Annotated in this window: 61 protein-coding genes (1 of these 61 only partly in view); 29 read left to right on the plus strand and 32 right to left on the minus strand. The window is 64.3% G+C overall.

Going from position 1 to position 53556, the window contains the following annotated elements; all coding sequences use genetic code 11:
• Both GGQ98_RS09970 and GGQ98_RS09975 read left to right on the plus strand, forming a co-directional pair.
• A partial coding sequence (locus tag GGQ98_RS09970; protein ID WP_207791342.1) for a hypothetical protein occupies window positions 1–596 on the plus strand: 596 nt, incomplete at its 5' end.
• Window positions 597–696: 100 nt separating this feature from the next.
• On the plus strand, window positions 697–1230 hold the full coding sequence (locus GGQ98_RS09975; RefSeq protein WP_184068848.1) for a VOC family protein: 534 nt from the start codon (window positions 697–699) through the stop codon (window positions 1228–1230).
• Here GGQ98_RS09975 and GGQ98_RS09980 read toward each other — a convergent pair.
• Window positions 1223–3319, minus strand: a complete 2097-nt coding sequence (locus GGQ98_RS09980) for a PQQ-dependent dehydrogenase, methanol/ethanol family (protein ID WP_243451810.1) — start codon at window positions 3317–3319, stop codon at window positions 1223–1225. The genes GGQ98_RS09975 and GGQ98_RS09980 overlap by 8 nt on opposite strands.
• Before the next feature lie 88 nt (window positions 3320–3407).
• Window positions 3408–5855, minus strand: a complete 2448-nt coding sequence (locus GGQ98_RS09985) for a TonB-dependent receptor (protein ID WP_184068854.1) — start codon at window positions 5853–5855, stop codon at window positions 3408–3410.
• Window positions 5856–6109: 254 nt separating this feature from the next.
• On the opposite strand from GGQ98_RS09985, the gene GGQ98_RS09990 reads away from it, so the two are divergent.
• A complete protein-coding gene (locus tag GGQ98_RS09990; RefSeq protein ID WP_184068857.1) occupies window positions 6110–6406 on the plus strand; it encodes an antibiotic biosynthesis monooxygenase in 297 nt (98 codons plus the stop codon).
• Window positions 6403–7155 (plus strand): SDR family NAD(P)-dependent oxidoreductase, encoded by a 753-nt coding sequence (locus GGQ98_RS09995; protein WP_184068860.1) that lies wholly within the window; start codon window positions 6403–6405, stop codon window positions 7153–7155. The genes GGQ98_RS09990 and GGQ98_RS09995 overlap by 4 nt, the downstream gene beginning before the upstream one ends.
• Here the strand turns inward: GGQ98_RS09995 and GGQ98_RS10000 are convergent.
• On the minus strand, window positions 7152–7925 hold the full coding sequence (locus GGQ98_RS10000; RefSeq protein ID WP_184068864.1) for an SDR family oxidoreductase: 774 nt from the start codon (window positions 7923–7925) through the stop codon (window positions 7152–7154). The genes GGQ98_RS09995 and GGQ98_RS10000 overlap by 4 nt on opposite strands.
• A gap of 110 nt (window positions 7926–8035) precedes the next feature.
• Here GGQ98_RS10000 and GGQ98_RS10005 point away from each other — a divergent pair, with 110 nt between their 5' ends.
• Complete coding sequence (locus tag GGQ98_RS10005; RefSeq protein ID WP_184068867.1) at window positions 8036–8602, plus strand: carboxymuconolactone decarboxylase family protein; 567 nt, start codon at window positions 8036–8038, stop codon at window positions 8600–8602.
• A 20-nt stretch (window positions 8603–8622) separates the two neighbouring features.
• Window positions 8623–9993 (plus strand): aromatic ring-hydroxylating oxygenase subunit alpha, encoded by a 1371-nt coding sequence (locus GGQ98_RS10010; protein ID WP_184068870.1) that lies wholly within the window; start codon window positions 8623–8625, stop codon window positions 9991–9993.
• Window positions 9994–10009: 16 nt separating this feature from the next.
• Here GGQ98_RS10010 and GGQ98_RS10015 read toward each other — a convergent pair whose 3' ends face one another.
• The 3 genes from GGQ98_RS10015 to GGQ98_RS10025 are packed head-to-tail and all read right to left on the minus strand — an operon-like array spanning window position 10010 to window position 14113.
• Window positions 10010–12136, minus strand: coding sequence for a PQQ-dependent dehydrogenase, methanol/ethanol family (locus GGQ98_RS10015; protein ID WP_184068873.1), 2127 nt, complete (start codon window positions 12134–12136; stop codon window positions 10010–10012).
• A 37-nt stretch (window positions 12137–12173) separates the two neighbouring features.
• On the minus strand, window positions 12174–12470 hold the full coding sequence (locus GGQ98_RS10020; RefSeq protein ID WP_184068876.1) for a putative quinol monooxygenase: 297 nt from the start codon (window positions 12468–12470) through the stop codon (window positions 12174–12176).
• Window positions 12467–14113, minus strand: a complete 1647-nt coding sequence (locus GGQ98_RS10025) for a class I adenylate-forming enzyme family protein (protein WP_243451811.1) — start codon at window positions 14111–14113, stop codon at window positions 12467–12469. The genes GGQ98_RS10020 and GGQ98_RS10025 overlap by 4 nt, the downstream gene beginning before the upstream one ends.
• Before the next feature lie 204 nt (window positions 14114–14317).
• Here GGQ98_RS10025 and GGQ98_RS10030 point away from each other — a divergent pair, with 204 nt between their 5' ends.
• A complete protein-coding gene (locus GGQ98_RS10030) occupies window positions 14318–15115 on the plus strand; it encodes an SDR family oxidoreductase (protein WP_184068879.1) in 798 nt (265 codons plus the stop codon).
• Here GGQ98_RS10030 and GGQ98_RS10035 read toward each other — a convergent pair.
• Window positions 15112–15909 (minus strand): sugar phosphate isomerase/epimerase family protein, encoded by a 798-nt coding sequence (locus GGQ98_RS10035; protein WP_184068882.1) that lies wholly within the window; start codon window positions 15907–15909, stop codon window positions 15112–15114. The two genes, GGQ98_RS10030 and GGQ98_RS10035, sit on opposite strands and share 4 nt — an antisense overlap.
• Before the next feature lie 79 nt (window positions 15910–15988).
• Here GGQ98_RS10035 and GGQ98_RS10040 point away from each other — a divergent pair, with 79 nt between their 5' ends.
• From GGQ98_RS10040 to GGQ98_RS10050, 3 genes are read left to right on the plus strand one after another with little or no spacing between them, the layout of a single operon-like run.
• Window positions 15989–17215, plus strand: a complete 1227-nt coding sequence (locus GGQ98_RS10040) for an aromatic ring-hydroxylating oxygenase subunit alpha (protein WP_184068885.1) — start codon at window positions 15989–15991, stop codon at window positions 17213–17215.
• 55 nt (window positions 17216–17270) lie between these two features.
• Window positions 17271–18122, plus strand: coding sequence for an acyl-CoA thioesterase (locus GGQ98_RS10045; RefSeq protein WP_243451812.1), 852 nt, complete (start codon window positions 17271–17273; stop codon window positions 18120–18122).
• 20 nt (window positions 18123–18142) lie between these two features.
• On the plus strand, window positions 18143–18652 hold the full coding sequence (locus GGQ98_RS10050; RefSeq protein WP_184068891.1) for a MaoC/PaaZ C-terminal domain-containing protein: 510 nt from the start codon (window positions 18143–18145) through the stop codon (window positions 18650–18652).
• On the opposite strand, the gene GGQ98_RS10055 is transcribed toward GGQ98_RS10050, so the two are convergent.
• From GGQ98_RS10055 to GGQ98_RS10085, 7 genes are read right to left on the minus strand one after another with little or no spacing between them, the layout of a single operon-like run.
• Window positions 18598–19236 carry an FMN-dependent NADH-azoreductase gene (locus GGQ98_RS10055; protein WP_341534183.1) on the minus strand — a complete coding sequence of 213 codons (639 nt, stop codon included), beginning with the start codon at window positions 19234–19236 and terminating at the stop codon, window positions 18598–18600. The genes GGQ98_RS10050 and GGQ98_RS10055 overlap by 55 nt on opposite strands.
• Window positions 19237–19244: 8 nt before the next feature.
• The gene (locus tag GGQ98_RS10060; RefSeq protein ID WP_184068897.1) at window positions 19245–20405 is read right to left on the minus strand and encodes an acyl-CoA dehydrogenase family protein; all 1161 of its coding nucleotides are present in this window, start codon (window positions 20403–20405) and stop codon (window positions 19245–19247) included.
• A gap of 35 nt (window positions 20406–20440) precedes the next feature.
• Window positions 20441–21829: a 2-oxo acid dehydrogenase subunit E2 gene (locus GGQ98_RS10065; protein ID WP_184068900.1), complete on the minus strand. Its 1389-nt coding sequence runs from the start codon at window positions 21827–21829 to the stop codon at window positions 20441–20443.
• Window positions 21830–21840: 11 nt separating this feature from the next.
• A complete protein-coding gene (locus GGQ98_RS10070; RefSeq protein ID WP_341534184.1) occupies window positions 21841–22851 on the minus strand; it encodes an alpha-ketoacid dehydrogenase subunit beta in 1011 nt (336 codons plus the stop codon).
• Window positions 22852–22864: 13 nt separating this feature from the next.
• Window positions 22865–23836, minus strand: coding sequence for a thiamine pyrophosphate-dependent dehydrogenase E1 component subunit alpha (locus GGQ98_RS10075; RefSeq protein WP_184068903.1), 972 nt, complete (start codon window positions 23834–23836; stop codon window positions 22865–22867).
• A gap of 50 nt (window positions 23837–23886) precedes the next feature.
• Window positions 23887–25221 carry an aromatic ring-hydroxylating oxygenase subunit alpha gene (locus GGQ98_RS10080; protein WP_184068906.1) on the minus strand — a complete coding sequence of 445 codons (1335 nt, stop codon included), beginning with the start codon at window positions 25219–25221 and terminating at the stop codon, window positions 23887–23889.
• A gap of 27 nt (window positions 25222–25248) precedes the next feature.
• Window positions 25249–26010, minus strand: a complete 762-nt coding sequence (locus GGQ98_RS10085; protein ID WP_184068910.1) for an SDR family NAD(P)-dependent oxidoreductase — start codon at window positions 26008–26010, stop codon at window positions 25249–25251.
• A 277-nt stretch (window positions 26011–26287) separates the two neighbouring features.
• Between GGQ98_RS10085 and GGQ98_RS10090 the strand changes: the two genes are divergently transcribed.
• Complete coding sequence (locus tag GGQ98_RS10090) at window positions 26288–26956, plus strand: TetR/AcrR family transcriptional regulator (RefSeq protein ID WP_184068912.1); 669 nt, start codon at window positions 26288–26290, stop codon at window positions 26954–26956.
• Here GGQ98_RS10090 and GGQ98_RS10095 read toward each other — a convergent pair.
• Window positions 26948–27679, minus strand: a complete 732-nt coding sequence (locus GGQ98_RS10095; protein WP_184068915.1) for a ThuA domain-containing protein — start codon at window positions 27677–27679, stop codon at window positions 26948–26950. The two genes, GGQ98_RS10090 and GGQ98_RS10095, sit on opposite strands and share 9 nt — an antisense overlap.
• A 77-nt stretch (window positions 27680–27756) precedes the next feature.
• On the opposite strand from GGQ98_RS10095, the gene GGQ98_RS10100 reads away from it, so the two are divergent.
• The 4 genes from GGQ98_RS10100 (at window position 27757) to GGQ98_RS10115 (ending at window position 31608) form a co-directional block, all read left to right on the plus strand.
• Complete coding sequence (locus GGQ98_RS10100) at window positions 27757–28989, plus strand: CaiB/BaiF CoA transferase family protein (protein ID WP_184068918.1); 1233 nt, start codon at window positions 27757–27759, stop codon at window positions 28987–28989.
• A complete protein-coding gene (locus GGQ98_RS10105) occupies window positions 28976–29344 on the plus strand; it encodes a Zn-ribbon domain-containing OB-fold protein (protein ID WP_184068921.1) in 369 nt (122 codons plus the stop codon). The genes GGQ98_RS10100 and GGQ98_RS10105 overlap by 14 nt, the downstream gene beginning before the upstream one ends.
• A gap of 10 nt (window positions 29345–29354) precedes the next feature.
• Entirely contained in the window at window positions 29355–30506 is a 1152-nt protein-coding gene (locus tag GGQ98_RS10110; protein WP_184068924.1) for a thiolase, read from the plus strand.
• A gap of 196 nt (window positions 30507–30702) precedes the next feature.
• Window positions 30703–31608: an SDR family oxidoreductase gene (locus tag GGQ98_RS10115; RefSeq protein WP_184068926.1), complete on the plus strand. Its 906-nt coding sequence runs from the start codon at window positions 30703–30705 to the stop codon at window positions 31606–31608.
• Here GGQ98_RS10115 and GGQ98_RS10120 read toward each other — a convergent pair.
• The gene (locus GGQ98_RS10120) at window positions 31581–32090 is read right to left on the minus strand and encodes a VOC family protein (protein ID WP_184068929.1); all 510 of its coding nucleotides are present in this window, start codon (window positions 32088–32090) and stop codon (window positions 31581–31583) included. The genes GGQ98_RS10115 and GGQ98_RS10120 overlap by 28 nt on opposite strands.
• A gap of 121 nt (window positions 32091–32211) precedes the next feature.
• On the opposite strand from GGQ98_RS10120, the gene GGQ98_RS10125 reads away from it, so the two are divergent.
• Together GGQ98_RS10125 and GGQ98_RS10130 are read left to right on the plus strand one after the other, a co-directional pair.
• Window positions 32212–32763, plus strand: a complete 552-nt coding sequence (locus GGQ98_RS10125) for a nuclear transport factor 2 family protein (protein ID WP_184068932.1) — start codon at window positions 32212–32214, stop codon at window positions 32761–32763.
• Window positions 32760–33296: a VOC family protein gene (locus GGQ98_RS10130; RefSeq protein ID WP_184068934.1), complete on the plus strand. Its 537-nt coding sequence runs from the start codon at window positions 32760–32762 to the stop codon at window positions 33294–33296. The genes GGQ98_RS10125 and GGQ98_RS10130 overlap by 4 nt, the downstream gene beginning before the upstream one ends.
• Window positions 33297–33317: 21 nt before the next feature.
• Here GGQ98_RS10130 and GGQ98_RS10135 read toward each other — a convergent pair whose 3' ends face one another.
• The 3 genes from GGQ98_RS10135 to GGQ98_RS10145 all read right to left on the minus strand — a co-directional run bounded on the left by GGQ98_RS10135 (window position 33318) and on the right by GGQ98_RS10145 (window position 34717).
• Entirely contained in the window at window positions 33318–33752 is a 435-nt protein-coding gene (locus GGQ98_RS10135) for a hemerythrin domain-containing protein (RefSeq protein ID WP_184068937.1), read from the minus strand.
• A 139-nt stretch (window positions 33753–33891) separates the two neighbouring features.
• Window positions 33892–34446 carry a tetratricopeptide repeat protein gene (locus GGQ98_RS10140; protein ID WP_184068940.1) on the minus strand — a complete coding sequence of 185 codons (555 nt, stop codon included), beginning with the start codon at window positions 34444–34446 and terminating at the stop codon, window positions 33892–33894.
• 73 nt (window positions 34447–34519) lie between these two features.
• Entirely contained in the window at window positions 34520–34717 is a 198-nt protein-coding gene (locus GGQ98_RS10145; RefSeq protein ID WP_184068943.1) for a DUF465 domain-containing protein, read from the minus strand.
• Between the two features lie 245 nt (window positions 34718–34962).
• Here GGQ98_RS10145 and GGQ98_RS10150 point away from each other — a divergent pair, with 245 nt between their 5' ends.
• Window positions 34963–35121, plus strand: a complete 159-nt coding sequence (locus GGQ98_RS10150) for a YdcH family protein (RefSeq protein WP_184068946.1) — start codon at window positions 34963–34965, stop codon at window positions 35119–35121.
• A 17-nt stretch (window positions 35122–35138) separates the two neighbouring features.
• Here GGQ98_RS10150 and GGQ98_RS10155 read toward each other — a convergent pair whose 3' ends face one another.
• From GGQ98_RS10155 to GGQ98_RS10185, 7 genes are all read right to left on the minus strand, one after another.
• Window positions 35139–35810: a tetratricopeptide repeat protein gene (locus GGQ98_RS10155; RefSeq protein WP_184068950.1), complete on the minus strand. Its 672-nt coding sequence runs from the start codon at window positions 35808–35810 to the stop codon at window positions 35139–35141.
• Complete coding sequence (locus GGQ98_RS10160; RefSeq protein ID WP_184068952.1) at window positions 35807–36178, minus strand: cytochrome c-type biogenesis protein; 372 nt, start codon at window positions 36176–36178, stop codon at window positions 35807–35809. Before GGQ98_RS10160 ends, GGQ98_RS10155 begins: the two co-directional genes overlap by 4 nt.
• Window positions 36175–36711: a DsbE family thiol:disulfide interchange protein gene (locus tag GGQ98_RS10165; RefSeq protein WP_341534185.1), complete on the minus strand. Its 537-nt coding sequence runs from the start codon at window positions 36709–36711 to the stop codon at window positions 36175–36177. Before GGQ98_RS10165 ends, GGQ98_RS10160 begins: the two co-directional genes overlap by 4 nt.
• The gene (locus GGQ98_RS10170) at window positions 36708–38600 is read right to left on the minus strand and encodes a heme lyase CcmF/NrfE family subunit (RefSeq protein ID WP_184068955.1); all 1893 of its coding nucleotides are present in this window, start codon (window positions 38598–38600) and stop codon (window positions 36708–36710) included. The genes GGQ98_RS10165 and GGQ98_RS10170 overlap by 4 nt, the downstream gene beginning before the upstream one ends.
• 61 nt (window positions 38601–38661) lie before the next feature.
• A complete protein-coding gene (gene ccmE / locus GGQ98_RS10175; protein ID WP_184068957.1) occupies window positions 38662–39111 on the minus strand; it encodes a cytochrome c maturation protein CcmE in 450 nt (149 codons plus the stop codon).
• Entirely contained in the window at window positions 39108–39242 is a 135-nt protein-coding gene (ccmD, locus tag GGQ98_RS10180) for a heme exporter protein CcmD (RefSeq protein ID WP_184068961.1), read from the minus strand. Before ccmD ends, ccmE begins: the two co-directional genes overlap by 4 nt.
• The gene (locus GGQ98_RS10185; protein ID WP_184068964.1) at window positions 39239–39961 is read right to left on the minus strand and encodes a heme ABC transporter permease; all 723 of its coding nucleotides are present in this window, start codon (window positions 39959–39961) and stop codon (window positions 39239–39241) included. The genes ccmD and GGQ98_RS10185 overlap by 4 nt, the downstream gene beginning before the upstream one ends.
• A gap of 282 nt (window positions 39962–40243) precedes the next feature.
• Between GGQ98_RS10185 and GGQ98_RS10190 the strand changes: the two genes are divergently transcribed.
• Both GGQ98_RS10190 and GGQ98_RS10195 read left to right on the plus strand, forming a co-directional pair.
• Window positions 40244–40840, plus strand: coding sequence for a PEP-CTERM sorting domain-containing protein (locus tag GGQ98_RS10190; RefSeq protein ID WP_184068967.1), 597 nt, complete (start codon window positions 40244–40246; stop codon window positions 40838–40840).
• 292 nt (window positions 40841–41132) lie between these two features.
• Window positions 41133–42578: a DEAD/DEAH box helicase gene (locus tag GGQ98_RS10195; RefSeq protein WP_184068969.1), complete on the plus strand. Its 1446-nt coding sequence runs from the start codon at window positions 41133–41135 to the stop codon at window positions 42576–42578.
• A 63-nt stretch (window positions 42579–42641) separates the two neighbouring features.
• On the opposite strand, the gene GGQ98_RS10200 is transcribed toward GGQ98_RS10195, so the two are convergent.
• Window positions 42642–43697, minus strand: coding sequence for a hypothetical protein (locus tag GGQ98_RS10200; protein ID WP_184068971.1), 1056 nt, complete (start codon window positions 43695–43697; stop codon window positions 42642–42644).
• A 222-nt stretch (window positions 43698–43919) separates the two neighbouring features.
• On the opposite strand from GGQ98_RS10200, the gene GGQ98_RS10205 reads away from it, so the two are divergent.
• From GGQ98_RS10205 to GGQ98_RS10230, 6 genes are all read left to right on the plus strand, one after another.
• The gene (locus GGQ98_RS10205; protein WP_341534186.1) at window positions 43920–45158 is read left to right on the plus strand and encodes an MgtC/SapB family protein; all 1239 of its coding nucleotides are present in this window, start codon (window positions 43920–43922) and stop codon (window positions 45156–45158) included.
• A gap of 73 nt (window positions 45159–45231) precedes the next feature.
• On the plus strand, window positions 45232–45669 hold the full coding sequence (locus GGQ98_RS10210; protein WP_184068974.1) for an addiction module antidote protein: 438 nt from the start codon (window positions 45232–45234) through the stop codon (window positions 45667–45669).
• Between the two features lie 60 nt (window positions 45670–45729).
• Window positions 45730–45879 (plus strand): hypothetical protein, encoded by a 150-nt coding sequence (locus GGQ98_RS10215; RefSeq protein ID WP_184068977.1) that lies wholly within the window; start codon window positions 45730–45732, stop codon window positions 45877–45879.
• A 57-nt stretch (window positions 45880–45936) separates the two neighbouring features.
• A complete protein-coding gene (locus GGQ98_RS10220; protein WP_184068980.1) occupies window positions 45937–46101 on the plus strand; it encodes a Flp family type IVb pilin in 165 nt (54 codons plus the stop codon).
• Window positions 46102–46214: 113 nt separating this feature from the next.
• Window positions 46215–46835 (plus strand): glutathione S-transferase family protein, encoded by a 621-nt coding sequence (locus tag GGQ98_RS10225; protein WP_184068983.1) that lies wholly within the window; start codon window positions 46215–46217, stop codon window positions 46833–46835.
• A 240-nt stretch (window positions 46836–47075) separates the two neighbouring features.
• On the plus strand, window positions 47076–48164 hold the full coding sequence (locus tag GGQ98_RS10230; RefSeq protein ID WP_184068986.1) for an amidohydrolase family protein: 1089 nt from the start codon (window positions 47076–47078) through the stop codon (window positions 48162–48164).
• A 19-nt stretch (window positions 48165–48183) separates the two neighbouring features.
• Here the strand turns inward: GGQ98_RS10230 and GGQ98_RS10235 are convergent, their stop codons facing one another.
• Genes GGQ98_RS10235 through GGQ98_RS10245 form a run of 3 tightly spaced genes read right to left on the minus strand, consistent with a single transcriptional unit; the run spans window position 48184 to window position 50780 of the window.
• Window positions 48184–48603, minus strand: a complete 420-nt coding sequence (locus tag GGQ98_RS10235) for a GFA family protein (protein WP_184068989.1) — start codon at window positions 48601–48603, stop codon at window positions 48184–48186.
• Window positions 48604–48647: 44 nt separating this feature from the next.
• Complete coding sequence (locus GGQ98_RS10240) at window positions 48648–49661, minus strand: inorganic phosphate transporter (RefSeq protein WP_184068992.1); 1014 nt, start codon at window positions 49659–49661, stop codon at window positions 48648–48650.
• 12 nt (window positions 49662–49673) lie between these two features.
• Window positions 49674–50780 carry a DUF47 family protein gene (locus tag GGQ98_RS10245; protein ID WP_207791344.1) on the minus strand — a complete coding sequence of 369 codons (1107 nt, stop codon included), beginning with the start codon at window positions 50778–50780 and terminating at the stop codon, window positions 49674–49676.
• A 179-nt stretch (window positions 50781–50959) separates the two neighbouring features.
• On the opposite strand from GGQ98_RS10245, the gene GGQ98_RS10250 reads away from it, so the two are divergent.
• From GGQ98_RS10250 to GGQ98_RS10260, 3 genes are all read left to right on the plus strand, one after another.
• Complete coding sequence (locus GGQ98_RS10250) at window positions 50960–51307, plus strand: ArsR/SmtB family transcription factor (protein WP_184068995.1); 348 nt, start codon at window positions 50960–50962, stop codon at window positions 51305–51307.
• A complete protein-coding gene (locus tag GGQ98_RS10255) occupies window positions 51304–51795 on the plus strand; it encodes an SRPBCC family protein (RefSeq protein WP_184068998.1) in 492 nt (163 codons plus the stop codon). Before GGQ98_RS10250 ends, GGQ98_RS10255 begins: the two co-directional genes overlap by 4 nt.
• Before the next feature lie 81 nt (window positions 51796–51876).
• Window positions 51877–52290, plus strand: a complete 414-nt coding sequence (locus tag GGQ98_RS10260; protein WP_184069000.1) for a CHRD domain-containing protein — start codon at window positions 51877–51879, stop codon at window positions 52288–52290.
• A gap of 3 nt (window positions 52291–52293) precedes the next feature.
• On the opposite strand, the gene yghU is transcribed toward GGQ98_RS10260, so the two are convergent.
• Window positions 52294–53169: a glutathione-dependent disulfide-bond oxidoreductase gene (yghU, locus tag GGQ98_RS10265; RefSeq protein WP_184069003.1), complete on the minus strand. Its 876-nt coding sequence runs from the start codon at window positions 53167–53169 to the stop codon at window positions 52294–52296.
• 77 nt (window positions 53170–53246) lie between these two features.
• Window positions 53247–53556 carry the 3' portion of a cytochrome b gene (locus GGQ98_RS10270; RefSeq protein WP_184069006.1) on the minus strand. Its footprint extends 239 nt past the window's final position, so 310 of the gene's 549 nt are visible here — the last part of the coding sequence; its start codon lies off the right edge, out of view; its stop codon occupies window positions 53247–53249.

The raw sequence follows: 53556 nt of genomic DNA on the forward strand, positions 1-53556 counted from the left end.
CGACTGCGACGCCCCCGTCGCAAGCCGCGAGCGCGTCGGCGGCAGGCCAGGAACAGGTCAAAGTGTCGGCGAAGTCCTGCCCAAATACGGCGGCATTTGGAGATCGCGACGGCATCCTCGCCCACGCCATCGCCGAGCATATCGAAGCGCTGCGCGAGGAATGGGGCGCCGGCCCGCTCTGCGGAGACATCGATTCGATCCTCGCCGAATACGACACGGTCGCCATCGAGATCGCGCGTAACAGCGCCTATAATCGGATGCTGGTCGCGCTGTTCTTCTCGGTGAACCCCATAGCGTCGGCCCTCGCGTCGATCCGCAGCCTGCCTGCCGAACGGATCGAGCGCTGGCTTGCGCAGGCGCCGCCGCGATCGCTGCTGCCGACGCTGGACCGCGACCGCGCGGTGGATCGGTATGTGAACAGCGAGCTTTCCACCTATCGCTATTGGGCTTCCGGCCGGATTCCACTGCCCGACCTTGCCGACGAACTGCGCATCAACTTCCTTTCGGCGCTTCTTGAAATCACCGCCGGCCCCACGCGGACGGACATCGCGCGTCGGCACGCCCTGCTCTGCGGACAGATGATAGCGCGACATTAATCGCGTGATGGAAACATAAAATACAATCAAGTTTGTTTTATGTTGTATATATCCGCTTCCTGAGTCCAAAGTCCGCAACCCTGTTGAGACGGAGACTGTGATGAGCCGATTGTTCGGGCCGATCTTCCAGCTTGCCTATGTCGTGGAAGAGATCGAGCCGGCGCTGGAGCACTGGACCAGGACGCTTGGCGTCGGGCCATTCTTCATGTTTCCGACGCCTCTCCCCTTCAACTGGCTGCGCCGGGACGAGCAGCTTACCGAAGATTACGATATCCTCAGCCACGCCGCGCTCGCCTACAGCGGCGATGTGATGATCGAACTCATCCGGCCTGGAAGCGCCCCGTCCCCCTATCGCGAGTTTCTGGATGCGGGACGACGCGGCGTGCACCATGTCGGCACGGTCGCAACCGATTACGATGCGCAGATGGCGGCGGCGCGTGCTGCCGGAATTCGGGTGGCGATCGAAGGCGAACTGCCCATCTCGCGCTTTTCCTATCTCGCCACCGACATCCTGCATCCAGGAACGATGCTGGAGCTGATCGACATGTCGCAGGAGATGAAGGATTTGTTCGCCACGATCAAATCCGCTGGCGCGAACTGGGACGGAAAAGACCCGGTGCGCACGCTTACCTGACGGCGGCCTTCGTTTCCTTACGAAGGTCGGCGGCGCGCGCGCGCAGGTAATACCTCAGCGCCTCGCGCTCGGTCTCGGTCATTTCCTCGAAGCCGGGCATGCCGGCCGGAACAAGTACGCCGTCGCGAACAATGGCATCGAACGTGTCGCGGTCCGCCACAGTGGGCGACGTGCGCAGATCAGGCGCGACACCGGCGGCGACCACTTCGCCGCCATGGCAGACGACACAGCGCTGATTGTAGATATCCGCGCCCGCAGACGCCGCCGCCGTATCGGGGCGATAGTCGGGATCATCAAACGCGACCGGCTTGTAAGGCTCAGCGTCCGGCAGGACAGCCTTGCCGTCGAGCGCGAAGGTCAGCACGCGGCGTGCCTGGGACCGGTAATCGATGCCGTATTTCGCAAGCAGCGGCCCGAGAAACCCGCCGCTCGTGCCCATGCCGGTCAGTACCGTGACGTACTGGCGACCCTTTGCCATATAGGTGATCGGCGGCGCGATCACGGGCGCCTTGGCGTCGTATGACCAGAGCAGCTTGCCGGTTTTCGCATCATAGGCGTTGAATCTGGAATCGACCTGCCCGTGGAAGACGAGCCCGCCCCCGGTCGCCGCGACGCCGCCGTTGAAATGACTGGGCGTCGGTATCCGCCACGCCTGCTTCTGCGTCACGGGATCCACCGCGACGAGCGCGCTGTGCGTCTCCTGGCCTTCGAACAGCCTGATTTCCGGCCGCACCGCATAATCGAGCGCGCCGCCCGGGGCGCGTTTCCAGTTCTCGGGCGTAATTCCGCTGTCGTCGAAGGTCGCTTCCAGTTCGATCGCCGGAATGTAGACGAGGCGCGTTTGCGGACTGTACGCCATCGGCGTCCAGCTGTGCGCGCCGATCGGCGTCGGCGTCAGCGTCGCCGGACCGTTCTCGTAGCGGATGCCCGGCATTTCGACAGGGCGGCCGGTCTTGAGGTCGATCTTCGACGCCCACGAGACCTTCACGAATGGCTCGGCGGAGATCAGCTTACCGTTGGTGCGATCGATCACATAGAAAAAGCCGTTCTTCGGCGCCTGCATCAGCACCTTGCGCGGCTTTCCGTCGATCTCCAGCGTCGCCACCTGCATGTCCATCGAGGCGTTGTAATCCCAGCTTTCCGCCGGGTTGATCTGGTAATGCCACTTGTATTTGCCGGTCTTCGCGTCGAGCGCGACGATGGCGCAGAGGAACAGATTGTCGCCTTCACCGGCACTGCGGATCTTGTGATTCCACGGCGCGCCGTTGCCGGTGCCGAGGTAGATGGTATCAAGCTCGGCATCGTAGGTGATAGCGTTCCACACCGTCCCGCCGCCGCCGTGCTTCCACCATTCGCCCGCCCATGTCTCAGACGCGATCCGCGTCGTCTCGTCGTCGTCAACGCCGGGCTGGCCCGGAACCGTCCAGAACCGCCAGAGTTGCTTGCCTGTCTCCGCGTCATACGCCGTCACGTAACCGCGGATCGAACCCACGTCCGCGCCGCCGTGGCCGATGATGACCTTGCCGTCGAACACCCGAGGCGCGCCCGAAATAAAACGCACGTCGTCCTTCTCAACCGTCATCTGCGACCACACGGGCTTGCCCGTCTTGGCGTCAATTGCGATCAGGCGCCCGTCCTGCGTGCCGGTGTAGACCTTGCCGTTCCACCACGCGATGCCCCGGCTGCCCCAACCCTGACGCAGCTTGCGGCCAGACGCCTGCGGCGCTTCGGGATCATATTCCCAAAGCTGCTCTCCGGTCGCCGCATCGAACGCCCGCACCACGCTGTAGCCCGTCGCGGTATAGAGCACACCGTCAACCGCGATCGGCCCCGTTACCGAATTCCCGAGCGGTAGATCGACCGACCACGCCAGGCCGAGACGCTCCACCGTCTCCCGATTTACCTCATCCAGCGGACTGTAATGCTGCTCCCCGTACGTGCGCCCGAATGCAGGCCAGTCGCGCCCAGAAGACGTGTCCAGCAATTCGCCGGCTGGAACGCGCGCAACCTCCGGGTCCGTCGGCCCGCCGCAAGAGGATAATGCGAAAAAGGCCGCCGCAATCAGCGAGGAAGAAACAAAGGGTTTCATTCCGGATCTCATCGGGCGGACCTCCCTGGTATCAGATCATGGGCAGGCCGGAACGACGATCGCTCCGGCCTACACATGCGTTCAGATGCTAGCGGCTGCCGAACCTGACACCGGCCTCAACGCCGACGAAGCGCGGCGGGCCATATTGAGAATTGGCCCAGAGACCGCCGACGACCTGTGATCCGATTGCATAACGCTTGTCGGTCAGGTTGCGTCCGATGACCCGCACATAATACTCGTCGTCGACATCGGACAGCGTGATCGAAGCGTTCACCAGAGTGCGCGCGTTCAGATATGTATTTTCGCTGCTCGCAGCAATCGACTGCGTCGAGAGGTTCCGGGCCGTGTAGGCGACATTGCCGTTCAGCAGCATCTTGAGACCGCCCATCGGGATCTCATAGGTTCCATCCAGCGTCCATTGCCATTTGGGCAAGCGGTCGAGCGGCGCTGTCGTCAGATCATATCCCGCCGGAATCGGCGTGACATAATCGTTGTACTTGCCATCCTGATAGCCGAGCACCGCGCGCAGCGTGAGGCCGTCCACAGGAACCGCAGTCGCCTCTGCCTCTATACCCTTCACCGTCGCACTGGCGGCGTTGAAGAAGCGCGTGAGTTGGAACGGCAGGCCGTTGACTTCGATCGGCACGACGATCTGCTTTTGCAGATCGCTGTAATCCACCCAGAAGCCGGTCAGGTTGAAGCGCAGGCGTCGATCGAGCAGTTCCGACTTGATGCCGATCTCGTAGCTGTCCGCCTTCTCGGGGCGCGTCGCCGAAGCGGCCTCGCGGAACGCCGCCTCGTCAGCTCCGAACGGCGCGAAGCCGCCGATCTGATCGTTGAACGCCCCGGCCTTGAAGCCCCGCGAATAGGTGCCGTACAGGAAGACATCGTCGGTCGCCTGCCAACCGAGGCTGGCGCGGTATGTCGGCTCGTTCGCCTTGTCGACAATCTGCAGAACGCCCTGCGAATAGTTGAAGACACTGGCATCGAGCGTTTCGTTGATACCGCCCGCGCCGCCCGTCAGTTGCGGAATAAAGACCTGCTGACGGCCGTACCAACGCTTGTGCTCCCACGTGTACCGGGCGCCCACGGTCAGCGTCAGCTGATCGGTGAAATTATATGTGCCTTCCGCAAACGCTGCGACCGAACGCGATTTCTGGGCATTGCACAGGATGTACGGCGTCTGGTTCCACGTGCCGTAAGGCGTCGGCGGCGACACGAGATCCTGGAAACCCAGAATCTGGTTCACGCAGAAATCGATCTTCTCTTTCTGATAGAAGCCGCCGGCGACAAAATCGAACGGCCCCGACAAATTTGATGCGAAGCGCAATTCCTGTTGCCAGGTGGTGCGGTCGTCGTCGCGGCTTGCGTCGAACAGCGAGAGAATTTCGCCGTCGTCAGCAATCGGCGCCTGGTTCGGATAGGTGCTGGGAAGGCGGGATTCCTGCTTGCGATAGCCGCTCACCGATGTGAACGTGCCGAGCCCGACATCCAGATCCATATTGAGGTAGGCACCGTCGACGCTGATGCGGTGGCCCTTTTCCATGAACAGCAACGCATCGTTGCGATTGCTGATCCCGGCATAATCCAGAGGATCACCGCCCGGCGGCGTCGCAGCGCCGACACCCAGAACATCGAACAGCTGACCCGGAAGCGATTCGTTGACGCCCGGCACGCTTTCCGAGGTGTCACGAATCCATTCGTACTGCAGCAGGGCGCTGAACGCCGGCGACGGCTCCCAGAGCAGCTTGGCGCGCGCGTTCCAGACATCCTTGCCGCCGACGTTCTCGTTATCGCCGCAGCCTTCGGCACCCGCGAATTTGGACGGAACGAAAGCCACGACCGGACCGTAGCAGGCGCCGTTCTTGTAATAGCCGTCGCTGTATTCGTATCCGACCACGCCCCGGAACGCGAGTTGTCCGGGAATGATGGGAACATTCGCCGCCGCCTGAATGCGGGTCGTGCCATAGCTGCCGTACATCACGCGCCCCTCGACGCCAACCGAGTCGAGATCGGGCCGCTTCGTCCGTACGGTTACAGCGCCGCCGGTCGTGTTCTTGCCGAACAGCGTACCCTGCGGGCCGCGCAGAACCTCGACCTGCTCGATATCGAACGTGTCGAGCAACTGCGTCTGCACGGAAGAGACCACGAAATCGTCCACGAGCACCGCCACCGGCGGCTCGAAATAAACGATGATGCTGTTCTGGCCGACGCCGCGGATCGCAAACGATGCCGCGTTGAAGTTGGTGACCGTGGCTGCGGAGAAGTTCGGAACGAAGGCGGCAAGCTCACCGAGATCGCGGGGCGCGGACCGCTCGATCAGGTTCGCGTCGAGCGCCGATACCGCGACGGGCGTGTCCTGAAGGTTGGTCGCGCGGCGCGTGGCTGTAACGACGATCTCTCCAAGCCCGCCGTCGGAGGACGCCTCGGGCGCAGCTTGCGAAGCCTCGTCGGTCTGAGCGGCGGCAGGCGACGACGCCAGTGCCGCAGCCAGAACCCAAAGCGCCGGCAGTGCATGACGATTACGGTCTTTCATGTCCCTCTCCCCAAAAATGTTCACGCCAATACGGTTTCGACCGTTTTCTGCTGGCTGACATGTTCCTTTTAAGAGCACACTGGAAAATAACAATCAATCATGAATGTTTCTTTTGACAGGGCGCCGCTTTAGGATCAATAGTATCCCAGTTGCAACACATGCCTCCGCCAAGCCGGGATGACGTTCCTTTCAGGGCTTGGGGTTGCTTGCAGGTCATCCGCCGCATCCGGCGGGAAACACGGAAGGAAGAGACCGTGGCGTTCAGCTTTTTGTCGCGCTTCAGGATCAAATCGAGCCATGAAGCAGAATTCATCGCTCTCGCCCGGCAAATGGAAGGGCTGATCGACCGCGAACCGGGCACATTGGCCTTCAAATTCTTCCGGCTCGAGGAGCCCGGCATGTTCGCGGTTTACGAATCGTTCGTCGATGAGGCCGCCGACAAGGCGCATATGGAAACCGAGCACGGCAAGCCCGTCATCGCCAAGATGCTGGACTGCATGGACGGCAGCTATTCCCGCGAGATGCTTTACGATCTCGACCGCGCGGGATGAACACCGTCTTCATCACCGGCGCGACGTCGGGGATCGGAAGTGCTGCGGTGAACGCCTTCGCGGACGCGGGCTGGAAAGTGATCGCCGCCGGACGCCGCACCGAACGCCTGGAAGCGCTCGCATCGCCGTTCGGTGCGGACACCGTCCATACCGTGACGATGGACGTTCGAGACTCCGGCGCGATTTCCCAGGCTGTCGAGAGTCTTCCTCAGCCGTTTCGCGATATCGATCTGCTGATCAACAATGCCGGCCTCGCGCTCGCGGGCGCTGCCACGCCCGAGGCGGAACTCGATCAGTGGAAAACGATGATCGACACGAACATCGTCGGCCTGATCACCTTGACCCAGCACCTCCTGCCGGTGCTTTCCGAACGTCGCGGCGGGATCATCAATATCTCGTCCGTCGCTGCCAGCTATCCCTTTCCCGGCGGCAAGGTTTACGGCGGCACGAAAGCCTTCGTCACGCAGTTCTCCCAGTGCCTGCGCGCCGATCTTCACGGCAAGGGCGTGCGGGTGACATCGATCGAACCCGGCCTTGTGGAAACCGAGTTCATGCTGGTGCGGAACCTCGATGATCGGAACCTCTCCGACGCGATGTACCGAAACGCCTGCCCGCTGGCGCCGGACGATATCGCGGGCGCCCTGCTGTGGGTCGCGGGGCAGCCGCGCCACGTCAATATCAACAGGCTGGAGATCATGCCCGTCAGCCAGTCCATGGCCGGTTTCCGAATCGCGCGCAGCGATGCCTAAATCGCGGCCGACGCGGCCCCGTCCATGGTGACGATCGTTCCCGTCAACGTCGGTGCGCGGTCCGAGGCGAGGAACACCACCGCCGCCGCAATCTCTCCCGGTTCGGAAAAGCGCCCGGTCGGGCTCTCCGCCGCCAGCTCCGCCATGACGGCCTCGACCGACGATCCCCTGCCCCGCGCCACGACGGCGGCCGCCTCGCGCACACGATCCGTATTCGTAATGCCGGGGCTCACGCCGACGACCCGAACGCCGGAGGCCGCATAGGCAGCGCCGAGACCTGCCGTTGCAAGCATCAACGCCGCATTCGCCGCGCCGCCGGGCAGGTGGCTGGCGACGGGCCTCTTACCGCCCGTGCCGATGATATTCACGATTACGCCTGCGCGCCGTGCCACCATCGCCTTGATTACGGGATCGATGAGATGGATGTAGGTGAAATATTTCGCGTCCATGGCATCACGCCACCGCGCCGGCGACAGATCTTCCGGCAGCGAACGCTGTGCCGCGCCGGCGGAATTGACGAGGATGTCGATCGGCCCGAATTGCCGCTCGACGGACGCAAGCGCGGCGGCCGCTTCGGTCTCCTGACGCAGATCGGCAGCGACGCCGATCACGCCGGGCAAATCGCCAAGTGCCGCTGCAACCGAAGCCTCGCTTCGCCCGATGATCGCGACGTGCGCGCCTTCCGCCAGAAACGCTGCGGCACAGGATCGGCCGATCCCGCGTGTTCCACCGGAAATCAGAACTCTTTTCGCCTTCAGATTCAAATCCATCCGAATTTCCCGCCCATGCTTACCGCCTGAATCACTTGTTGCCACATAAAAAAACAGGCATGATTGTATTTAACAGACTCCGGCTGTCGATACATCAAAGGAAAAACAGGATGCCCCGCGTCTTTGTCCCCGCTGAATTCGAACACGACCCTTCCGCCTATGTCTGGACGAAATATGCGCCCGAAATCGGCGCGGCGGCAGCGGGCTATTCGCGCGCGGTGTACGAACGCTCGCTGCTTAGCCTCCGCGAGATGGAGGCCGCGCGCATCCGCACCGCCGACATCAACGGCTGCAAGCTCTGCAAGGGCATGCGCGCCGCGCGCGACCTGCCGGGCCATCTGGAGCGGTCCGGCGGCGATCCGTCGATCGCGGTCACCGCGCGCAGCACGCAGCCCGCCCCCGGCGAGGATTTCTACGAAGCGATCTACAATGGCGATCCCGATGGGCGCCTGTCCGAACGCGAAAAACTGATCGTCGAATATGCCGACCGTTTCGGCAACGCCCCGCAATCCATGGACGGCGACGAGGATTTCTGGGCGCGGATGCATGCGGCCTTCAGCGATGCCGAAATCGTCGATGCGACGTTCAGCATCGGCAGCTGGGTCGCGCTCGGCCGGTTGACGCACATCCTCGATCTCGACGGCGTGTGCATGCCGACATTCGCAAACGCCAACTGACCCATACACGGAAGACCGCAATGACTGAAGACAGCTACGATTTTCGCCGCACCTGGCCCGTCAACCCGGATGCTCCCGAAGACAGCCATGAAGTCAAGGCGCCGTTCGTGGACAACGGCACCGCCATCATTTCCAAGGACCGCTATTATTCCGCCGAATGGATGGAAAAGGAATGGCGCCACCTGTGGTCGAAAGTGTGGGTCTGGGCGGCGCGCGAGGAAGATATTCCCGAACCCGGCGATTTCGTGGTTTTCGAATTGCGCCGCGAAAGCATCGTCATCGTTCGCGGTGAAGACGGGGCCATTCGCGCCTTCTTCAATGTCTGCCCGCATCGCGGCAACCGCGTCGTCTACGATAGCGAAGGCAGTCTTGCGAGCGGCTTCACCTGCAGTTTCCACAACTGGCGCTTCAATCTCGACGGCAGCCTGAAGGCCGTGACCGATCCCGAGACGTTCCGGCCCGAAGTGCTGTGCTCGAAGCTCGATCTCAGCGCCGTCCGCTGCGAGACATGGGACGGATTCATCTTCATCAATCTCGATGAGAACGCCGGTCCGCTGCTCGACCAGCTCGGGCCGCTTCCGGACCACGCCCGCCCCTATCGCCTGAAGGACATGCGTATCGTCCGCCGCGCGCGCTCGGTATGGGACGCCAACTGGAAAGTGGGCGTGGACGGCTTCAACGAGGCCTATCACGTTCACGCCATCCATCCCGAGATTTTGCCGATCTTCAACGATTACCACACGCAGATCGACCTCTATCCGAGCGGCATGAGCCGCATGGTGACGAAGTTCGCCTACGAAAGCCCGCGAATCGGCGCCGAGGACGGCGGCTTCAACGAGGGGCTGAAGGCGCTGATGCGCGAAGTCGGCCTAGACCCGGACGACTTCACGGGCCGCATGGAAGACATCCGCCCGGCGATTCAGAAAGCCAAGCGCGCCCGCGCGGACAAACTGGGCCTCGATTATTCGCAGTTTATCGACAATCAGCTCACCGACGACTGGAATTATTTCCTGTTCCCGAACCTTCAGATGGGGATTCATCCCGAAGGCGTCAGCTTCCTGTATTTCCGGCCGCACAAAACCGATCCGCGCAAATTCATTTTTGACGTGATCGTCATGGTTCACCCGCAGGACGATCCTGAAATCCAGCCGCCCGCCTACATGGGCCTGCCGGAGGGATGGGACATCAGCGGCAGGACGCCGCCGCTCGTCGAGGAGATCGATCCGCGCGAAGGCGGCCTGGGGCTGGTGTTCGATCAGGACAGCTCGCTGTTTCCGCTGGTGCAGGAAGGCATCGAAAGCAGCGGCTATCGGGGCGCGGTGCTGTCCGAGCAGGAACAGCGCATCCGGCACTTCCACGCCGAACTCGACCGCAGGCTCGCCATCGACTGACGAGGCAGCCGCGTTGCTACCGGTGGGTTTTCCGAAACAACGCACCCTGCGAGCGGATGAACTGGCGTAAAGCGGCAAGTTCGTTGTCCGTCATCTCCTCGTAACGCGGCATCCCCGCCGGAACGAGCATACCGCCGCGCACGACTTGGTCGAACGTCTCGGCATCCTGCGGTATCGCCGATGCGCGAAGGTCCGGCGCAAGACCTGCGGCTTTCACGTCCACGCCGTGACAGACGAGGCAGCGGCGGCCGTAGATCTCGACGCCTGCATCGGCGAGCGCCGCATCAGGCTTGTAGGTCGCATCCTCTATAGGTTCCGGATAATCCGGCACGGCGGCGGGCAATCGCACGGCTTTCCCGTTGAGCGCGAACGTCAGGATACGACGCGGCTGCGTGCGATACTGCCAGCCGAGACGCGCGACCTTTTCGCCGAACAGCGCGCCGCTCGTGCCGAAGCCCGAAAGCACCGTGACATATTGGCGGCCATCCACTTGATAGGTGATCGGCGGCGCGAGAACGCCGGTTCCCGCCTCGAAGCTCCACAGGCGTTTTCCGCTGGCGGAATCGAACGCATTGAATGTCCCGTCGGCATGCCCCTGAAACACGAGATTGCCTGCCGTTGCCATCGTGCCGCCGTTCCAGAAGCTGTCGGTCTTCACCTGCCACAGCGCCTTCTGGTTCTTCGTATCCCACGCGACGAGCGCGCCGGTTCCCGCTTCGGGGTCACTGGAATCAAGACCGAAATTAACGCCGGTATCGTTGGCGTTGCCCGGCGTGCGCTGCCAGTTCTTCATCGAAATGCCGCGATCATCGAAGGTGCCCGGCATGTGCAGGACCGGAATATAGGTTATCCCCGTGCGCGGATCGAACGACATCGGCATCCAGTTGTGCGCACCGTTCGGTCCCGGCCAAAGTTCGACCTGCGCGCCGTTCTCGAAGCGCGCACCCGGCACCTCAACCGGCCTTCCCGTGGCAAGGTCAACCTTCGTCGCCCATGTCACCTTCGCATAAGGCTCGGCGGAGATCAGCTTGCCGTTGGTGCGATCGATCACATAGAAAAACCCGTTCTTCGGCGCCTGCGTCAGCACCTTGCGCGGCGTGCCGTCGATCTCCAGCGTCGCCACCTGCATGTCCATCGAGGCGTTGTAATCCCACGCTTCGGCAGGCGTGGTCTGGTAATGCCACTTGTATTTGCCGGTCTTGGCATCCAGCGCGACGATGGCGCAGAGAAACAGATTGTCGCCCTTGCCTTCGCTGCGAATGCGATGGTTCCACGGCGCGCCGTTGCCGGTGCCGAGGTAGATCGTATCAAGCTCGGCATCGTAGGTGATGGCGTTCCACACCGTGCCGCCGCCGCCGTATTTCCACCACTCACCCGCCCATGTCTCAGACGCGATGCGTGTCGTCTCGTCGTCGTCAACGCCGGGCTGGCCCGGAACCGTCCAGAACCGCCAGAGCTGTTTGCCTGTCTCCGCGTCATACGCCGTCACGTAACCACGGATCGAACCGACGTCGGCGCCGCCGTGGCCGATGATGACCTTGCCGTCGAACACACGCGGCGCGCCCGAAATGAAACGCACGTCGTCCTTCTCGACCGTCATCTGCGACCAGACCGGCTTGCCCGTCTTGGCGTCAATTGCGATCAATCGACCGTCCTGCGTGCCCGTGTAAACCTTGCCGTTCCACCAGGCGATGCCCCGGCTGCCCCAGCCCTGACGCAGCTTGCGACCCGCCGCCTGCGGCGCTTCGGGATCATATTCCCAAAGCTGCTTGCCCGTCGCCGCATCGAACGCCCGCACCACGCTGTAGCCGGTAGCAGTGTAGAGAACCCCGTCCACCGCCACCGGGCCGGATACCGAATTGCCGATCGGCAGATCGACCGACCATGCCAGGCCCAGCCTTCCCACCGTCTCCCGGTTCACCTCATCCAGCGGGCTGTAATGCTGCTCCCCGTACGTGCGCCCAAACGCAGGCCAGTCGCGTCCCGAAGACGTATCAAGCAATTCACCGCCCGAAACACTCGAAACCTCCGGGTCCGCAGAATCCGTGCAGGAGGACAGCAGCGCCAGCCCGCACAATATGGCGATGGAACGTCCTATCGAACGCACGGCGCCGGCATCGGCGCCCGATCTGAAAACGCGCATCGACTCCCTCCCCGGATTGAATTCGGAATGTCGCTTGTCAGTTCAGCGACCGGTAGAACTGGATCGTCATGTCTTCCGCCAGACAATCGAAGATCGGCGGAACGAGACGGTCATGGAAATCGATCTGCATATGATGATCGAACGCGGCATCATCGCGGAAGGTGGCCACGCAGACGAAAAGATCGGGATCCTCGTCGGACTGAAACAGCTCGTAAACCAGTGCATCCGGTTCCTGCGCATGGACGAGCTGCTTCATTTCCACCTGAAGTCGAATCAGTTCGTCGCGCTTTTCCGGTTTTGTGCGCAGCTGCGCGATGAAACTCTTGCCGCTCATGCCGCTTCCCCTTCACCGAGTTCCGCGATCAGTTGCTGCCGCAGCTTGAATTTCTGAATCTTCGAGGTCGACATCGGCCAGGCGGAAACCGGGCGCACATGCCTCGGCAGCTTGAAGCTGGCGAGCTGACCCCGGCAGTGCTGGATGAGTTCCGCTTCGGACGCGGTCATGCCCTCTGAGAATTCCACGAACGCGGCGGGCACCTCGACATATCGATCGTGGGGAATTCCAACGACCTGCGCCAGCTTCACGGCGGGATGGCTCTGGAGCATCGCTTCGATCTCGGCCGCCGCGACATTCTCTCCGCCTACCTTCAGCATATCCTTCGTGCGCCCATGGAACATGATCTGCCCGTCCGCATTGAAGGCGCCGATATCGCCCGTGTGGAACCAGCCGTCCCTGATCGCCTCGGCGGTCTTGTCGGGTGCGTTGTAATAGCCCCTCAGCATGTTCGGACCGCGCAGAACGATTTCGCCCTGCTCGTCGAGACCGCAATCGGCGCCGCTTTCCATGTCGACGATCCGCACTTCCCACTCGTCGAGCGGCACGCCGCATCGCCCGGTGCGCTGTTCGTACGTATCGGAAAGGCGGCTCGTCGTGACGGTCCCTGCCGCCTCGGTGAGCCCGTAGGTGCCGACCTGAATCGTGTGCGGCATCGCGGCGGTGACGGCCTCCTTGATCCACTTCGGCTGCACGGCGAAGTTGGAATTCATCACGCGCAGCGAAGAGAGATCGGTATCCTTGAACGTGGGATGCGAAATCAGATCCTGCATGATGGTCACGAAACTCGGGTAGGCGATGGTGGCCTGCTCGCGCCCCAGCATCTCGAGCGCAGTGCCCGCATCGAAATGCGGAACCGTCATGTACGCGCCGCCGAGATCGAGGATCATCACCATGGGAAGAATGCCGGCGATATGAAAAATCGGAAGCGGCGACCAGACCCTGTCGTTCTCCGCAGCCTCGTACCGAACGCCGAGATTGCGGCTGTTCGCCACCTGCGCGCGGTGCGCGATCATCGCCCCCTTGGGGTTCGCCGTCGTGCCCGACGTGTAGAGGATCATGCCGATATCGCCGGGTTTCACCGCATCGATGCGCGCATCGACATCCGCATCCGAAATCGAAGCGCCTTTGGCAAGCGCAGTTTCCGCAAGCAGAAGCCGGGCTTCGCACGGAGGGTCAAGGCAGATGACGCTTCGCAGTTTCGGAGCGTCTTCCAGAGACAGCGCCTGCGGGTCGGCGGCATCCTTCAGCGACGGCAGCGCCGCCATCAGACGCTCGGCGAAGTTGAGGCCGTCGGCGACACGTCCCGTCGTCACCAGCAGAACCAGATCCGCATCGCGAACGAGGTAACTCAGTTCCGATGCCTGATAACGCGCGTTGACGGGAACGGCGACACCCCCGGCCATGACGATGCCGAAAAGCAGCTCAACGAATTCAGGGCGCGTGGTCAGCAATATGCCGACATGGTCGCCGGGCTTCACACCCATCGCGATGAACGTCTTCGCCCAGTTGCGCGCCGACTCGTTCAACTGGCGATAACTCAATTTGCGATCCGGGAAGATGAGTGCGGGCGCATCGGCAAAGCGCGCGGCTGACGCCCTGAGCATCGCACACATCGTATATATCGGGGCGTCGGCCACCATCTCTATCCTCCCGCGATTGCGCCGACCCTCCGCGCATGTGGCGGGGCGGGCAGTAGTCTCCGTCAAGACGGTCTGTGGCCGCTTTCCATAACCCATAAAGCAGTTCCATATAAAAAACAATCTTACCTGATTTTTTTACTTTCTTCCGGTAGTCAAAGGGGATAAGCCAAGATCGGCAATAAGATCGCTTTGGGGAGTGCAACCATGGGAATGCTGGACGGCAAGGTCGCCGTGGTCATCGGCGCCGCAGGCCGCGACAACATGGGACAGGTCATCGCCCGCCGCTTTGCCGGTGAAGGCGCCAAGGTCGTCGTTGCCGGACGGGACGAAGCCGCACTGGCCGAAATCGCCGAGGAAATCGGCGGGATCGGCGTGCGCTGCGACATCACCAGCGAAAGCGATCTGGCGGCGCTTGCCGATGCCGCAGTCGAGCGCTTCGGCCATCTCGATATCGCCCTCAACGCAACGGGCTGGGGTTTGCTGAAACCCTTCCTCGAAACCTCCAAGGAAGAGCTGGAACGCATTGCCGCGCTTCAGTTCACCGGGCCGATCCTGTTCTATCAGGCCATGCTGCGGCGGATGCGCGACGGCGGCTCCATCATCCAGATTTCCTCGGCAACCGCTTCGATCATGCTGGAAGATCACGCCGCGTACATGGGCACCAAGGCGGGCACCGATCATGTCATCCGCTGCGTCGCCAACGAATTCGGCCGCCGAGGCATTCGCGCCAACTCGATCGCCCCGGGCTTCACCCCGACGCCGATGACCGCGAGGGCATCCCGCAATCAGGCGATCCTCGACAGCTTTGCGAAGGAATATCCGCTCGGCCGTGTCGGCACCAGCGACGACATCGCCGATGCGGCGGTCTGGGTCGCCTCGGACCATTGCTTCATGACCGGGCAGGTGCTGCAGATCAACGGCGGCCTCACGCTGCGCCGCAATCCGACGAACGCCGAGATCGGTGCCGCCGTAAAAGCTGCGCGCGCGGCAGCGGCCAGCTAGGCCGGAAGCGTTTCGCGCAGCGCTGCCATGGCACGCCGCGCGCGTTCGGCGCCGCTCACGCCGGCCTTGCGCGCCGCGCCCTGCGGTATCTCCGCCTCCATGATCGCCTGCGGTGCGATGGGTGCCAGAATGTCGCCGAGCGGGAATTCTCCCTTCCCCGGCAGCAGTCGTTCGCCGATCGCCTCGCGCCACGCGGCACCTTCGGGGATTTCGAGCGGCCCGTCGGAGACCTGCACATAGGTGATGAGGTCTGCGTTCGGGGCGACGGCCGAGACCTCCGCACCGTTGCGCATCAGGTGGAGCACATCGAGCACGACGCTGCCGCACCCGGCTTCCCGCACGATGGCGCAGGCGGTGGCGATATCCTTCACATCGGAAAAGCCGTTGAACTCAAGGCCGGGCACGATGCCGTAGTCGGCGGCCATCGCGTTGAATTCCCGAAGACGCCGCGCCGCCGCGCCGATATCGTCGTAGTTGTAGAGATGCACCGTCGCGCGCGGAGCGCCGAGCGCAGCCCCCGTCTTCAAGCCCTGCTCAAAGCGTTGCAGGTTTCCGTCCTGATCGAGCGAAAACACTTCGAGGTTGCAAACCGAGACACAGGCAGCGGCCAAAGCCTCCTTCAGCGCGGCGACATCGCCCGGCATCACGCACGGAAACAGCGTCCGCGCCTGCTTGGGCACCAGCGTAAACAGCGTAACATGAGCAAAGCCGGTGTCACCCGCCAGGGCCACCAGTTCCAGCGGCGATGTGTCCAGGACGGTCAGGTGATGCAGCGACAAAGCGTGCGCAGTCATCTCTCGCCTCTAAAAAAATCAAACATGATTGTTTTTATGCAAGACTATGCTAGACAGTGTCAATCAGGAGTTGCGAACCATGGAACTGAACAGCCAATCTGTCGAGCGCGTTCATGAAACGATGCAGTACGAACGCAGCCGGAGCACGCCTCCGGAGGATTTCCCCAATCTTCCCGATATCCCCGGCAGGCGCTATGTCGATCCGGAATTCCTGGCGCTCGAACGCGAACGCATGTGGCAACGCGCCTGGCTTTACGCCGGGCACACCGACCAGCTCCCCAATCCCGGCAGCTGGTTCCTGACGCGTAACACCGGCGCCCCGGTCATCGTGGTGCGCGATCTGGAGGGCACGGTCCGCGCCTTCTACAACACCTGCCAGCACCGAGGCGCGCCGCTGGTCAACACCGAGTCGGGCGATGCGCGCGGCTTCGTGTGCGGCTACCACGGCTGGAGCTACACGCTGGAAGGCAAGCTGACCGCCGTGCGCGACAAGCGCGATTTCGTCGATCTCGATTTTTCGTGCCGTTCGCTGGTGGCGGTCCGCTGCGAGCTGCTCGGCAGTCTGATCTTCATAAACGAAGATCCCGACGCCCAGCCTTTGAACGAGCACATCGGGCCGATGGCGAAGGAACTCGCGCAATACGATCTTGAGAATCTTCGTCTCGTCGATTCGCGAAGCTACGAGGTTCAGTGCAACGTCAAGGTTCTGCTCGACGCCTTCCTCGAAGTTTATCATCTCAAATCGATTCACCAGCACACCGTCGATCGTTTTCTCGATCATCGCGGCATGTTCGTGACGTTATGGCCCAACGGACACAGCCGCATGCTGACCCCGAATCGCCGGCCGGACTGGAAGGATCCGGGCACCATCGGCATGCCCAAGATTCCCACGATCACCGAAGTTCCTGCCGACAACAACGTCAGCTATCACGTCTATCCGAACTTCGTGATGCCTGCGTCGGACAGCGGCATTCCGCTGCTGCAATTCTGGCCGACATCAGACAAGACGTGCCGCGTGGTGTCGAGCTGGATCGCGCCCGATTACGATGCATCCAAGGACAATCCGCTGTGGGATACGCGCATCGCGAACTGGGAGCGCATTCTCTACGAAGATCTGCAATTCGCGCCGCAGATTCAGGAATCCCTGGAAAGCAAAGGCTTTCGCGGCATGCCGCTCAATTATCAGGAGCGCCGCATCTATCACTGGCATGAAGAGCTCGACCGTCGCATCGGGCTCAATCAGGTGCCGCCCGAAGCGCGTGTGGAGCAGGTGCTCCACGATTTCGTCGACAGCGGCGAGGGCTGAACACATTCATAGCGCCGAGCATGCCGACAGCGAAGGGCTGGCGCGCGAACGTCGCATGCTCTTCGCTTACGAGGATGCCGGGAAAGACCGATTTCGCACGGCGGCGATCCCGAGCGAACTCGTCCGCCTCTACGGTGGTCAGCTTATCGCGCAGGCGCTCGGCGCCATGCAGAAAACCGTTTCGCCGGAGAAAACCGCGCACAGTTTCCACGCCTATTTCGGTCGCCCCGGCCATATCGACAAAGACCTCGATTTCGCCGTCCTGCGGGATAACGATGGGCGCAGCTTCTCCACCCGGCGTGTCACGGTAACGCAGGACGGCGCTGTCATCCTGACCGCATCGGCATCCTTTCAGGTCGGCGAGGACGGCCCGCGCCACCAGTTTCCGATGCCCGACGTCCCCCCGCCGGAGGGGCTGCGACCGCTGCACGACTATGTGGCCGAGGCTGCCGATCGTTTGCCCGTGCGTCACCGTCCTTTCTGGCTGGGGCAGCACCAGTTCGAATGGCGTCCGGTCGAACCGTTCCGCATCTTCAGCGGCGGCCCGCCGACGGCGGGGCCCCACTACTGGCTGAAACTGAAAGCCCGGCTGGGAGATGACGAGGCGGAGCACCAGCGCTACCTCACCTACGTTTCCGATCTCCACATTCTCCACGCCGGCCTCGCGCCGCTCGCGATCGGCTGGGCGGACGACCATCTGCAAACGTCGAGCCTCGATCATGCGCTCTGGTTCCACGACCGCTTTCGGGTTGACGAATGGCTGCTCTATACGCTGGACAGTCCGGCAGCAGGCGGCGGCCGGGCGCTTGGCAGGGGCACACTCCATGCGTCGGACGGCCGGCTGGTGGCGACGGTCTCCCAGGAAGGGCTGATCCGCGTGCACGAGACGCCCAGAAGCCGGTTCTGAGCGAGCGATTGGAAAGAGTCATGACGTCCGCCGGATTTACAGTCGTGAAGCCTCACCGGGCCTTCGAGGATCTCGTCGTCGGCGAATTTCGCAAATCACGCGAACGCGTCGTCACGCAGGACGAAATTCTCGCGTTCGCCCGCACCTATGATCCGCAGTGGTTTCATGCCGATAGCGAACTGGCGCGCGAATCGGTTTTCGGCGAGGTCGTCGCGAGCGGCATTCATGTGCTGGCGATGTGGCGGCAACTCGATCACGAAATCAACAGCGACATCGATTTCGTCTGCGGCGTGGGGTGGGATGAGCTGCGCCTGCGCCGCGCGATCCGTGCGGGCGATGTGATCCACGTCACGTCCCGGATCGTCGAACTGAAGCCGTCTGCGAGTCGCGACGACCGGGGCACCGCGCTGACGCGTTACGCCGTCGTCACGCAGGATGGAACCGAGGCGGTGACGTTCACCAGCATCAACCTCGTCTACACGCGCGCCGCGCGCGAAAGACGCTCGGTTAGCGACCCGGCTTCGACATAAGCCTGCCGCATCGCGGCCTCGACGACATCTTCGGAGCCGAAGGTCGGCATGACGCGGATGGTGTGAACATCGCCGACCCCGATGAATCCCAACCATTGCTGAAGATAAGCCGCCTGGTGATCGAGCGATGCCATCGGTCCTTCTGGACGCGTATCGAGCGCCCCTGCGGCCACAATGATCGCGAAGCCGTGCGCGGCGTGGCCGATGACATTTCCGTTCGCGTCGGCTGAAAACGCCATGCCCGGCTGCGTAATCACATCGATGTAATGCTTCAGGCGGTAAGGCACGCCGAAGTTCCACGCAGGCGTGCTGATCAGCCAACCGTCGAAGGCGAGGAAATGCGCAGCCATGTCGCGGATGCGGTCCCAGTCCGCCGCGATCTCGCCCGCCACGTCCTCTCCGGCAAGCAGCGCATAGCGGCCCTCAATGGTTTCACCAGCGAGCGCAGGCAAGTCCACCGTATCGAGATCGAGCGTCTCGACCGCCACGTCGTCGAGGCGTTCCAGAAGGTGACGCGCCACCATGGCCGAACGCGAGCGATTGCCGCGCGGGCTGGCGTTTATGTGAATAAGGCGGCGTGTCACGATACCGCTCAGCGGCGCTGGTCGAACCGGCGCCCCAGCATGGCTCCGGCGATGTTCACCTTCTGGATATCGATCGCCCCGCCCGCGATCCCCCATCCCCAGCTGTCGCGCAGGCGGCGTTCCATCGGGAACTCCTTGGAATAGCCGTATGCGCCCATCAACTGCATCGCGTCGCCCGTCACTTCGCGGGCGATGGAATTCGCGAAGCATTTCGCCGTCGAACTGTCGAGGATGGACGGGAGCCCGTCCTGCGCGTTCGCCGCCGCGCGCCAGATCAGCAGCCGCGCCGCCTCGCACTTCATGTGCATCTCGGCGAGCTTGATCTGAACCGCCTGGAAATCCGCGATCGGCTTGCCGAACTGCTTGCGCTCCTGCACGTATTCGGAAACATCCTCTAGCGCGCCCGACGCCTGCCCGAGCGCCATCGTGGCGTTGCCGCAGCGTTCCAGATCGAACGCCTCCATCAGCTTCTTGAAGCCGCCGGCGGCAACGACGATGTTTTCGGCCGGAACCTCGCAATCATCGAAATAAAGATCGGACGACGGCACGCCGCGAAAGCCCATCAGCTGCTCGTTGGAACCGAATGTGAGACCCGGGGTATCCTTTTCCACGAGCACGGCACCGATGGCTTTTGCACCGGGGTCGTCCGAAAGTCTGCAATACACGACATAGCCGTCGGCATGACCGCCGCCCGAGCACCAGCGCTTGATGCCGTTCAGGATCACCTTGTCGCCGCGAATCTCGCCGCGCGTTTTCAGATCGGTCAGCGCCGAACCGGCGTCGGGCTCCGACATCGATACGGCAACCTGCATCTCGCCCCGGCAGACGGCAGGAACGACGCGCGCCTTCAGCGCGTCGGACGCGAAGTGTTCGATGGCGCGCACCGGCCCCACCGACGATTCGAAGATCGGGAAGGCGACGGCGGACGAAATCTTCGCGAATTCCTCAAGCACGATCAGCGCCTCGACATTGCCGAGGCCGAGCCCACCAAGGTCAGCGGGAATGTTGATGCCGAGGAAACCCATCTCCGCATACCGGCGCACGAGATCGTGGCTCGGCGGTTTGTTGTCGCGCTCCAGTTCGGCGGCGATGGCGGGCAGTTCCGCACGTGCGAACGCGCGGGCGGCAGCGCGTAGCTGCTCCTGCTCGGAACTCAGTCTGAAATCCATGATATGTCTCCCCAGGGCGCCAGCGCCTCCTGACGCTAAAGCAGTTCGGGTCGCTCGATCAGATTTGCGAGCGCCGCCATGAAACGTCCGCCGTCGGCACCGTCGATCGCGCGGTGATCGCACGACAGCGACAGATGCAGAACCGGCACGATACGAATGGCCCCGTCGTCGTCTATCGGTTCCGGCCGCGCGGTGCCGACGGCAAGGATCGCACCCTGCGGCGGATTGATGATCGCATCGAATTGCTCGACCCCGAACCCGCCGAGGTTGGAAAGCGAAAAGCTGCCCCCGGTGAATTCTTCGGGTTTGAGCTTGCCCGCCTTCGCCCGCTGCGCCAGCGCCTGCATCGCGGCCGATATGTCGACGATGCTGCGTTCGTCGGCGCGCGTCACGATGGGCGTGACGAGCCCCTTTTCGGTGGCGACGGCGACGGCGATATCGGCCGATTCGAACCGGTGAATATCGTTGCCGTGGACCTGAATGTTCACCTGCGGCACTTCCATCAGCGCAAGCGCGCACGCCCTGATGAGGTAATCGTTGACGCTGGGACGCTGCCCCTGCACCGCCGCCCGCAGCGCCAGCAGCCGGTCCGCCCGCACCCTGCGCCGAATATAGAAATGCGGAATCGTCGCCTTGGATTCGGTCAACCGGCGCGCGATGGTCCGCCGCATCGACGACATCGCGTTTACCGTCACGCCTGATACCGGCGGCGCAACTACGGTGGCCTGAGGCGCCACAGGCTGAATTTGCGCGAGGACATCCGCCTTGCGAACGCGCCCGCGCGCGCCGGTGCCGGAAATTCCGGCGAGCGGCACGTCGTGAAGGACAGAGAGCCGCTTCGCCATCGGCGATGCGAAAACGTCCGTATCGGGGCTGAGCGGATATGGCCCGGCGAGTGTATTCGACGCAACCGGCCGCACAACCTGATCGATATCCTGCGCCGTGATCCGCCCGCCCGGACCGGAGCCCTTGATCGTCGCAACATCGACACCGGCTGCGGCCGCGCGTGTCAATGCGACCGGGCTGATGGCGATCCCTGCGGGAATTTCAGGCGCGGCGGGGGGTGGCGGAGCAGCAGCGGGCGGTGCCTTCGCATCGGCGGCGCCTGCGTCGGGCTCGAAGCTCGTATCGGCCTGTTTGAAATTCGCAACGAAGGCGTCGATGTCCGCCGCTGCGGCCTCGCCGTCCGACAGCACCGCCAGCAGCGCGCCGACCGGATAGGTGCCGCCCGCCTCGGCGAGTATGCGCACGAAACGCCCGGCCGCTTCCGCCTCGATCTCGTTGGTGATCTTGTCGGTTTCAACGAGCGTGAGGACCGCGCCCTTCGTAAAGGGTTCGTTCTCTCCCACCATCCATTCCGAGATGGTTCCCTCACTCATTTCGATGCCCCATTTCGGCATCGTGAAGGCCTTGAGCGTTGCCATGGCCCCGCCCCTCAGCGGAATGCGAGAACGTGGCGAACCGCGTCCTCGATCTTTTGCGGAGACGGCACCCAGGCGCGTTCGAGTTCGCGCGCGTACGGGATCGGCGAATGCGGCCCCGTGACCATCGCCGGCGGCGCCTTCAGGCTCGTGAACGCCTTGGATGCGACGATGGCGGCAATGTCGGCGGCCAGGCTGCAGCGCGGCGGGCTTTCGTCCACGATGACCAGCCGTCCCGTCTCCTCGACCGAATCGAGAATGGCTTCCTCGTCAAGCGGACTCGTCGTCCGAAGGTCGAGCAGATCGGCGCCGATGCCTTCGGCCGCCAGCTTGTCGCATGTCTTTTCGGCAAACCCGACCATGCGTCCGCACGCCACGATGGTCACGTCGCCGCCTTCGCGCACGACACGCGCCTCGCCGAAGCGCTGGCGATACTCGCCGTCGGGAACCTCGCCCTTCACGCCGTAGAGCGTCTTGTGTTCCATGAACATCACAGGGTCATCGCCGCGCAGCGCCTCGGTGAGCAGCCCCTTGGCGTCGGCGGGCGTGGCGGGAAGCACCACCTTCAGACCCGGCATCGCGGTCAACAGCGCATAGACCGACTGGCTGTGCTGCGCCGCCGCGTTCATGCCCGCGCCGTAGATCATCCGCACCACGGCCGGGCATTTCGTCTTGCCGCCGAACATGTAGCGAAACTTCGCCATCTGGTTCCAGAGCTGGTCGAGGCTGACGCCGATGAAGTCCGCGAACATCAGTTCCGCGACCGGCCGCTTGCCGGCAAGCGCCGCGCCCGCCGCCGCGCCGATGATGGCGCTTTCCGAAATCGGCGTATCGATGACACGGCCCGCGCCGAACTTCGCGTAGAGCCCCCCGGTGGTTCCCCAGATGCCGCCGATCGCTTCCTGGCCACCGGCCGTTCCGGCACCGCCGACGACGTCCTCGCCGAGCACGATAATATTGGAATCGCGTTCCATTTCAGCGTGAAGCGTGCGGTTGATCGCCTCGCGGATATTCATGATTGCCACGGCCGATCCCCCCTCAATAATCCACGTAGACGTCTTTGGCGACGCTTTCCGGATCGGGCGGCGGTGCCGCCCGCGCCTCGCTCACGGCCTCGTCGATCAGCTGCGCGACCTCCGCATCGATGGCGTCCAACTCAGCAAGATCGAGCAGACCCGCATCGCCCACGCGCGCACGAAACGCCTTCAGACAGTCGCGCTCCTCGCGGATCCGGTCCAGCTCGCCGGGCCCGCGATAGCGCTGCGGATCGCCCTCGAAGTGGCCGTAGAACCGCTCCGTATCCAGCTCGATCGCCGCCGGACCGTTGCCCGCGCGGACGTAATCGAGGAGTTCCCGCATGGTCTCATACGTGTCGAAATAGTCGGAGCCGTTGGCGCGCCAGGCTTTCATGCCGAACGCTTCCGCGCGGCTGGCGATGTCCTTGTTCGTGCCGACCGCATAATCGACGCCGGTGTGTTCGGAATAGTGGTTGTTCTCGAATACGAAAATGGCAGGCGCCTTGACGACGACCGCAAGGTTCATGGCCTCGAACGTCGTCCCCTGGTTGCAGGCGCCGTCACCGGAAAAGGCGATCGCGACATGGCCGTTTCCGTCCAGCTTGGCGGCGATCGCAGCGCCGACCGCTTGCGGCGCACCGGCGCCGACGATCCCGTTCGCCCCCAGCATGCCCAGCGAAAGGTCCGCGATATGCATGGACCCGCCGCGCCCTTTACAGAGCCCGTCCCTGCGGCCGTAGATTTCCTTCATCATCCCCTTCACGTCGCAGCCCTTGGCGATGCAGTGCCCGTGGCCGCGGTGCGTGGAAACAATGAAATCCTCGACCGCGAGATGATCGCAAACCCCCACGGCAGCCGCTTCCTGGCCGCAGTAAAGATGCGTGAAACCGGCAATCTCGCCGGTCTTGATCTCGTCGTGCAGCCGTTCCTCGAACTGGCGGATCGTCGCCATCCGGCGATAGGCGCCAAGCAGATCATCCCTCGAAAGCTGCATCTTCATTCTCCCGCCCTTCCGCCTGGAAGGATCATTTTTTCGTCCGTATGTCAGATATCGCCGGGTGTTTTGCCGCCCGGCCCATAGATGTAATCGTCGAGAACCTTGTGGAAATGCCGAATGCGCAGCTCCTGGTCGCCGACCCACAAGCCCTTGAACGCATCCGAATGCATGCCCTTCTGCACGGTCGGCAGATTGTACGCGTCCTGATCCAGCACCTGCCCGATCGAGCGGTCGCCGTGTTTGAAGCGCTTGTGCTTGGGCCTCTCCGGCCATTCCTCTCCGTCCGGCACCAGTTCGAACAGCCAGATGTCGTAGAGCATCTTGTTCGGGTCGGTCGCGTGCGGACGCTGCCGGAACAGCATCACGTCATCGGCATGCACGTTCATGGATACGTTGGGGAAGATCGTATAATGATAGTCGTCGGTCAGCTGGTCGTCGTTCAGCTCCGAATAGTCCTTGCCCTGCGCCGCGCCGTGCTTGCGCTTGAACAGCTGGACGTCGCGGCGGATATCGCTGGTGCGCCCTTCATATTCCGCCGGGTCCATGCCCGCCTTCACCATCACCTCGTAAATCGCCGGCGGAATTGCGGACGGCAGCGCAACTCGCGGACTGATCGCGGCGAACGGCACCAGATAGCGATTGTGCTTTTCGTAGCAATCGATCTGGACGTTCACATCATCGAGATACCACTGAAGCTGCGGGTGAATGCCCTGCACGTGGTACGTCTCGCTGAAGGCATCGACGCTGGCCTTCCAGTTGCAATCCCACTCGACCGTGATGTCGCGCGCCCACGCCATGCGTTCCATATGATAGGGACCGAGATGCTGCGGCATCGGATCGAGATACTGCTCCAGCGGCTCGACGTCGGGATTGAGCGAATACCAGACGAACCCGCCCCATTCCGCGCAGGGATAGCGCTGCAGGGACGCGCCGGGAGGGCAGCCCTGCGGAAACGTGTCGAGATCGGGAATTCGCTCGATGCGTCCATCCAGACCGTAGGTCCAGTGATGGTACAGGCAGCGGAAATGCTCGACATTGCCGAGCCCTTCGGGGCGGAGCCGGTTGCCGCGATGCAGGCAGACATTGGGGAACGCACGCACCGAGAGATCCGGCTGGCGCACGATCAGCACCGATTCCTTGCCGATTTCCGTGCAGATGTAATCGCCCGGTTCCGGCATATCGTCGCAGCGCCCGCCCAGCAGCCAGACCTTGGTCCAGATCCGCTCCCACTCCAGCTTCATGAACGCTTCGGTGGTGTATCGCTCTGCCGGGATGATGTCATGGCCAAGGTCGGGGTCTTCCGCCTTCCAGGCAGGCGTACCCTCCGGCCAATCCTGCGGATTGACGCGAATGACCTCAATCTGGCGCTTGACGTCCGGCATGATCCGATCCCCGGAACCCTCTATTGTCTAGAAATGCGTGCGGTTGGTGAAGCCGCCATCAACGACGAGATGCGATCCGTTGCACCAGCTTGCCGCCGGGCTGGCGAGGAAAACGATGCAGCGGGCGATCTCCTCGGGTGTTCCCAGGCGTCCGAGCGGCTGCTGGCGCAGCTGCGACTGATAGAATTTTTCCATCGTGCCCTTGATCATGTCCCAGTTGCCGCCCTCGAACTCCACCGGACCCGGCGAAACGACGTTGACGCGAATCCCGTCCTTGCCGTGGAACAGCGCAAGCTGTTTGCCCCACGTGACAAGCGACGCCTTCATGGCGTTGTACGCCTGCGGCCCGCCCATAGCCTCTCCGGCAGAGGTCGTGGCGATCAGCACGATCGCGCCGCCACCCTTCTCCGTCATGGTCGGCAGCACCGCCTCGACAGCGCGAACCGGGCCCATCACGTCGACCTCGAAGGCATTCTGCCAGTATTTCTCGCTGCCCATGCCGCCGCCCGCCGACGTGATCGGAATCAGGATGTCGCAGCCGTCCAGCGCCTCGATCGCCCAGGCCAGCCAATCCTTGTAATCATCGGCTTTCTTTACGTTGACGGCCTTGCCGACGACGTTGGTGCCGTACTTGCGCAGGTTCGCGACCGCGTCTTTCACGCCGTCCTCGGAACGGGCGGCGATGGCGATGTCGCAGCCTTCGCGCGCAAGCGCCTCGGCGGTCGCCATGCCGATGCCGCGGGCCGCGCCAACCAGAATTGCCTTCTTGCCTTGCAGCCCCAGATCCATCCCCGCCTCCTTAAACTTTAGTTTCGCAACGATTTTCGCAGCGCCGTCCACAGATCGCGCGCATTCCACCATAGCCGAGAGGTTGCGCCGCCTGCTTGCTCAGACTTTTGAACCAAGCCCTGCACATTGGCAAGCAAAAAACATGCATGACTGTTTTCATTTGTGCGCCCGAAGGTTGCAATTTCCCCTTGTCTAGTGGCAGGATAACGATATATCCGCCGCAAGGCTCCGGTGTAAAAAAATCACACCTGTCTAACGGAAAGGAACGCCGCATACCATGGCTTTAGCTGCTGTCCGATCCGCCACGGCCCGACGCAAATCAAAGGCCGACGCTTCCGGGGCGCCGACGCTTCAGTCGCTCAAGAGCGGCCAGACGCGCATGAGACTGGTGGAAGCCACGATCCGCTGCATCGTCAAGAACGGCTACTCCAACACCACGACGCCGCAGATCGCCAACGAAGCCGGCCTGTCGCGGGGCGCCATGCTGCATCACTTTGAAAATGGTGCGGCACTCATCAAGGCGGCCATCATCGAGCTTCACGAAAAGCGCCTTCGCGCTTTCCGCCGCGCCGCCGATACGGGGCACGGCGACCCGACCACGCTGGTGCGCACGTACTGGCAACAGATTCAGAAGCCCGCCTTCATCGCGTTTCATGAACTTGCGCTGGCGGCACGGACGCATGCCGATCTGGCGCGCATGCTGAATCCGCTGCAGGTCGAATTTCGGGAGCGCTACATGGCGACGGCGTTCTCGCTGTTCCCGGAATGGGCGCACCATCGCAAGCAGTTCGATCTCGCCATGGCCCTGTCGCAGAACCTTCTGGAAGGCCTCGCCATCAATGTTCAGACGGGTGCGACCGATCCGGAGATGGTGGAGCCTATGCTGGAACTTCTGGAAAACCAGATTCGTGCAATGAACCCGGCCCTCGCAAAGGCGTCAAGCTAGGCCGGGCATGCCCCACCGCACGCCGCGGCGGAGCAATTCGTAGAAGACCGGGTAATTCCATCCGCAGCGCTGCGGATGGGGCCAGAACTTCGTGGCAGGGAGCATGTCGTAATGACCGCGGCAGTGACCCAAGGTCAGGTAAAGCACCGCGCCTTGTCCGAGCTTGCGCTCGTAAAGGACGGGAACCTGCGGCTCGTTCCAGTCCGCATCGCGGAATTCGGAACACTGTCCGGTGAAACTGGTGTGAAGCAAAACGTCGATCTCGGCCGTGCGGCGGCTGAGGTAGAGTTCGTCCTCGATACGGAAATCGCGCAGCCCTTCGGTCAGCGGATGGTCGGGGCGGGTGACGAAAACCTTGAAGGGTTCGATGGGCGGATGCGCGGTGAAACGGGTTCCGACAAGCGCCATGAAATCGGGTGTATCGTCCGGCGTGTCGACGATACCGTCGTCGGCAATGCGAAGAATCGAATTGGTGCCGTGAAGCGCAAGCCAGCGACCGCCGCGCTCCAGAAACGCCCGCAGCACCTCGGTCTGCTCCGTCGTCGGCACCAGATCGCAGGTGTAGGTAATCAGCAGATCGGCGGCTTCGATCCGGTCCGTGTCGGAATAATCCGAAGCGACCGAGGTGCGGATTTGCGGGTGCTCGGCGAGCAGTTTCAGCAGTTCCAGACGCGCGAAATCGATATCGTGATATTTCCCCGCCGCAACCAGATGAGCCTTCATCGTTCCCGTCCCTTACGCACATGCATGCGCACGAGCCTATGGCGGCGGCGCCGCATTGCAAGCCCCGGAGAAACACTATGAGAGGTCGTGGACAAGGCCCGCTGCAAGGGGTCAGGATTCTGGATCTGACCAGCGTTCTGATGGGCCCCTACGCAACCCAGATCTTCGCCGATCTGGGCGCGGACGTCATCAAGATCGAAGGGCCTGCGGGCGACACCACCCGTTATCTTCCGCCGGGCCACGATCCGGCGCGCGGCGGCATGTTTCTGAACGTCAATCGCGGCAAGCGCAGTCTCGCGCTCGATCTCAAGCAGCCCGCCGCGCGCGAAGTCCTGCTGAAGCTTGCGGCAAATGCCGACGTCTTTGTGCATTCGATGCGCGCCCAGGCCATCGGCCGCCTCGGCCTCGACTACAAGGCACTGCGCGCGGCGAACCCCCGGATCGTCTACGCCAATCTCTACGGCTTCGGACGCAACGGCCCCTACCGCGACTATCCCGCCTACGACGACATCGTTCAGGCCGCATCGGGCCTCGTCGATCTTCAGGCGCGCCTGTCGAACGGCGTGCCGACCTATCTCAGCACCGTCGTTGCGGACAAGGTCGCAGGGCTGACCGGAACCTACGCGATCATCGCGGCGCTGTTCGCCCGTGAACGCACGGGGCTTGGCCAGGAAATCGAAGTGCCGATGTTCGAGACGCTGGTCTCGTTTGCGATGGTCGAACATCTCTGCGGATCGATTTTCGAACCGCCGCTCGGACCGCCCGAATACGTGCGGGCAACGTCTGAATCGCGCCGCCCCTATCGCACCAGCGACGGCTACATCGGCGTGATGATCTACAACGACAAGCACTGGCGGGCGTTCTTCGACGTGCTCGGCAACCCGGACTGGTCACGCGACCCCATGTTCGCATCGATGCGCAGCCGCACCGAGAACATCACCACCGTCCTCGCGAAACTGGCGACCGTGATCGAGGGACGCACGACCGATGAATGGCTGGACCTGCTTCGAAAGGCCGAAATCCCCGCCACGCAGATCGCCACGCTGACCGACCTTCTGCACGATCCCCACCTGATGGAGACCGGCTTCTGGGAAGAGCGGGACACGCAGGACGGCAAGCTCCGGTTTCCCGGAATTCCGACGCATTTTTCCGAAACGCCCGGCGCGATCGGCGATGCGGGACCGGCGCTCGGCGCGGACAGCAGGGATGTCCTCACCGAAGGCGGCTTCACCGACGCCGAGATCGAGGCACTCATGGAAAGCGGCGCGGCGATCATGCCGAAGATGGAGGAGCACGATGGCCAGCAATGACGCGCCGGAAGCCGTGTGGACGGCCGCGCTTGCCGAGGGACGCTTCCTGCTCCAGCGCGCGCAATCGACAGGCACGCGTATCTTTCCGCCGCGCGTGATGGAGCCCGGCACCGGCGAAACCGATCTCGAATGGATCGAGGCGATGGGCACGGGAACCGTCTATTCCGTCACCGTCATCGGCCGCAAGCCGCCTGCCGATCCCTACCATGTCGCGCTTATCGACCTAGACGAAGGCCCCCGGCTGATGAGCCGCGTCGAAGGCGTCGATGCGGAAGCGGTGCATATCGGCATGCGGGTGAAATCCCGCGTGGCGCAAGAGGATGGAACCCCCATTCTCGTGTTCGATCCGGTCTGAGGAGATCCTGATGGGCGGCAGCTTTCCAAGAGGCGCAACCGCAATCTCCGGCCTTTCGACCTTCGGGATCGGCGAAGCGCCCGGATACACATCGATGGAACTGGCCGCCAAGGCGTCGCTGCTCGCGGTCGCAGACGCCGGGTTGCGTCTCGAAGATGTCGACGGGCTTTTCGTCTGCCTGCCGGACGATTTTTTCGCGGGCCTGTCGGTCGCCGAATACCTGGGCATCCAGCCCCGCTTTACCGACAACAACCGAACGGGCGGCTCCGCGTTCATGAGCCACATGATAACCGCGGCGCTCGCGCTTTCAGCAGGGTACATCGATGTCGCGCTGATCGCTTACGGCTCGAACCAGCGCACCGCCGGAGGCAAACTCGCCACACCGTTCAAGAACAACCGCTGGGAGGCGCCGTATCGTCCGGTCTTCCCCGTTTCCTCCTATGCGCTCGCGGCCGCGCGGCACATGCATGATTACGGCACGACACGCGCCCAGCTCGCCGAAGTCGCCGTCGCAGCGAGACGGTGGGCGGACGGAAATCCGGAAGCCTTCATGCAGGGGCCTTTGACGATAGAGGAGTGCCTTGCGGCCCGCGTCATCAGCAGTCCGCTCTCCGTAAAGGATTGCTGCCTCGTCACCGACGGCGCGGCGGCGATCGTCATGACCCGCACCGACCGCGCGCGCCATGCGCCCAAGCCCGCCGTTCCCGTGCTCGGCGGGGCCGCCGCGACATGGTGGAACGCGATATCGCAGGCGCAGGACGTCACCGTCACCGCCGCCGCCGAATCCGGTCCGCGCGCCTACGCGATGGCCGGTCTCGGCCCTGCCGATATCGATGTCGTGCAACTCTACGATGCCTTCACGATCAACACGATCCTGTTCCTCGAAGACCTCGGCTTCTGCCCGAAGGGCGAAGGCGGGCGGTTCGTCGAGAATGGCGCGATTGCGCCGGGCGGGAGTCTGCCCGTGAACACCAACGGCGGCGGCCTGTCGTGCTGCCACCCCGGCATGTACGGGCTCTTCGCCATTGTCGAAGCGGCAAGGCAGATACGCGGAGAGGCCGCCAATCAGATCGAAGGCGTCTCAACGGCGTTGGCGCACGGCAACGGCGGCACCTTGTCGAGTCAGGCGACGGTCATTCTGGGTTCGCTTGAAACACTCTGAGCAAACAATGCATGTAAATGCTGTAAGCTATGCATTGAAATGCAAAGATAATCGCCGATCGAGAATGAAATAAAGGCATTCATGATTGTTTTTAATGTTTGCTTGGGTAGAGTGATCCCCGATCGCGCTGCCCGCCCGCATCCGGAACCTCAGGAACGGGACATGCAAGATCGTGTGTACAGGCGAAGGAGCGGGCATGGCCCAACCGAAGATTTTTAAGCCCGACCCGAACGATCCCGACCGCCCGAAGCGGGGATTGACGTCGGATGACCTCGCTGTTCGCGAAACCGTGTATCGTCCTGATCTGCTCCAGGGCCAGAAAGTCCTCATCAGCGGCGGCGGCAGCGGTCTGGGCAAGGCCGCGGCATTCCTCGCCGCACGCCTGGGCGCCAAAGTCGCCATTTGCGGACGCAGCGAAGACAAGCTCGAACTCGTTCGTGACGAGATCCACAAGGCCACGGGCGTGGAAATCCACACCCAGTCGACGAACATCCGCGATCCCGAGGCTGTCGAGGCGCTCATCGCCGATGTCCACGCGCAGCTCGGAGGGCTCGACACGCTCGTCAACAATGCCGGGGGTCAGTTCCCGCAGGACGCTATCGATTTCAGCCGAAAAGGCTGGCTGGCGGTCATCGACACCAATCTCAACGGCAGCTGGTGGATGATGCAGGAGGCCGCGAAAGTCTGGCGCGAGAAAGGCCAGCCCGGCAACATCGTCAACATCGTCGCCAACGTGGAACGCGGCATGCCGCAGGCCGCCCACACCTGCGCGGCCCGCGCCGGCGTGATCTACCTGTCCAAAACACTGGCGACCGAATGGGCGCCCTTCCAGATCCGCATCAACTGCATCGGCCCGGGCGTGATCGAAACCGAAGGCTTCTACATGTACCCGGAAGAAGCGCTGAAACGCTTCCACAAGGCCAACCCCATGAAGATGCGGGGCGACGCCTGGGATGTGGCCGAAGCCATCGCCTACCTCGCCTCGCCCGCCGCGCGCTTCATCAACGGCGACCTGCTCGTTCTCGATGGCGGTCAGGCGCAGTGGGGCGTGATATGGCCCGCCGGGATGCCCGATTATTTCAGCGAGGACGGCGCCGCCTGAGCCGCGTCAGGCGCGGCGGGCGCGCCTTTGTCCTGAAACGGGAACGGGTTGTCCTCGGCGATCACCTGCAGCAGTTCGACGACATTGCCGTCGCAGTCGCGGCCGTAGGTGGCGAGCAGCGTGCCCGATCCCCCCGGCGGGCAGTGGAACGCCATTCCCAGCGCGGAGAGCCGCTCATATTCCGCCCAGGCGTCGTCGACATACAGGCAGATATGGATGAGCCCCGGATCGCACATGCGCCGCTCGAACCGCGTCCCGACCGGGTCGAGATACTGGAACACCTCCATGTAGAAGCTGCCGAGCCGGATCATCGCATAGCGCGCCGACGATCCGGGCAGCTGCACCATGCGGCCGATCCTCTCGTTGTCGGCCTCCCATCCCCCGTCCGCGACCCGCACGAAGCCGAACCAGCGCTCATAATGATCGACGAAGCGTTCGAGATCCGGCGTCGACACGGCGACATGATGAAAACCGCGAATCATTGAACGTCTCCCCGCACAGCGCGAGCACGCGAACCGCGCTTATTAAAAACAGTCTTGCCTGTTTTTATTGACCCATTGCCGGAGAAGAGCAATAGTCGCTTCGATATGATGGAGAGCATGAATGCAGGCTCTGGAAGACCGCCTCACGCGGCTGGAAGCAGAATCGCAGATCCGCCAACTCGTCGCACGTTATTGCTTCTACCTCGACGACCGCTTGATGGAACGGGTGCCAAGTCTGTTTACCGATGATGCCACGCTGCGATCCGCCGACGGCGTGATGAACGCCGTGGGCGTGGAGGCGATCGTGGAGCAGTTCCACGGCCGGTTCGACGTTCTGGGTCCGGGCCATCATTTCATGCACGATGTTCAGATCGATTTCGGCGACGACAAAACCACGGCGCGCGGCCGCGTCTCCGGCCATGCCGAACTCTGGCGGCGCGGCCAAATGATGGTCACCGCCCTCCGTTACGACGATGTGTATCGCAGCACCGAGGACGGCTGGAAATTCGCCGACCGGGTCATAAACTTCCTCTATTACGTGCCGGTCAGCGAATACCCGGACATTCTGCGCACGCCGGACCGGAACCGCGCGTACGACGAACCGAAGCCGGCGGACTTCCCCGAACGTCTGCCCAGCTGGATCGCTTATGAAAAATCGCGAGGCCGCTCATGACCCATGGTTTCCGGCCCGATATCATCCAGTTCGCCTGGGTGGTCCCCAATCTCGAAGAGGCCGCGCGCCGCTGGCATGCGTCGCTCGGCGTGGGGCCGTTTCTGGTCAACCGCAACCTTGCGCTCGATGCGCCGCGACACCGGGGCAATCCCTCCAGCACGCGATTTTCCACAGCCGTCGCGCAATCCGGCGAATTCCAGATCGAGCTGGTCGAGCAGCACGATGACGGCCCTTCGGTTTACCGGGACACGATAGCGCCGGGCGCCACTGGGCTGCACCACGTCGCGATGATCGCCGCCGATTTCGATGCGGCGGTGGCGCATTATACCGATCAGGGCTTCGAGATCGGTGCCGACGGGCGCTTCGGCGACATGCGCTACGCCTATATCGACACATCCGCCGCGCTCGGCCACATGGTCGAGATCGTCGAGGACAAGCCTGCCATTCAGGCGTTCTTCGCAGGCGTGCGCAAGGCTGCCCAGCGCTGGGACGGCGATCCGGCAACCCTCATGCGTGAACTGAACCGGGGATAAGTCCGCCGTCCGCGCGAGGCTTCAGGAGGCGGTTCGCGCCGTCGGCTGCGCCGTCGTCCGCTCTGCCTCGGCGAGCGGGTAAAGTTCGATGTTTTCGCGCCGCACGCGCAGATCGAGTGCTTCCACCAGAGCCCACGTGGCGGTCTGGAACGCTTCCCATTCGTTCGTGATGCGGTCTTCCGTCCAGTCCAGCATGTAGGCGTTGAACGCCGCGGCGAGCCCGCCCATCTCGCGCTGGAAGTCCGCCGCCATCGTCGAGGTCCGCGCGGAGCCGTCGCGAATGAGCGCGGGATAGAGCCACTTGTCCTCGACCGCGAGGTGCGCGATCAGCACGCGCGCCAGCCACCAGCGGCACTTCGCAACCTCCAGACGGTCGCGCGCTATCACCGCGTTGATCAGGCCCTCGGAGACCTTCCCGATCTCGTCGTGCTGCTTCCTGAGCGTCTGTATGTCCATAGGCGCGCAGGATCGGCGAGACACGTTGCGATCCGCTTAATGTCACGCCCTGCGGTTCGCGAAAAATGCCGACGATGCGAGCCGCCGCTCGACGTTCTCATCGAGCACCTCGCGGTCGATCGGAACGCTTTCGAATCCGCTATTCCACCACCTTGAAGCGGGTCAGTTCGTTCGCAGGCTCCGCCCAGTCGGGTTTCAGCGCCGCCGCCTGCCGGTAGTCGTCGTAGGCTGCGCGCACCTGCCCGAGCTTTTCGTGCGCGACGCCGCGCGCGTAGAGCGCGATTTCGGGCCGGTTCGGCGTCAGCGCGAGTCCACGCGACAACAGATCCACCGCAAGCGTCTCGCCGCCGCCGCGATGCAGCACCGCAATGCCCTTGTTCACATAGGCTTCGGCAAGATCGACATCGATGCCGAGCGCCGTATCGTAGTCGGCGATCGCATTCGCGTAATCGCGGCCCTGCATGAACAGAACCCCGCGATTCACGTGCGTCGCCGCGCGTTCGGATTTGGAGAGCTTGTCGAATTTCAGCGCGAGGTCGCAGTCCGCAAACGCAGCGCGCCCGGCGCGGTTGAACTCGGCGGCTTCATAGCATTTTCTGGCATAGCCGTCGCCCAGGATGGTTACTGCGGCGTCGGCGGTCCCGGCGGCGGGGAGCGCGGCAAGAGCGGCCGCAAACCACAGCGTCTTCGTCATGACGGCACCTCCCGATCAGGGAAACGATGCGGCCCAGTCTACACCCGAACGCGGCTTCGCGCAGCAATCGGTTTCAGGCGATGATATCGGGCTGGAGTTGATCCCGCAGCATCTCGATTTCGTCCTTCAGGCGCAGCTTGCGCTTCTTCATGCGGGCGAGCTGGAGCTGGTCGCTGCTCGGCAGCGCACGGATCGCATCGATGGCGGCATCGAGATCGCGGTGCTCTTCGAACAGAGCCTGGAGGCGGGCCCTTGCATCGCTTTCATCCACGATGTGTGCACTCCGGGCGCCGGTTCACGAGTCGTCTGATCATGCCGCCACCATAAGCGTGCGTGCGCGCGCTGCGAGTCGTTTCGATACGACTGCGATATGCCGCCCAGATTCTGCGGATGGGCCGCGTCGGCTCACCATAGATTGTGGTAAATGCGCACTTCACCGCTTCCCCCCTGACAAGCGCTTCGAAATATGGTCCACTCGATCATCCTGATGCACCTCAGAGCAAAGGAGAACGGACTATGGTCGATGCACACCGGGCTGCGCTTTCGGAAAAACACGCCAACCTTGAAAGCCAGATCGATCAGGAAGTCCACCGACCCTTGCCCGACGAACTTCTCATTGCACAATGGAAAAAGGAAAAATTGCGGCTGAAGGAAGCGATAACCGGCATCCGTTAAAAGCCGCGATTTCCGATCTAACGCTGTTCGAGCGCCGGCGCATTGTCGTCGGCGCCCGGAAAGCGGCCACCGTCGATGCCTGCCGCCATCATCGCGCGGGCGCCGCGCATCAGCCGTTCGAGTTCCGGCCGGTAGGGTGCGTCTTCGGGGCTGCGCGCGTACAGATCCTGCCACACCTTCAGCGCCTCGTCCGGTTCGCCCGCCTGCAGCCAGGCGAGGCCGAGGAAGTAGTAGGGCCCCGGATGCGTCGGATCGATTTCAGAGGCCCGTCCGAACGCGAGCCGCGCCGCGGGTGTGACAAAGCCGTCAGCATGGCGCGTCAGCGCATTGCCGAGACCCACCCACAGATCAGGCACATCCGGCATCGCCTTCGCGGCAAGGCTCAACCCTTCCACAGCTTGCGCGGTCTTGCCCTCGTGGCTCAGGATGTCGGCGAACATCAGCCACGCCCCGACATCGCCCGTGTTCTGCAGCAGCCGCTTGCGCGCGATTTCCAGCTGCGGCGCCGCATTGGCGTCGATGGCACGCGGCGGCGCGGGCTTGCTCGGCAGCGCGGGGTTGCTCGTCAGCAGATAGCCTGCAAGGCCAACTGCGAGCGCGAAGCCGACCGGCAGCAGCGGCATCTTCATCCGCCACAGCGCCGCCCCCGTCAGCAGCGTCAGCAGGGCGACGGCGATCCAGCCGCTCATGCGCCTTTCCTCCGATAAAGCCGCCACACGGCGACGCCGCCGATCGCGAGGAACAGCAGCGGCGCGGCCCACAGCACGAGGTTCGCGCCGGTTTTCGGCGGATCGAACGTCACATAGTCGCCGTAGCGGCTCACGAGATACGCCTTCACCTGCGCAGGGTTCTCGCCCGCCGCGATCCTGTCGCGCACGACGGCGCGCATGTCGGCGGCCATGTCGGCGTCGCTGTCGGCGATCGACTGGTGCTGGCAGACGAGGCAGCGCAGTTCGTGCATCAATGCGCGCGCCTCCGCCTCCTGCGCAGGCGCCAGGGGCGGCCCCTCGGCGGCGGCGGTGAGCGCGAGAAACGCCAGCGGAAGCAGCACCCTCATCGCCGCGCCTCCTCGATATCCTTCAGGATTTCCGCCACCTGCTCGGGGCGGATCTGGCCGATATACTGCTTGCGGATGATGCCCTTGCCGTCGATCAGGAACGTCTCGGGCAGGCCCGACGCGCCGAGGCTCAGCACCGCCTTGCTGTTCGGGTCCATGCCGATGCGGCGAAACGGGTCGCCGTGGTCGTTCAGGAACGCCGCGATGTCTTCCGGCGTGTCGCGCACGGCGATGCCGTGGATCACGACGCCCTTGTCGGCGAGTTCTTTCAGTTGCGGCGCTTCGATCCTGCAGGGCGCGCACCAGCTCGCGAACAGGTTGACCAGCGTTACGGTGCCATGCCGAAGATCGCCGTCGTTCAGGCCGGGGTGCAGTTCGTCCGCGCCGACAAGATCCATTGCGGGCACCGGCTTGCCGACCATCTTCGATACGATCACGCGCTCCGGCGGCTCGCCCATCCGGTAGACGGCGAGCGCCACGAAACCCAGGAACATCAGGAGCGGCACGATCAGCGCCGCGCGTCTCAGCATCATGCGAACGCCTCCTGCCGTCTGCGCCCCTGCCGCATTGCGATCAGCCCGCCGAGCGCCGCCATCATGCCCCCGATCCAGATCAGCGCGATCATCGGCTGCCACACCAGCCGCACCTGCCAGCGCCCGCTGCCGTCGCCGGGCCCGAGCACCGCATAGAGATTGCCGGTAAGGCGCGGCCAGATGTCGGTTTCCGTGGTCTCGTTGGAGGGACTTACAAACGTGCGCCGCTCGGGCATCAGAACCGTGGCGCCGCCCGGTCCGGTCACGCTGATAACGGCGCGGATCGCGGTATAGTTCGGCCCGGCTGCGGGCATGATATCATCGACCTGCGCGGTATATGCGCCGGCGCTCAGCCTCCCGCCCGGCGCAAGGTTCGCCAGCGTTTCGATGCCGCCCGCGCCGCTTGCCGCGATGCCGAGCGTGGCCACCGCGACGCCGAGGTGCGCGATCGACGTGCCCCACACGCTTGCCGGGATCAGCCGGATGCGCTTCAGCTTGCGCCCCCGGAAAATCATCACGCTCGCCGCGGCGAGCCAGGCTGAAAGCGCCACGCCCGCCAGCGCGAGCGGACTCCGCATGCCGAGCGCGAGCGCAACGCCGATCGCCGCGATACCGAGCACGAGCGCGGGCACCAGCCGCCGTCCCAGCCCCGCCCAGTCCATCGTCCGCCAGCGCATCAGCGGCCCCGCCGCCATCAGCGCGACGAGCGGCAGCAGCAGCGGCAGCAGCGCGGTTTCGAAATACGGCGGCCCGACCGAAACCTGATCGCCCGTCACGGCCTCCAGCAGCAGCGGGTAGAGCGTGCCGAGAAACACGACGCCCAGCACCGCCGAAAGGATCAGGTTGTTGACGACAAGGCTGCCCTCGCGGCTCACCGGCCGGAACGGCGCGCCCGCCGTCACCGTGCCCGCACGCAGCGCATAGAGCGCCAGCGCGCCGCCCACGTAGATCGCCAGCAGGATCAGCAGGAACACGCCCCGCTCGGGATCGACCGCGAAGGCATGCACCGATGTCAGCAGCCCGGAGCGCACGATGAACGTACCGACCATGCTGAGCGAGAAGGCGACCACCGCGAGCAGCAGCGTCCAGTTCTTGAGCGCGCCGCGCGCCGCGAGCACCCCCACCGAGTGGAACAGCGCCGTCGCCGCGAGCCAGGGCATCAGCGAAGCGTTTTCCACCGGATCCCAGAACCACCAGCCGCCCCAGCCGAGTTCGTAATAGGCCCAGAAGCTGCCGAGCGTGATGCCTGCGGTCAGAAAGCTCCACGCGCCGAGCACCCACGGCTTCACCGCGCGCGCCCATTCGGGCGTCACCTTGTCGAGCACCAGCGCCGCCACCGCGAACGAGAAGGTCACCGAAAGCCCGACATAGCCGATGTAGAGAAGCGGCGGATGGAACGCGAGGCCGGGATCCTGCAGCAGCGGGTTCAGGCCGGAGCCCTCCACCGGCGCGGGCACGATGCGCGCGAACGGGTTGGATGCGATCAGCAGATACGCATAGAAGCCGATCGCGATGAACCCCTGCGCGGAGAGCATCACCGTGCGGAACCGCTCGCCCAGGCTCTTTGCGCGCAGCGCCGCCAGCGCGCCGAAAACGGCCAGCACGGCAACCCACAGCAGCATGGAGCCTTCGTGGTTCGCCCACACGCCCGTCCACTTGTAAAGCTCGGGCTTTGCGGTGTGGCTGTTGCCCGCGACGAGCGCGACCGAAAAATCAGACTTCAGGAACGCCCACGTCAGCGCCGCGAACGCGACGGCGCAGAGCGCGCCCTGCGCCAGCGCGGCGGGCACGGCGATGCGGCCCCCGTCGGCGCGAAACCCCGCAAGCGCCTGCGCCAGCGCAAGCCCCGCAGCCAGCCACAGCGCGGCATGCCCGATCTCCGGTATCATACCCCCTCTCCCCGCCGGGGAGAGGGCCGGGGAGAGGGGCAAACCAGAATCTTCCCCATCGCTATTTCTCCGGCCTCGCCTTGGCCGCAGCCTCGGCGCGTTCGATCGCCTTCGCCACTTCCGGCGGCATGTAGTTTTCGTCGTGCTTGGCGAGCAGCGTTTCGGCGCGGAACGTGCCGCCGTCATCGAAGCGGCCGTCGGCGATCATGCCCTGCCCTTCGCGAAACAGGTCCGGCACGATGCCCGTGTACGCCACCGGCACCGTTTCCAGCCGGTCGGTGACGCGGAAATGGATGGTGAGCCCGTCGGCACTCCGTTCGATCGATCCTTTTTCGACAAGCCCGCCGAGCCTGATCGCCTGCCCCGGCGTCACGCCCTTCGCAACGACATCGGCAGGCGCATAGAAATACGCCGCCTGATCTTTCAGCGCAGGCAGCGCGAGCGCCGCCGCGACCCCGAGCGCCGCCACTGCCGCGCCCGCAAGCGCGAGCCGTTGATGCTTGGGCTTCATCGCCGTTCTCCGCGCAGTGCGTCCGCCGCCTTTTCGGCGCGCCGCATCGAAACCCAGCTCCACAGCAGCACGCCGCCGATGCAGAGCGCCGCTGCCGTATAGGCCGCGATCACGAAGGGCAGCGCGTTCATGCCGCGTCTCCCGCCAGCCTTGCGCGCCGCGCGGCGATGCGCTGTTCGGCGATGATCGCGCGCATCCGCATCAGCACCGCCGCCGCCATCAGCAGGCCGAGGCCGCCCGCGCTCGTCAGCAGCGGATACAGCATGTCGGGATGAATGCTGGAGCCTTTGAGCGTGATCGAGGCGGGCTGGTGCAGCGTGTTCCACCATTCCACCGAGAATTTGATGATGGGCAGGTTCACGAGCCCGACGATGGCGAGCACCGCCGCCGCCCGCGCGCCCCGGCTGCGCTCATCGAACGCGCCGGCGAGCGCAACCACGCCGAGGTACAGGAAGAACAGCACCAGCATCGAGGTCAGCCGACCGTCCCACACCCACCAGGTGCCCCATGTCGGGCGCCCCCAGATCGATCCGGTGAGCAGGCAAACCCCCGCATACACCGCGCCCACCGGCGCGAGCGCCTCCAGCGCCACCTCGGCCAGCGGATGCTTCCACACCAGCACGGCGATCCCGGTGATGCCGAGGCCAAGATAGGCCCCCATCGAAATCCAGGCGGTCGGCACGTGCAGATACATGATGCGCACGCTCTCACCCTGCAGATAATCGGGCGGCGCGCGGAACAGACCCCACCACAGCGCGGCTGTGGTCAGCGCGAATCCCAGCGCGAGCGTCGCCGCCGTCAGCGGCCGGGCGAGCTTCAGAAAGCGTGCGGGATTTGCGAACCGATGCATCGAAATCGTCTCATAAGCACTGTTTGCCCGCGCGACCAGCGCTTGCGCCCGGTCGGCAGCCGTTATGCCGCAATCCCCGCCCCCAGGCCAAGCGAGCGCATTGTCACAGGTGCTGCGCGCCCCTGAATTGCAACCGGGACCGTCGGGTAATTTTACGAAAGTTATTGAAAATCACTCGCAAAGCACGGAATTGCGGGCAATTCGAGGCTTGGCATACGTCTTGCTTCATTACATGCACGTATCGGAGATCAGTACGGCTGATGCACCGACGGGGAGACGAACATGAAAACCATTCTGTTGACCGCAGCCGCCGTCGGCGCCCTCGCCGCCCTCAGCGCGCCCGCCAATGCCGCACTGATGGCGTGCCCCGCTGCGCACACTGCGGACGGCACCTCGAAGGTGTTTTACGCAGGCGGGTCTGCGGCCAGCGCCTGCCAGTATCTGGACAACGCGGATCCGGGCAATGTCGCCAACCTCGGCAACATCAACGCGGCGGACTTCTTCGGCTACAGCGACTGGACCATCAACGTCGACAAGTTCGATCTCGAACCGTCGGCATCATCGGGCACGTGGGCGCTCGCCGGTGTTGATTTCGAGGCCTATGATTACATGATTGTTTTCAAAGGCGGAAATACCAATCTTATCGCGTTCCTCTTGAACGAGGAAGCATCCAGCGGTGACTGGAACACGCCGTTGACCGATCCGCCCTTTGATCTTCCAGGCGCATCGACTGCCGCGGGTGTCTCGCACTTCACGATCGTGAAGCGCTACAACCCGGAAACGCCGCCGCCGGTTGATGTGCCGGAGCCCGCTGCGCTCGCGCTGTTCGGCCTCGGCCTCATGGGTCTCGGCATGGCGCGTCGCCGCCGTCACGGCTGATACGACGGCTTTCGTCACGAAAAACGGGCGTCCGGCAACGGGCGCCGTTTTCGTTTGCGCCATAGTGCCTTGACGCCGCCACATTTTTCCGCCAAACGCCGCCGCGACCGAACGTCGGCCCTCAAGGCCCTGACGCGCCCGGCGTGATCGCTTCCTTCGGGGATTGAGCGCGCGTCTTCAGACGGTTCGGCCCACCGGCTTCCCCTCGTCACGCGGGTCGTCACGACACCGCACCCGCGTCCGCGCGCCAATTCCGGCAGCGCGGCACGGGTCTGTTTATTGAAAGACTATAATGACCGATTTTCTCCAGTTCGGCCTCGGCGAGCGTATCGAAAAGGCGCTCACCGAAGCGAATTACACCGTCCCCACGCCGATCCAGCGGCAGGCGATCCCGATCCTGAAACAGGGTCATGATCTGCTCGGCATCGCGCAGACCGGCACCGGCAAGACCGCCGCGTTCGCGCTGCCCTCGCTCGATTACCTGTCGCAGACCTACAAGCCGCTGAACGCGCGCACGTCGCGCATGCTGGTGCTTGCGCCGACGCGCGAGCTTGCCAGCCAGATCGCAGAATCCTTCCGCACCTACGGCAAGTTCCTGCGCCTCACCATCACCACGGCGTTCGGCGGCGTGCCGATCGGGCGGCAGATCCGCGCGTTGCAGCGCGGCGTCGATATCCTCGTCGCGACCCCCGGCCGCCTCATCGATCTGGTCGATCAGAACGCGCTCGATCTCTCGCAGGTCGAAGTGTTCGTGCTCGATGAAGCCGATCAGATGCTCGATCTCGGCTTCATCCACGCGCTGCGCCGGATCGTCCGCATCCTGCCGAAGAAGCGCCAGTCGCTGTTCTTCTCCGCCACCATGCCGCCCGCGATCGCCGATCTGGCGGCGCAGTTCCTCACCAACCCGCAGAAGGTGGAGGTGAAGCCGCAGGCGACGACGGCGGAGCGTGTCGCGCAGCACGTCATCCACGTGAACGCTGCCGAGAAGCAGGCGCTGCTCACCATCATGCTCCAGGATCTCGGCGCGGACATGGATCGCGGCCTGATCTTCATGCGCACCAAGCACGGCGCAGACCGCGTCGTCCGCCATCTCAAGGGCGGCGGCATTGCGGCCGAAGCGATCCACGGCAACAAGTCGCAGCCGCAGCGCGAACGCGCGCTCGGCATGTTCCGCACCGGCGAGATCAAGATCCTCGTCGCCACGGACATCGCCGCGCGCGGCATCGACGTGCCGGGCGTCAGCCACGTGTTCAACTTCGAGCTGCCGAACGTGCCGGAGCAATATGTCCACCGCATCGGTCGCACCGCGCGCGCCGGGCGCGAGGGCATCGCCATCGCGCTGGTTTCAGACAATGACGAGCGCGGCTACCTGCGCGACATCGAGCGGCTGATCCGCCAGAAGCTGGAGCCGATGCCGCTGCCCGAAAACTTCCTCACCCGCGCTGCCGCACTCGCGAAGCCGATCGCCCGCACCGACGGCAACAGCGGCGATCAGCGCGGCTTCGGCGGCGAGCGTCGTGACGGCCGCCGCGACGGCGGCCATCGCGGTGCGCCGGGTCATCGCGACACGGGCCATCGCGGAGAGCGTTCCGGCGGCGAACGCCGCGAAGGCGCCGACGGCCAGCGCCGTCATTTCGGCGCGGCCAAGCCGAAATATTCGGCAAAGCCCGCGCACGGCGGCGCGGGCAACGGCAGCAGCCGCGCCCCCGGCGGCGGCCAACGCCGCCAGGGCCGCTAAACCCAACCTCCCTCCCTCTCCCCGCCGGGGAGAGGGTCGGGGAGAGGGGCAAGCCCAAAACCCCTACCGATTTTTCTGCTGATACTCCTCGCGCACGCGCTGCGCGAGGCGACCGCTGGCGATGTCGTCGTAGCTAGCTATATTGTTCGCCATGCTTTCGGACTGCTGGCGCGCGATGCTTTCCATGTCGCCCGCGTACTGCGGCAGGAAATACCAGTGCTGTGCCGGGTGCGCGCCGTAGAGCGCCCGGAACTTCTCGATCAGGGCACGTTCCGCGATGAACCGGTCGCGCTGCGCCGCCGCGCCGCGCTGGTTCATGTCGGGCACCCGCATCGGCTTGGGCCGCATGATGTCCCACCACGCGAACGGCAGTTCCGGGTCCAGCGCCTGCGCTTCGGCCGCCATCGCGTCGCCCGCCTCGCCGCTCGGCGCCGCGCGCGCGGCGATCACCAGCAGCGTCGCGTCGCCGGTTTTGCGCGCCAGCGCCTGCATGTCTTCCACCAGCTTTGTGCGCCCGGTCACGGCATTGCCCGCGTCGAAATAAAGCTGCGCGGCGTCCAGCTTCCTGGGTGCATATTCGCCGTACAGCGCCTGCATCTCCGCGAAGGCCTTCGCCGGATTGCGCTGCATCATCTGGTAGATCCAGGCGTTGTTGAAATGATCCGCCGCCGATTTCGGCCTGTCGATAATCATCTGCGGCTGCGACATCGCATGAAGATCGCCCACCTGATCGCGGATCACGGCGGTGTCTTCCTTGATGAGCCCGAGCTGCCGCCCAACCGCTTCGGTCGCGGACTGGCCCTGCCCGACCAGCATCAGCAGGATAAACGCGGCGGTGGCGAACAGCCCGAAGCGGAAGGCGTCGCACTGCGTGCACTGCACCACATCGTCGACAGCCTTGTCGTCGGCCGCGTTCACCATGAACGCGCGCTGGAAGCAGAGCAGGCCCGCAACGCCCGTGATGACCGCGAAAATCAGCACCAGCATGTCGGCGGAAAGGAATTCGGAGAAGAAGTTGACGAGGTCGCCGAACAGTCCCACCGCGCCGCCGATCAAAGCGAACAGCGATGCCCGCGCCGGCCAGACGATCCGCTTGACGATTCCGATCCGCGATCCCATGCCCACCTCCATCGAACAGCCCGTCGTTTCCTAGGCATAACAAGCGCATACCCGCGCATCCACCCCCTTCCCGCCGCGCCCGAGAATTTTCTGGCGGCGCCATGCCGGGAAACCTGCATACAGCGCGCTTTCCGTCTTCCACGAACGCGTGCGGGACCGCATACCTGCGGACGGGGAGGACAGGCGTAGCTGAACGATCTCGCACCGCTGGCTGATCTGGGTATCGCGCTCGCGCTCGGCCTGCTGGTCGGGCTCGAGCGGGGCTGGAGCGCGCGCGGCGAGCCTGCGGGCGGCCGCGTCGCGGGGTTTCGCACCTTCGGTCTCCTGGGTCTCCTCGGCGGCCTTTCCGGGGTCATGCTGGCGGAGGCGCGCCTGCCTGCGGTGCTGCTGATCGCCGCCGCCGCGCTCGCGCTCGTCGCGGGCTATGTCCGCGACATGGCGCGGGACAGCGGCGCGAGCGTCAGCGCCACCACCACGATCGCCGGGCTCATCACGCTCGCGCTCGGCCTGCTCGCGACGACCGATCACGTCCTCGTCGCGTCGGTCTCGGCGGGCGTCATGGTGCTGCTGCTTTCGATGCGCGAAGAACTTCACGCCTGGATTCGCGGCCTCACCGCTGCGGAGGTGAAGGCGGTGGCGCGTTTCGCGCTCATCTCCATCGTCGTCTGGCCGCTGCTGCCGGATGCCGCCTACGGGCCTTACGACGCCTGGAACCCGCGCGACATCTGGCTCGTCGTCGTTCTCGTCTCGGGGCTTTCGTTCGTCGGCTATGTCGCGGCGAAGCGTTTCGGCGAGGTGCGCGGCACGCTCGCCACGGCGGCGGCCGGCGCGCTCGTTTCGTCGACCGCAGCCACCGCCGCGCTCGCCCGCCGTCTTGCTGCGGGGGAGGACGCGCCCGCCCCCGCGATTGCCGGCATTGCGCTCGCGGGCGCCGTTATGATGACGCGCACGCTCATCCTTGCCGCCGTCGTCGCGGGTTTCGTGGTGCCGATGCTGGCGTGGGTCTTGGTTCCGGGCGGGATCGCCGCGCTCGCGGCCACGGCGTTCGTCATGCGCAACAACCGCCGCGCACCGTCGCGCGCCGCGCCGATGACCTCGTCCAACCCGTTCGACATCCTGCCCGCGCTGGGCTTCGCCGCGCTGATCGCTGTCGCCGCGCTGTTCGCGCGCTGGGCGGAGGCGCGATACGGCGACGCGGGCCTCGGCGTCATCATCGCGCTTACCGGCACGTTCGATGTCGATGCGGCGACCGTCACGCTCGGCGCGCTGCCGGCAGGCAGTCTCGATCCCGTCATGGCGGGCATCGTGCTCGGCATTCCCGTGCTTCTCAACACCGCGTTCAAGGCGGCGATCTGCATCGCCCTTGCCGGATGGCGCAGGGGCTGGCCGGCCGCCGCTGCGCTGCTCTTCAGCTTCGCGGCGGGCGGCATCGGCCTCGTGGCGCTCGCGACCACGCTCTAAGAAAACCCGACCGTTGATATTGCGATTAATTCGCATTAGTGTTGATTCGCAACACAACGTAAAGGGAGCCCGAATGACGAACCCTCTCGATGATCTGCTTAGAAGGCCCGATCTGCGCGATCTCGCGCGCACGCCGATGCACATGGTGATGGGCACGCGGCTGGTGGTGATGTGTCAGCGCGCCGGGCACGACCCGCGCGACGTGCTTGCCGAACGTCTCGGCAGCCCGCTTGCCGCATCACGCCTGCTCAGCGCGGTGCAGATCGTCGGCGATCACTGGCCGGATTGTTTCCTCATCAGCCCGCCCTGCTGCCGGGGGCTGGGGCCCGACGAAGCGGCGCTGTCGGCGATGACGGCGGCGGCGGCGGCAAACGATCGCCCGCGCTTCGACACCGCCTGCCGCGAAATGCTGGATGCGGAAGCGCGCGACGCCACTTACGCCGCGCTCAGCGCCTTCGCCCGCGCCCTGCCCCCGCGCACGACAGAACCGGCCTGCGCGCGTCAGCCGTAGTTGTCAGCGCCGCACCTCCCGCTCTAGGATCGCGCGGCATCTTTGGGGGGTAAGGGCGGTATGCAGGATCAGGGGCAATCCGGTGGAAAGCGGCGCAGCACGCGCCTCCTCGTCATAACCATCGCGATCATCATCGTCGTCGCCGCCGTGCTCGGCTATTTCGTCGTCGACATCCTCGAAACCGCGACCAGCGCGATGAAGGGCCGGTAACGCTTCGGCAACCCGCGCGCCCGATACGTTGCGGCGCAACAGCAGTGGACCGGATCGATGCACACTCTTCGCCGTCTTCTCGCCAGCCGCACGGGTGCGACCGCGATCGAATACGCGCTCATCGCCGCGCTCATTCCGCTCGCCGCGATCATCGCCTTCCAGATGCTCGGCCTCTCGCTGGTCAATGTCTTCACCGACATCACCACCGCCATGAGCCCCTGATCTCCCTCTCCCCACCGGGGAGAGGGCCGGGGAGAGGGGCAAACCAAAACCCCCGCGACAGCCCGCCATGTTCCTGATACGTTCTCATCATTCCGATTCGAAGGGGAACACCGATGACCGATCTCGTGCTTTACACGAACCCCATGTCGCGCGGCCGTATCGTGCGCTGGATGCTGGAGGAAGCGGGCGCAGAGTACCGCACGGAAATCCTCGAATACGGCACCACGATGAAGGCCCCGGCGTATCTCGCCGTCAATCCGATGGGCAAGGTTCCCGCGATCCGCCACGGCGACACGGTCGTCACCGAATGCGCCGCGATCTGCGCCTATCTCGCCGATGCCTTCCCGCAGGCGAACCTCGCCCCCGCGCTCAAGGATCGCGGCAGCTACTACCGCTGGCTGTTCTTCGCGGCAGGCCCGCTCGAAGCCGCGATCGCGGACCGCACGCTCGGCGTCGAGGTGCCCGCCGACAAGCAGCCGATGGTCGGCTACGGAACCTACGCGCATGTGATGGACGCGCTCGAAAAGGCGGTCAGCGACGGGCGGCCCTATATCGCAGGCGACAGCTTCACGGCGGCGGACGTCTACATCGGCTCGCACATCAGCTGGGGCATCCAGTTCGGCACCATGGAAACGCGCCCCGCGTTCGAAGCCTACTGGAAACGCCTCGAATCCCGCCCCGCCCACCTCCGCGCCACCGAACTCGACGACGCCGACATGCCGAAACAGGCGTAGCGCGCTTCGCGCGCCCTCCCCCCTCTCGTCATACCGGCGCAGGCCGGTATCCATACCCCCGATCGCATGGATACCCGCCTGCGCCGGTATGACGAGGACTGTGGCCTGCGCGCCATTGCGGACTTCGAGATAGCGCGCGATTTCCCGATCATGCGAACCGCACTATAGGTTTGTGGTCGCATCGTTTTCGGCGGAACACCGGTTCTCGCGTTTCCGCACGGTGCCGTAAGGGAGGTCCGCATGAGGTTTCGGATTGTTTGTGCCCACGCCCTCGCCGGGGCTGCGCTCATGCTCGGCATCGGCACGGCTGCGGCCGATGATGTCGCCCCGCGCGTCGATCATCACATGCACGTCAAGAGCGCGCTCATCACCGACTGGCTGCTCGACATGCAGAAGGCGATACCCACGGTTTTCGAGGGACTTTCGAGCGACATCTTCAAGGTGCACACGGGCGAGGACGCCGTGAAGCAGCTGGACCGCGCAGGCATCCGTCAGGGCGTTCTGCTCTCCGCCGGCTATATGTTCGGCATTCCCGCCGTGCCGCTCGCGCCTGAAGAGATGGCACGCAGGATGCGCGCCGAGAACCGTTACAACGTCGATGCCGCCCTCGCCTCGGGCGGCCGCCTCGCCGCGTTCGTCGGTATCAATCCGTTTCTCGGCAATGCGCTGGATGAACTCGAATACTGGTCGCGCCGGCCCGGCGCGTCGGGCGTGAAGCTCCACCTCGGCAACAGCGGCTTCGATCTCGGCAATTCCGATCAGGTCGAAGCGCTTGCCGCCTTCTTCGCCGCCGCGGGAAAGGCGCGAATGCCCCTGGTCGTTCACCTGCGCGGCGGAGCGCCGTTCACGAGCGCAAACGTCGCCGTGTTCATCGACAAGGTGCTGCCGCAGGCGGGCGACCTGCCCGTGCAGATCGCGCACGGCGGCAGTTACGGCGGCATCGATGCGGCGACGCTCGAAGCCCTCAGGCTCTACGGTGATGCCATCGGGCGTAAAGCCCCGGGAACCGCGAACCTCGTGCTCGACATCTCCGCCGTCGCGCAGCTCGACATCTCCAAGGTTCCAAGCATTTCACAGGAAGGCATCAAAGGCCGCACCGCCGACGAATGGCGCGCCGCCTACGTCGCGCAGATGCGCACGATCGGCCTCGATCGCTTCGTCCTCGCCAGCGACTGGCCCGCGCTCACGCCTCCGGCAGAGTATTTCGCCGCCGAGAGAAAACTGCTTCCGGTTACCGAGGCCGAATGGAAAACGCTCTGCGAGAACGTCGCGCCCTATTTGCAGGCGGACTGGGCGCAGCGCAGGGAAACGGCGATCGCAAGGCCGTAGCGACACGCAAACCCGGTGGTCAGGGCGTGGCGTCCGTGCCGAGAATGCGCGCCGCGCGCACGTAGCGGAATTCGCCCTCGCCCGACCACGCGTTTCCGTCGGGATAGCGCAGTTCGATTCCGGCGAGATCGCTCTCGTCCGCCAGCCACATGTTCACGCCCATCAGGCTGTTGCCGAATTTCGCCGCGGCGCTCGCGGTCAAAGTGAAATGGGTGGTTGCGCCGCAATTCGAGCAGAATTGAACCTCCGCCGCCGGATCGTCCTTGTCTTCCCGGCAATATCCCTTTGCCGGTCCCTCGGCATTCACCTCCGACGGGTGAAAATAACCCCAGCGCGCGCCCGACTTTCGGCACAGCGAGCAATTGCAGGCGTGGATGTAGTCCGGCTGTTTCTTGATTTCGATGCGGATCAGGCCGCAGTGGCAGGAAAAATTCATCATGCGCGGCTTCTATCGCGCACGCCCGCCGCCGTACAACCGTCTCCCTAAAACAAACGCGTAATCATGTAAAAGATCGCCCCGACCGCAGCGGAGGCGGGGATGGTGATCACCCACGCCATCATCACGTTCTGCGCGACGCCCCAGCGCACGGCAGAGGCGCGGCGGGCGGTGCCGGCGCCGATCACGCAGCCGGTAATCGTGTGCGTCGTGGAAACCGGGATCCCGAGCAGCGAGGCGGCGAACACCATCACCGATCCGCCCGCCGAGGCGCTGAAACCCTGGTGCTGCGAGAGCTTGGTGATGCGCGATCCCATCGTCTCGATGATCTTCCAGCCGCCGCAAAGCGTGCCGAGCGCGATCGCCACGTAGCAGCTGATCGCCACCCAGTGCGGCACATGGAATTCGCCCTGCAGCCGGCCGGTCGAATAGAGCAGCACGGCGATGATCCCCATCGTCTTCTGCGCGTCGTTCAGCCCGTGGCTGATCGAATAGGCGGCCGACGAGGCGAGATGCAGATAGCGGAACCCGCGCTCCGCGCCGCGCGCAGTCGCGTCCTTCATCAGCCAGCTCGTCAGCAGCATGACAAGCATCGAGAGCATCATGCCGAGCAGCGGCGAGAGCACGATCGCGATCAGCGTCTTGTTGAGCCCGCTCCACTGGATGCCCGACATGCCCGCGTGCGCGACGCCCGCGCCGATCAGCCCGCCGACGAGCGCGTGGCTGGATGAGGACGGGATGCCCTTCAGCCACGTGACGACGTTCCAGAACATCGCCCCGATCAGCGCGCCGAACACGACGGCGGGCGTCACCAGATCCTTGTCGATCAGGCCCTGCCCGATCGTCTCGGCGACCTTGTGCAGTTCCGGGAAGATCAGGCTCAGGAAATAGGCCGCGAAGTTGAATGTCGCCGCGAAGGCGACCGCCTGCACGGGCCCCAGCAGGCGCGTCGCGACAACGGTTGCGATGGAATTCGCCGCGTCGTGCAGGCCGTTCAGGAAGTCGAATGCCAGCGCGAGGATGACAAGGCCGACAAGCAGCGGCAACGCGAGTTCGTGCATCGTGCGTCCGCGTCAGGCGTGATCGATGACGATGCCGTCGATCTCGTTCGCGACATCCTCGAGCGCGTCGACGATCCGCTCCAGATGTTTGTACACTTCTCGCGAAACGATGAAGCGCAGCGTGTCGTCGGCCCCGTAGTCCTTGAAGGCCTTCTTCACGCCGATCGCGTGGATCTCGTCGGCATGGCCTTCCATGCGCACCAGCCGCTCGGTGAGTTCGTGGAGGCGCTGGCCGTTTCGCGCCACGTCGCGCAGCAGCGGCATCGCCTCGGCAACGAGCCGCGCGCCGTCCACGATGATCGCGGTCATGTCGCGCATTTCCTGTTCGAAGTCGCTCACCTCGTACAGCGAGATCGCCGAAACCGTCGCCTGCATCTCGTCGATCGCGTCATCCATCGCGCCGATCAGGCTGGTGATCGCGCCCCGGTCGAACGGTGTCAGGAAGGTGCGGCGCACCGTGTGCAGCACCTCGCGGATGATGTCGTCGGCGTCGTGCTCGCGCTCGATCACCTCGCGGATGTGATCCTCCGCCGACGAGCCGTTTTCGAGCAGCCGCGCCAGCGCGTCCGCTGCGGCGACCACGGTTATCGCGTGCGCCTCGAACAGTTCGAAGAAGTTGCCCGTCTTGGGGAGCAGGCGCTGGAACCAGGCGAACATGTGGGGAATCCTCGATTTCCGGGCAACCGCGGTCAGCATTCCGGTGCGGCGGGCGGCGGCATTGAATTCGGAAGCGCCGAACGAGCGGATGAGATCGCGCAGGTCGTCCTCCTCCACCGCATCCGCCGCTTCGGCGAGCGTGAACCAGCGGCGTTCGCGCTCGTCCTTTTCCTTCCAGTTCTCCAGCTCGCGCGTCACCGCGAGCGGGAAGACGTCGACGTCCACCATCAGCGAGGCGCCGTTGCTGCGCCGCTTGCGGTAGCGATAGGAGCCGAGCGGCGTCGGGCACACCGCGCCGCGCACGCCCGCCTCTTCCTCCGCCTCGTCGGCGGCGGCGGCGTGCGGCGCGAGTCCCTTGGTCGCGTTGCCTTTCGGGATCACCCAGCGCCGGCTGCTGCGCGATGTGACGAGCAGGATCCGCACGGGCGCATCGATCGCTGGTCCTTCCGATCGATAGGGCAAGGCGGCGATCTGGCGAATGAAACTCTCCGGGCTGCGATGGCGCGCTTTGCGACAGTTTGGTGGCGGTCTGATGACAGATTTTTGAACCCGCGCAAGCCCGGCGAATCGATCTGCAAAAACTTAGGATTTGACCTAAGTATTTAAACGTCCTACCGATGTCTTCGAAAGGAGCCTGCGGAATGCAAAGCGCGCAATCACCCGCAGTGATCGACGGCATTTTCCGCGCCCTTTCGGACCCCACGCGCCGTAGCGTGCTCGAACGGCTGAGCGCGAAGCCCGCATCCGTCAGCGATCTCGCCGCCGACCACCCCATGGCTCTCCCCTCGTTCGTCGCGCATCTGAAGGTGCTCGAAGGTGCGGGGCTGGTGCGCTCCAAAAAGGCCGGGCGGATCAGAACCTATGAGCTTGCCCCGGAGCAGCTGCATCTCGCCGAAGACTGGCTGGGCAGGCAGCGCACGATGTGGGAGCGCAGGCTGGACCGGCTCGATGCCTATTTGCTGAAGTTGAAGAAGGAGAGATCGCAATGACATCCAACCTGTTCCAGTTCACCCCCGACCCCCAGCGCGATCTGGTGCTCGAACGCGAGATCGACGTCCCCGTGGAGCTTGTGTGGGAGGCGTGGACCACGCCCGAGAGCCTCAAGGAGTGGTTCTGCCCGAAGCCCTGGTCGATCAGCGCATGCGAGATCGATCTGCGCCCCGGCGGCAGGTTCAACACCGTCATGCGCTCGCCCGAGGGAGAAGAGTTCCCGAACAGCGGCTGCTATCTCGAAGTCGTGCCGAACCAGCGCCTCGTCTTCACCGATACGCTGCTTTCCGGCTTCCGCCCCGCGCCCAAGCCGTTCTTCACCGCCGCGCTTCTGCTGGAGCCGACCGCAACCGGCACGCGCTACACCGCGATAGCCATCCACGGCAACGCGGAGACCCGCGCGCAGCACGAGCAGATGGGCTTCCACGACGGCTGGGGCACCGTCCTCGATCAGCTCGTCGCGCACATCAAGGCATCGATGCATTAGGAACCAGCGACGCCCGGAAGCGTTCGGCGAACAGGGAGTCGCCGCCTGTTCCGGGCGGCGGACAAAACGAGGAGAAACGCGATGCGAATGACTCTGGCACTTTTGGGCGCCGCAATGGTCATCACGCCTGCGGCCGCCGCGCCCGTCACGATGCAGCTTGATCTCACCGGCGCCGCCGAGGTTCCCGAACCCGGCGACCCCGACGGCAAGGGCACCGCGACCATCACGATCGACAGTGCGAAGCCCGAAGTCTGCTACACGCTTGCCGTCAGCGGTATCGATACCGCCACCATGGCGCACATTCACAAGGGCGCAGCAGGCGCCGCAGGCCCTCCTGTCGTCACGCTCGATCCGCCCACAGAGGGAACGTCGGAAGGCTGCGTCACGACGGAAGCAGCCGTCGTGGCCGCGATCCTCGCGAAGCCGGCCGATTATTACGTCAACGTCCACAACGCGCCGCACCCGAAGGGAGCGCTACGCGGCCAGCTCCGCTAGCGGTTATTCCGCCGTCAGCTTGTCGGCGGTCTTCGTGTCGAAATCGCCCGCATCGTGGCGCTCGCGGAGCTGTTCCGCGAGCGGCCCGACAGTGCGGTTCACGATCCGCCCGCGCCGCACCCCCGGCCGCGCCCCCACCTGCGTCGTCCAGCGCTGCACATGCTCGTATTCGTGGACGGCGAGAAACGTCGCCGCTTCGCTGTAAAGCTCGCCGCGCACCAGCCCGCCGTACCACGGCCAGATCGCCATGTCGGCGACGGTATATTCCGGCCCCGCGATATATTCGAACTCTGCGAGGCGGCGGTTCATCACGTCGAGCTGCCGCTTCACTTCCATTGCATAGCGGTTGATCGCATATTCGATCTTCTCGGGCGCGTAGGCGTAGAAGTGCCCGAAGCCGCCGCCCAGAAACGGCGCGCTGCCCATCTGCCAGAACAGCCACGACAGCGTCTCTGCCCGCGCCGCGCCGCCTGCGGGCAGGAACGCCCCGAACTTTTCGGCAAGATACATGAGAATCGCCCCGCTCTCGAACACGCGCACGGGCTCCGCGCCGCTGCGGTCGACAAGCGCCGGGATCTTCGAATTCGGGTTCACATCGACGAACCCCGATCCGAACTGGTCGCCTTCCATGATGTTGATGAGCCAGGCATCGTATTCGGCGCCCGCATGCCCCGCCGCCAGCAGCTCCTCCAGCAGGATCGTCACCTTCTGCCCGTTCGGGGTGCCGAGCGAATAGAGCTGCAGCGGATGCTTCCCCACCGGCAGCGCCTTGTCGTGCGTGGGGCCCGCGACGGGCCGGTTGACCGAAGCGAAGCGCCCGCCGCTCCCCCGGTCCCACGTCCACACTTCGGGGGGTACATATCCGGCCGGTTCGCTCATCACTGATCTCCTGTCTTGCGGAGACCACAGGTAGGGACGCGCCGCCCGCTTCGCCAGCCCCGCCGCGAAGTGCAGTATCAGCGCCTGCCCGGCAGCATCCTCAGCAGCGTATCGTCTCGCATCACATAGTGGTGAAACAGCGCGGCGGCGGCATGCAGGCCGATTACGTAATAGGCCACCTCGCCCGCCGTTTCGTGAATCTCCTCGACCTGTTCGGAAAGCGCTTCATTGGGGAGCACGATCGGCGGCAGTTCCATCCCGAAGAAGGGGATCGGCTCCCCCGCCGCGCTCAGGATCACCCATCCCGCGATCGGCATGGCGATCATGAAAAGATAAAGCGCGCCGTGCACGGCATGCGCGGCGGCGGTCTGCCAGAACGGCGGACGC

It is taken from the genome of Sphingosinicella soli (assembly GCF_014199685.1).
Taxonomy (GTDB): Bacteria; Pseudomonadota; Alphaproteobacteria; order Sphingomonadales; family Sphingomonadaceae; genus Sphingosinicella; species Sphingosinicella soli.

What these genes read in the sequence shown, in the direction of transcription:
- GGQ98_RS09975 (WP_184068848.1), top strand. Translation starts at nt 697, where the DNA reads ATGAGCCGATTGTTCGGGCCGATCTTCCAGCTTGCCTATGTCGTGGAA.
- GGQ98_RS09980 (WP_243451810.1), bottom strand. Translation starts at nt 3,319, where the DNA reads ATGAAACCCTTTGTTTCTTCCTCGCTGATTGCGGCGGCCTTTTTCGCA.
- GGQ98_RS09985 (WP_184068854.1), bottom strand. Translation starts at nt 5,855, where the DNA reads ATGAAAGACCGTAATCGTCATGCACTGCCGGCGCTTTGGGTTCTGGCT.
- GGQ98_RS09995 (WP_184068860.1), top strand. Translation starts at nt 6,403, where the DNA reads ATGAACACCGTCTTCATCACCGGCGCGACGTCGGGGATCGGAAGTGCT.
- GGQ98_RS10000 (WP_184068864.1), bottom strand. Translation starts at nt 7,925, where the DNA reads ATGGATTTGAATCTGAAGGCGAAAAGAGTTCTGATTTCCGGTGGAACA.
- GGQ98_RS10005 (WP_184068867.1), top strand. Translation starts at nt 8,036, where the DNA reads ATGCCCCGCGTCTTTGTCCCCGCTGAATTCGAACACGACCCTTCCGCC.
- GGQ98_RS10010 (WP_184068870.1), top strand. Translation starts at nt 8,623, where the DNA reads ATGACTGAAGACAGCTACGATTTTCGCCGCACCTGGCCCGTCAACCCG.
- GGQ98_RS10015 (WP_184068873.1), bottom strand. Translation starts at nt 12,136, where the DNA reads ATGCGCGTTTTCAGATCGGGCGCCGATGCCGGCGCCGTGCGTTCGATA.
- GGQ98_RS10020 (WP_184068876.1), bottom strand. Translation starts at nt 12,470, where the DNA reads ATGAGCGGCAAGAGTTTCATCGCGCAGCTGCGCACAAAACCGGAAAAG.
- GGQ98_RS10025 (WP_243451811.1), bottom strand. Translation starts at nt 14,113, where the DNA reads ATGGTGGCCGACGCCCCGATATATACGATGTGTGCGATGCTCAGGGCG.
- GGQ98_RS10030 (WP_184068879.1), top strand. Translation starts at nt 14,318, where the DNA reads ATGGGAATGCTGGACGGCAAGGTCGCCGTGGTCATCGGCGCCGCAGGC.
- GGQ98_RS10035 (WP_184068882.1), bottom strand. Translation starts at nt 15,909, where the DNA reads ATGACTGCGCACGCTTTGTCGCTGCATCACCTGACCGTCCTGGACACA.
- GGQ98_RS10040 (WP_184068885.1), top strand. Translation starts at nt 15,989, where the DNA reads ATGGAACTGAACAGCCAATCTGTCGAGCGCGTTCATGAAACGATGCAG.
- GGQ98_RS10045 (WP_243451812.1), top strand. Translation starts at nt 17,271, where the DNA reads ATGCTCTTCGCTTACGAGGATGCCGGGAAAGACCGATTTCGCACGGCG.
- GGQ98_RS10050 (WP_184068891.1), top strand. Translation starts at nt 18,143, where the DNA reads ATGACGTCCGCCGGATTTACAGTCGTGAAGCCTCACCGGGCCTTCGAG.
- GGQ98_RS10060 (WP_184068897.1), bottom strand. Translation starts at nt 20,405, where the DNA reads ATGGATTTCAGACTGAGTTCCGAGCAGGAGCAGCTACGCGCTGCCGCC.
- GGQ98_RS10065 (WP_184068900.1), bottom strand. Translation starts at nt 21,829, where the DNA reads ATGGCAACGCTCAAGGCCTTCACGATGCCGAAATGGGGCATCGAAATG.
- GGQ98_RS10075 (WP_184068903.1), bottom strand. Translation starts at nt 23,836, where the DNA reads ATGCAGCTTTCGAGGGATGATCTGCTTGGCGCCTATCGCCGGATGGCG.
- GGQ98_RS10080 (WP_184068906.1), bottom strand. Translation starts at nt 25,221, where the DNA reads ATGCCGGACGTCAAGCGCCAGATTGAGGTCATTCGCGTCAATCCGCAG.
- GGQ98_RS10085 (WP_184068910.1), bottom strand. Translation starts at nt 26,010, where the DNA reads ATGGATCTGGGGCTGCAAGGCAAGAAGGCAATTCTGGTTGGCGCGGCC.
- GGQ98_RS10090 (WP_184068912.1), top strand. Translation starts at nt 26,288, where the DNA reads ATGGCTTTAGCTGCTGTCCGATCCGCCACGGCCCGACGCAAATCAAAG.
- GGQ98_RS10095 (WP_184068915.1), bottom strand. Translation starts at nt 27,679, where the DNA reads ATGAAGGCTCATCTGGTTGCGGCGGGGAAATATCACGATATCGATTTC.
- GGQ98_RS10100 (WP_184068918.1), top strand. Translation starts at nt 27,757, where the DNA reads ATGAGAGGTCGTGGACAAGGCCCGCTGCAAGGGGTCAGGATTCTGGAT.
- GGQ98_RS10105 (WP_184068921.1), top strand. Translation starts at nt 28,976, where the DNA reads ATGGCCAGCAATGACGCGCCGGAAGCCGTGTGGACGGCCGCGCTTGCC.
- GGQ98_RS10110 (WP_184068924.1), top strand. Translation starts at nt 29,355, where the DNA reads ATGGGCGGCAGCTTTCCAAGAGGCGCAACCGCAATCTCCGGCCTTTCG.
- GGQ98_RS10115 (WP_184068926.1), top strand. Translation starts at nt 30,703, where the DNA reads ATGGCCCAACCGAAGATTTTTAAGCCCGACCCGAACGATCCCGACCGC.
- GGQ98_RS10120 (WP_184068929.1), bottom strand. Translation starts at nt 32,090, where the DNA reads ATGATTCGCGGTTTTCATCATGTCGCCGTGTCGACGCCGGATCTCGAA.
- GGQ98_RS10125 (WP_184068932.1), top strand. Translation starts at nt 32,212, where the DNA reads ATGCAGGCTCTGGAAGACCGCCTCACGCGGCTGGAAGCAGAATCGCAG.
- GGQ98_RS10130 (WP_184068934.1), top strand. Translation starts at nt 32,760, where the DNA reads ATGACCCATGGTTTCCGGCCCGATATCATCCAGTTCGCCTGGGTGGTC.
- GGQ98_RS10135 (WP_184068937.1), bottom strand. Translation starts at nt 33,752, where the DNA reads ATGGACATACAGACGCTCAGGAAGCAGCACGACGAGATCGGGAAGGTC.
- GGQ98_RS10140 (WP_184068940.1), bottom strand. Translation starts at nt 34,446, where the DNA reads ATGACGAAGACGCTGTGGTTTGCGGCCGCTCTTGCCGCGCTCCCCGCC.
- GGQ98_RS10150 (WP_184068946.1), top strand. Translation starts at nt 34,963, where the DNA reads ATGGTCGATGCACACCGGGCTGCGCTTTCGGAAAAACACGCCAACCTT.
- GGQ98_RS10155 (WP_184068950.1), bottom strand. Translation starts at nt 35,810, where the DNA reads ATGAGCGGCTGGATCGCCGTCGCCCTGCTGACGCTGCTGACGGGGGCG.
- GGQ98_RS10160 (WP_184068952.1), bottom strand. Translation starts at nt 36,178, where the DNA reads ATGAGGGTGCTGCTTCCGCTGGCGTTTCTCGCGCTCACCGCCGCCGCC.
- GGQ98_RS10165 (WP_341534185.1), bottom strand. Translation starts at nt 36,711, where the DNA reads ATGATGCTGAGACGCGCGGCGCTGATCGTGCCGCTCCTGATGTTCCTG.
- GGQ98_RS10170 (WP_184068955.1), bottom strand. Translation starts at nt 38,600, where the DNA reads ATGATACCGGAGATCGGGCATGCCGCGCTGTGGCTGGCTGCGGGGCTT.
- ccmE (WP_184068957.1), bottom strand. Translation starts at nt 39,111, where the DNA reads ATGAAGCCCAAGCATCAACGGCTCGCGCTTGCGGGCGCGGCAGTGGCG.
- ccmD (WP_184068961.1), bottom strand. Translation starts at nt 39,242, where the DNA reads ATGAACGCGCTGCCCTTCGTGATCGCGGCCTATACGGCAGCGGCGCTC.
- GGQ98_RS10185 (WP_184068964.1), bottom strand. Translation starts at nt 39,961, where the DNA reads ATGCATCGGTTCGCAAATCCCGCACGCTTTCTGAAGCTCGCCCGGCCG.
- GGQ98_RS10190 (WP_184068967.1), top strand. Translation starts at nt 40,244, where the DNA reads ATGAAAACCATTCTGTTGACCGCAGCCGCCGTCGGCGCCCTCGCCGCC.
- GGQ98_RS10195 (WP_184068969.1), top strand. Translation starts at nt 41,133, where the DNA reads ATGACCGATTTTCTCCAGTTCGGCCTCGGCGAGCGTATCGAAAAGGCG.
- GGQ98_RS10200 (WP_184068971.1), bottom strand. Translation starts at nt 43,697, where the DNA reads ATGGGATCGCGGATCGGAATCGTCAAGCGGATCGTCTGGCCGGCGCGG.
- GGQ98_RS10210 (WP_184068974.1), top strand. Translation starts at nt 45,232, where the DNA reads ATGACGAACCCTCTCGATGATCTGCTTAGAAGGCCCGATCTGCGCGAT.
- GGQ98_RS10215 (WP_184068977.1), top strand. Translation starts at nt 45,730, where the DNA reads ATGCAGGATCAGGGGCAATCCGGTGGAAAGCGGCGCAGCACGCGCCTC.
- GGQ98_RS10220 (WP_184068980.1), top strand. Translation starts at nt 45,937, where the DNA reads ATGCACACTCTTCGCCGTCTTCTCGCCAGCCGCACGGGTGCGACCGCG.
- GGQ98_RS10225 (WP_184068983.1), top strand. Translation starts at nt 46,215, where the DNA reads ATGACCGATCTCGTGCTTTACACGAACCCCATGTCGCGCGGCCGTATC.
- GGQ98_RS10230 (WP_184068986.1), top strand. Translation starts at nt 47,076, where the DNA reads ATGAGGTTTCGGATTGTTTGTGCCCACGCCCTCGCCGGGGCTGCGCTC.
- GGQ98_RS10235 (WP_184068989.1), bottom strand. Translation starts at nt 48,603, where the DNA reads ATGATGAATTTTTCCTGCCACTGCGGCCTGATCCGCATCGAAATCAAG.
- GGQ98_RS10240 (WP_184068992.1), bottom strand. Translation starts at nt 49,661, where the DNA reads ATGCACGAACTCGCGTTGCCGCTGCTTGTCGGCCTTGTCATCCTCGCG.
- GGQ98_RS10250 (WP_184068995.1), top strand. Translation starts at nt 50,960, where the DNA reads ATGCAAAGCGCGCAATCACCCGCAGTGATCGACGGCATTTTCCGCGCC.
- GGQ98_RS10255 (WP_184068998.1), top strand. Translation starts at nt 51,304, where the DNA reads ATGACATCCAACCTGTTCCAGTTCACCCCCGACCCCCAGCGCGATCTG.
- GGQ98_RS10260 (WP_184069000.1), top strand. Translation starts at nt 51,877, where the DNA reads ATGCGAATGACTCTGGCACTTTTGGGCGCCGCAATGGTCATCACGCCT.
- yghU (WP_184069003.1), bottom strand. Translation starts at nt 53,169, where the DNA reads ATGAGCGAACCGGCCGGATATGTACCCCCCGAAGTGTGGACGTGGGAC.